The sequence below is a fragment of the Guptibacillus sedimenti genome (assembly GCF_028610665.1).
GTDB lineage: Bacteria > Bacillota > Bacilli > Bacillales > Guptibacillaceae > Guptibacillus > Guptibacillus sedimenti.
In genome coordinates, this window is sequence record NZ_JAQQWV010000011.1 from 1 (window position 1) to 53,676 (window position 53,676).

The window sequence follows — 53,676 nt, forward strand, 5'->3', positions numbered from 1 at the left end:
CGCTAAGATCAGGGAGCAAGCTCCCATCTCTTCGCTCGACTTGCATGTATTAGGCACGCCGCCAGCGTTCGTCCTGAGCCAGGATCAAACTCTCCGATAGAAAGCTTAATCTAGCTTTTAAAACAATGTTTTGTTTCCGTAGAAACAACTACTTACATGGCGTTTCGTTCAGTTTTCAAAGAGCAATTCGTTTCTTTCAATGTCGTTTTCAGCGACTTTATTAATATACCATATTAACTTAGTTGGCGTCAACAACTTTTTTTGAAATTGTTTTTCGTGTCAACCGCGTTGTTGCGGCGACCTATATAACTATATCAGGGTTGTCTTAGTAACGCAACCTTTTTTCAAATCTTTTTTTTAAAAGATTTATTCCCTCCTGATGCCTTGTGTATTGTAATGAAATCATTGTACTGAGACCTCCCTAAGACATACATTTATTTGAACAACCTTCGACACAGAGTCTTCCACTGAAAGATGGAAACAAAGACAAAAAAAGAATGAAGCTCGATGAACGAACTTCATTCTTAATCTTTTATCGCTCCGTATTTCTCATCTGTGGAAATAGAAGAACATCTCTAATGGAAGGAGAATTCGTTAATAGCATAACGAGACGATCAATTCCAATACCTAGACCGCCGGTTGGTGGTAAGCCATACTCTAGCGCTTCAATAAAGTCATGGTCCATCATATGCGCCTCATCATTACCTTGCTCGCGCTCCACTAATTGCGCTTCAAACCGTTCTCTCTGATCAATTGGATCATTAAGCTCAGTAAAGGCATTTGCATGTTCACGAGCTACGATGAACAACTCAAAACGATCTGTAAAACGACCGTCTTCAGGGTTTTTCTTAGCAAGAGGTGAAATCGCAACAGGATGGCCGAAGACAAATGTCGGTTGAATTAGCGTGTCTTCTACTTTCTGTTCAAAGAATTCATTCACAACATGACCAAATTCCATTGTTTCTTTTACGTCTACACCATGTTCTTTTGCAAGACTCCGCGCTTCTTCATCCGTCATTTCTTTCCAGAAATCAACGCCAGTTATTTCTTTAACCGCATCAACCATATGAACTCTCTTCCATTCTGGTTCAAGATTGATTTCCTCTTCCCCATACTGGATAGTTGTTGAGCCTGTAACTTCTTTCGCGATATGAGCTACCATTTCCTCGGTCAACGTCATTACATCTTTATAGTCCGCGTAAGCTTCATACAGTTCGAGCATTGTAAATTCAGGGTTATGCCTAGTCGATACACCCTCGTTTCGGAAAACACGTCCAATTTCATAGACGCGCTCCATACCACCCACAATTAAACGCTTAAGATGAAGCTCAATAGCAATACGCATGTAAAGCTCCATATCAAGTGCATTATGATGAGTGACGAACGGACGTGCCGAGGCCCCTCCTGGAATGGAATGCATCATTGGTGTTTCCACCTCAAGAAAGCCTTGATCATCAAGGTAGCGGCGCATCGATTGAATGATACGACTTCTAGCAATAAAGGTTTCTTTTGATTCTGGACTCATAATCAAATCAAGGTAACGCTGACGGTACCGTTGTTCAACATCTTTTAAACCATGGAATTTATCAGGTAGCGGACGAAGTGACTTCGAAAGCAAATGAAGGTCGTTAACCTTTACGGAGAGCTCCCCCACTTTTGTTTTAAATGCCTCACCGCTTACTCCGATGATATCTCCAATATCCATAGAATCAAAAAGATCATATTGCTCATCTCCAACAGTATCTTTTCTAATATAGAGCTGGATTTGACCAGTTAGATCCTGTATATGTGTGAAGCCAGCTTTTCCTTTTCCACGTTTAGTCATAATTCTACCAGCTAACGAAACGGTTTTATTTTGTTCAGCTAGTTCTTCTTTTGTGAAAGAATCAAATTCTTCTAGCATTTTGCTAGCAGTATGAGAACGATCAAATCGATGTCCGAATGGATCAATGTTGTTCTCTTTTAGCACATCAAGCTTTTCTCTTCTTACTTTTAGAAGGTCATTCAATTCAAGCTCCTGACTCATCTCTATCACTCCTGTCAAATCTATGTTTATCCCGCTATAACTTTATCGGAAAGCAATATGAATAGCAAGCCTTCCCATATATAAAATCAATGACAAATGCGCCGGGTGTATCATGACATATATGAAGAAAACTGCCAGTATCCATTACTGGCAGTCCGTTATTTCCTAGATGTAGTATAGGAAATGCTAGTTAGAAAGTCAAACCGCCTGTTTCGCTTCCAATTCTTCAATAAATCCGTACAGTAGTTCAGCTACACCGTTTCTTGTATTCGTTTCATTAACTTTATTCCTTATTGTCCCATTACCGCGAATTCCTTTTAAATACCATGCTGCATGCTTACGCATTTCACGTACTGCGACATTTTCACCTTTTAGTGCGATGAGACGATCAAGATGGAGCATAGCGACATCTATTTTCTCACGAGGTGTTGGATCATCTAGAATCTTTCCAGTTTCAAGATATTGAACCGTACGATAAAGCATCCATGGATTTCCGAGTGCGCCTCTTCCAATCATCACTCCGTCTACTCCCGTTGTCTCAATCATTCTTTTTGCATCCTGAGGCGTCTTCACATCTCCATTCCCGATTACAGGAATAGAAACTGACTCTTTCACTTGTCGAATAATATCCCAATCCGCTTCCCCTTCATACATCTGGACGCGTGTACGGCCATGAAGTGAAACAGCTTTGCCACCTGCAGCTTCAATTGCTTTTGCATTCTCAATCGCATAAATGTGATCTTCGTCCCATCCACTACGCATTTTAACCGTAACAGGTTTTTCTACTTCCTTTGTAACAGCTGAAACCATTTCATAGATTTTATTAGGATCTAGAAGCCACTTGGCACCCGCATCACATTTTGTTATTTTCGGAACAGGGCATCCCATATTAATATCAATAATATCTGCGTTTGTCGCTTGGTCAACATAGCGAGCAGCACCAACGAGCGTATCTTTTTCGCCACCAAAGATTTGAAGACTCATTGGTTTCTCTCGATCATCTACAAAAAGCATATCCATCGTCTTCTCATTCTTGCGCAAAACAGCTTTATCGCTAACCATTTCGGCACAGACTAACCCCGCACCAAACTCTCGAGCGATTAAACGAAAAGCTGGATTACACACGCCTGCCATGGGAGCAAGTACAACGGGATTCTTTAACGAAACATCTCCTATTTTCAACATACTATCACCTCAATTCTCAATTGTGTTTTAATGGAAAAAGTTCGTCTATTGAAACTCTAAGCTTTTGTGCTACTAATTCCATAAAGTCGTTTGTTGGCTTTCGATTTCCACGCTCGATCTCCCCTAGTACGGAAACCGATACACTAAGTTCTTTTGCTAGCTGTTCCTGAGTATAACCTTTTAACTTTCGAAAAGCGCGAATACGTCTTCCGTAGATTTCCGCTTCCATAGACGTACACCTTCTTTATCTTCTATATGATTAAAATAAGAATCAATCCTCTTATTAGTAGTTGGAATAATAATATCAGGATTCAGTTCATGAAGAGGAATGATTACAAACCCTCTTTGAAGAAGTCTAGGATGTGGAACCACCAGACCCTCTGCTACAATATTTTCTTGATTATAAAGCAGGATGTCAAGGTCTATTGTTCGTGGCCCCCATCTGATATCACGCTCTCTCCCAAGAGACTGCTCAATGCCTTGGAGAATCTCAAGTAGTTGGAAAGCGTTCATCTCCGTTTCTAGCATAGCTACCATATTAAGAAACGGACCTTGCTCCGTCACTCCTATAGGGGCAGTTTCATATAAAGAAGATGTCGAAGTAATCTGTACTCCTGGGTATTCTTGCAACCTTAATAAGGAGGTTTGGATATAGCTCTCTCTATCCCCGATGTTGGAACCAATTCCAATATATACACTATTCATTTCGTTCCCTCTTCATCTCGATCGCAACAGAGTCATAATGGCCATCTATTGGTGGATCAGGTTTAATCACTTTAACCGTACACGCACGAACAATTTCAAATTGCAGAAACATCTTATCCGCTATTTCCTCAGCTACTGTTTCAACTAATTTCCTAGGCGTCCCTTCTACGATACCTTTTATAACATTATACGCATCTGCATAATTCACTGTATAGTTTAGATCATCCGATTGACTGGCATTCGAAAGATCTGCTTCGAGTGTTAGATCGACATAAAACCGTTGGCCGAGCTTATTTTCTTCAGGGAATACTCCGTGGTAACCGTAGAATTTCATTCCGTTTAGATAGATTTTATCCATCCCATTCACTCTCCTTATCCATTGAGATGAGGTTTAAGCATCGCATCCATCATACGAGCCATTCGTGCCATCTGCTTTACGTCATGAACTCTGATAATTTGTGAGCCCCGCTCAATGCCAAGACAAACAGTTGCCCCAGTTCCTTCCACCCGATCATCTGGTGGCGTATTTAAAGTCTTTGCTACGATGGATTTTCTTGATGTACCAAGCAACACAGGATATCCCAATGCAACGAATTCATCCAGCCTTCTCATTACTTCGAGATTCTGCTCATGTGTTTTGGCAAAACCAATGCCGGGATCAAGAATGATATTCTCATCTTTCACGCCTGCTAAACGAACAATCTCTACGCTTTCTTCTATATCTGCCTTTATATCAATCATGATATCACTATAGTTCATGTCGTTACGATTGTGCATTAAAATAATAGGAACTTCGTGTTCTGCAGCCACAGTAGCCATTTCTGGATCTGCTTTGGCTCCCCACACATCATTAATGATATCTGCACCAGCTAGGACCGCTTGGTTGGCAACTTCTGCTTTATACGTATCAATTGAAATAGGAACGTTAACCGCGTGACGAACTGCTTTTATAACAGGAACAACACGGCGAAGTTCTTCTTCCAACGAGACAGGAGTTGCACCAGGCCGAGTTGATTCTCCCCCAATGTCAATTAGATCTGCGCCGTCTTCAACTAGTTGGACCGCATGGGCAACTGCCTGTACCGTCGTATTATATTCTCCACCATCTGAAAATGAATCCGGAGTCGTATTCAGGATACCCATAACCCAGGTTTTTTCATTCCAGTTAATTAGCTTGTCCCGCCACTTCATCATCATTGGATGTGCTTTATGCTTATCAATTACCGTTGCCACGCAGCTCACTCCTCTTCGTACGTATGTTCTTAGTTAGTATTCCTCTCGACTCATTAATGACGTGCGATGGTGTTCATATTGAAGGATGAGCTCGTTCGTCGCAGGACCATCAAGTCCGGGCAATGGCTTTTGCTCAATTTGAAACAACGGAACGATTTCTTGAATAGAGTTTGTTACAAACACTTCATCTGCTTCAACAAGGGATTCTCTCTGGAAGCCACCTTCTCTAACGCTAATCCCCATTTTTTTCGCAACATGCACAACAAACTGTCTTGTGATTCCATTTAAAATTCCCGTCGAAAGGTCCGGGGTAAAAAGAATGCCGTTTTTAAACCAAAATAAATTCGAAACTATGCCTTCCGCTAGCCTTCCATCTTGTGATAGAAAAATGCCTTCGATTGAAGGATCACTTCCAACTTCTCTTTTCGCGAGGATATTATTTAAATAATGATGTGACTTTAACCTATATTCCCCCTCTGGAGAATTCCGCCTAAGAGAAAGAATGACACCTCGCTTTGCATTCCGAACAGGATTACCAATTGCTTTCACATAAACAATAACCGTCGGAGTTAGGTATTCATCTGTTTTAAGTCCGATTTCTCCGGCTCCCGCTGAAACGTTTAGTCGAACATACGCGTCCTTCATTTCATTGGCTTCTATCGTTTGCTTTATCTGTAATAGGAGTTCGTCATACGTATAAGGGAGTGAGATTTGAAGATTTTCAAGTGAATCACGCAGGCGCTTATAGTGATCACCGAATAAAAAAGGGTGACCTTCATAAGTTCGGAATGTCTCAAATACGCCCACACCATATAAATAACCATGATCAAAAACCGAAATAGCCGCTTCTTTCTCGTCAATTAGCTTCCCATTAATCGTTAGAAACATGGTTCTTTTCGATGCGTTTCAATAAAGTTTTTCAATATTTTTTTACCAGTACCGGTCATAATGGATTCAGGATGGAATTGAACGCCTTCGATCGCAAGTTCTTTATGACGGATCGCCATAATTTCACCCTCTGTTGTCCAGGAGCTAATCTCAAAACATTCTGGAAGAGTTTCTTTTTTTACTATTAGCGAATGATACCTCGTTGCAGTAAACGGATTCTCAAGATCTTTAAAGATTGATCTTCCATCATGATGCATCTGAGACGTTTTTCCATGCATCAGTCGATCTGCTTTTATAACATCACCACCAAATACTTGAGCAATGGATTGATGACCAAGACATACACCGAATATAGGTATGTTTCCTGCAAAATGCTCAATAACTGCCATGCTAATACCCGCTTCATTTGGACTGCATGGTCCGGGCGATACCATTATGAAGGATGGATTAAGCTCCTCGATTTCCGAGATAGTGATTTCATCATTTCGTTTCACAACAAGCTCTTCACCCATTTCACCAAGGTACTGAACCAAGTTATACGTAAATGAATCGTAATTATCAATCATTAAGATCATTCTAATTCCTCCTCTAAGCTAATCTCTGCTAGTCTCTTTTACTTCACTTAACTCTTTTGCCTTCCATAAAGCTCTTGCTTTCTTTAATGATTCTTTATACTCAGCTTCTGGATTGGAGTCAATCACTATACCTGCGCCAGCCTGGACATGCGCAATGTTATCTTTAATAACCATTGTGCGGATCGCAATATTCAACTCCATATCATCATTAAATCCTATCCATCCAATAGAACCAGTGTAAACCCCACGGCGCACAGGCTCAAGTTCTTCAATAATTTCCATCGTTCTGATCTTTGGAGCACCCGTAATCGTACCACCTGGAAATGTGGCTTTAATAGCATCAAAAGCGGTTGCTTCTTTTGAAGAAGTACCACGCACGTTGGAAACGATATGCTGCACGTGTGAATATTTCTCAATCACCATAAACTCATCTACTTCAACCGTGCCGTATTCACATACACGTCCAAGATCATTGCGTTCAAGGTCAACAAGCATTACATGTTCAGCACGTTCTTTTTCATTTTCGATGAGCGTACGAGCAAGCTTTTGATCCTCTTCATCATTCTTCCCCCGTGAACGCGTACCAGCGATTGGCCTAGTACTCAATTCTACGCCCTTTTTCTTGATTAGAAGCTCCGGAGATGCACTAACAAGATCGAATGTATCGGTATGGATAAACGACATGTACGGTGAAGGATTAATAGTTCTAAGCGTTTCATATATCGAAACAGGATCAGAATGGAGTGTCCTGGATTCTCTAAGTGAAAGATTTACTTGAAAAACGTCTCCAGCCGATATATATGCTTGTATCTTTTGAACAGCTGACGAAAAGGCGTGCTGATCCATTGAAAATAACTGTCTTGCTTCTTTTGAAAAAGAAGAAGAGTTTAACGGTCTTGTTACGTCCTGTTTCGTCCACTTTCGTTTATACGTTTTCAGACGCTGTTCAGCTTCATATTCCTGACCATTTGGAGCCTGTGAAATGAACCACAGCTTTTCTGATAAATGATCATACACGCCAACATCTTCATAAACGATGAAGAAAAGTTCCGGTAATTTGAGATCATCAGCTGCTAGCTGTGGTAGTTTTTCAATTTGGCGAACAATATCATAACTAAGATACCCCATGGCACCGCCTTGAAAGTCCGGTAAAGACTCGTCATTGATCCCCACATGACGCTGCATCCATTCTTGCATTAACTCTAATAAATTGCCGTCTAAGTATTTAGGATCTTTTCCTTCCTCTATAATTGTTAGAGAATTACCATATCCAATAAGCGAAGCAATCGGCTTGATTCCAAACATACTATATCGACCACCACGTGTACTATCCAATAAGATATGCTCTTCACATTCTTCGGCGAATGATTTATATCGTGAAAACCACTCATCCGCGCTTAACTCGAGTGTTTCATAAATCGAATGACGCGTGGTTTTCTCTAGCTGTTCTGGCAAACTGTTCACACCCTATCAAAAGCTTAAGCATACGCTGCCGCTCAGTTTATGCCTCTATTCTACATGAAGTTCCCTTACGCTTCATCCTTTTTATCCTCCCCAAACACTTTCAAATACTCAATTAGAAATACTTACCTATTCTATTACTTAAAATAGAAAAGCAGCCCTTATAAGGACTGCTTTTCGCGCTTTTTATTCATCATCGAATTGAAACAGTGGTGTACTTAGGTAACGTTCCCCATTACTTGGAATGACAGCAAGAACTTTTTTACCTTTACCAAGCTTCTTAGCTACTTCAAGCGCTGCATAAATTGCAGCACCTGAAGAAATACCGCCTAGAATACCTTCTTCTCTTGCTGCTTTTCTAGCCCACTCAAAAGCTTGATCGTTTTGAACTTGAATGACTTCATCATAGACATCCGTATTCAGAACCGCAGGTACAAATCCAGCACCAATCCCTTGAATCTTATGAGGGCCAGGTTTACCACCAGATAAAATAGGCGAGTCGGTTGGCTCTACAGCGTAAAGCTTAACTGACGGAAAGTGCTTTTTCAATACTTCACCTGCACCTGTAATTGTTCCACCAGTACCAATACCCGCAACAAATCCATCAAGCTGGTCCATCTGTTCAACAATCTCTTGACCCGTTGTACGGCGATGCACGTCAGGATTCGCTTCATTTTTAAATTGTTGGGGCATGAAATACCCGTGCTCTTTTGCTAACTCCTCGGATTTGCGAATAGCTCCGCCCATACCTTCAGAGCCAGGAGTAAGAACAAGCTTTGCTCCGTATGCTTTCAATAGGTTACGTCGCTCCATACTCATCGTATCAGGCATAACGAGAACAGCCTGGTAGCCTTTTGCTGCTGCAACCATTGCAAGACCAATTCCCGTATTACCACTTGTAGGCTCTACAAAAGTATCTCCGGGCTTTAATTCGCCCTTTTCTTCAGCTGCTTCAATCATTGCAAGGGCAATACGATCTTTCACGCTGCTTCCAGGATTCATAAATTCAAGCTTTAAGTATACCTCTGCGTGGCCCTCATCAGCGATGCGGTTAAGTTTCACAATAGGTGTTTGACCGATTAGATCTGTAATTGAATTTGCTATTCTCATCGTCGCGCCTCCTCAAACCCGAGTGTTTTTATAGGGATTATCTAACCTAAAGAATATCACCACTAAACTTATCTGTCAATTTGAACCTTTTATACTTTGCTTTCAGCGTATAACTCTTGAAGTTCTTCTTTTGAAAAGTGGTAGTGGGCATTACAGAAGTGACAAGCAGTTTCTGCTTCTCCATCTTCCTCAATTATATTATTAATTTCTTCTTTTCCAAGTCCCATAATCCCATTTGAGAAACGCTCTTTCGAACAGCTACACTCAAATTGCACAGGCATGTTGTCGATGATTTTAATATTTTCTTCTCCAAGAAGAGCGTACAAAATCTCTTCTGGCGTTTTTCCAGATTCGATTAATTTTGAAATTGGCGGAATCGCTTCAATTCGCTTCTCAATAAAACGGATGGTTTCCTCACCAGCGCCAGGAAGCAATTGAATCATAAAACCTCCAGCTGCAAGGATCGTGTTATCCGGATTTACAAGGACACCAACGCCAACTGCTGAAGGTACTTGCTCTGAAGTAACAAGATAATACGTAAAATCTTCTCCTAATTCGCCAGATACAATCGGAACTTGCCCTGTAAATTTCTCGCGCATGCCAATATCTTTCACCACTGATAGAAAGCCGTCGCGTCCTACCGCTTGAGCCACATCGAGCTTCCCTTGATCATTTAAATCAAAGTGAACGTGTGGGTTGCTGACATACCCGCGTGTTTCACCTTTGGCATTCGCGTCCACAATAATAGCGCCGATCGGGCCCCCACCTTCAATTTTTACCGTAATTTTTTCTTCTCCTTTTAGTCCAGTAGCCATCATTGTCGATGCTGTCATGGCGCGCCCAAGCGCAGCAGATGCAGTTGGCCAAGTCGTATGACGTCGCTGTGCCTCCGCAACCATTTCTGTACTAGATATCGCATAAGCCCTTACATTACCATCGAATGCAAGTGCTTTAATTAAATAATCGTTCATTACTTTGTAGCTCCTTTCACTAATGGGCAATTGCCCACTTACACGATACATTATTTTTTCAAGAACTTCCATTATGAGCAACTGGGTCTAGAATGTAAGAACATCCTTGCATTAAAAGTCGTGATTTCATTACTTTTCCCTTGATCACTTTAAACTTTCTTATGTTATTACATTTCTCGAGAAAGTGGCGAGAGATCAAGACAACTGTTTATTGAAATGCCTATTATTCATAATTTCCCCAAAAACGTCAAATGAAAAACGCATCCCTTTTATCGGTATGCGTTTAACTCTTCTTTGTTCTTATTATAGATAAAATGCAAACCTTTCAGCGTCAAGAATGGGTCGACCACATCTATAAGGTCGCATTCCTCCGCAATTAGAGAAGCGAGTCCCCCGGTAGCAATAACAGTTGGTTCTTTAGGAGAATGCTTTTTCATACGAGAAACGATTCCTTCTACTTGACCAACATAACCATAAAGCGTCCCGCTCTGCATCGCGCTCACCGTGTTTTTCCCAACAATATGGTTTGGCTTTGCGATTTCAATACGCGGTAGTTTCGCTGCATGCATGTAAAGCGCTTCTGTTGATATGTTAATGCCAGGCGCAATCGCTCCGCCCACATATTGTTTTTGTTCATCAATATAGCAGTACGTTGTGGCGGTTCCAAAGTCAACAATAATAAGAGGCGCTCCATATAGATGAATGCCTGCTACAGCATTGACGATCCGATCGGCCCCTACTTCTTTTGGGTTATCATACTTTATATTGAGTCCAGTCTTAATTCCAGGACCGATAACTAACGGTTTGTGGTGAAAATACTTCTGGCACATACGCTCAAGAGCGAACATGATTGGCGGCACAACAGATGAGATGATAATGCCTTCTACATCATCAAACGAAAGTTCTTCATGAGAAAAAAGACCTTTGATGACCATTGCGTATTCATCTTCTGTCTGCTTTCTGCTTGTCCCCATTCGCCAGTGGTGGGTTAACTCTTCACCTTCATACACACCGAGAACAATATTTGTATTTCCTACATCAAGCACAAGTATCATATTATCACCTTATTTAAAAATTTAACTTCGGTAACACTCTCTATAGTTATACCACACATTGGATTCAAAAACGAAGGTCTTTTTTGAAAACGGTTTCCGATTCTGTAAAGGGATAGAAAAAGCAGGATGTCATTGTCGACATCCTGCATTAGCATAACCTTATTCTTGCTCTTCATTTGTTTCAGGATTTTCTTCCTTCTTAGAGATGTTTACTTTCACATCTTCAGAACTAGCAGTAGCATGGTGACCTTCAGGAAGTTTTCCATCTTCAACAAGAGAGCGGATCTGTTCAGCATCAAGCGTTTCGATATCTTTTAGCGTTTCAGCAACAAGATTTAACTTATCCTGATTTTCTAAGAGAATCTCACGACAGCGAGTGTACGCTGATTTAATGATGCTTTGAACTTCTAAATCAATCTCATTGGCGAATGAATCGCTATAATTCTGCTCATTTTGAATATCACGCCCAAGGAATACATTGCCTCCCTGACCTGAACCAAACTGCATTGGACCTAGCTTTTCACTCATACCATATTCCGTAACCATGCTACGGGCAATAGCTGTGGCACGTTGGAAGTCATTACTCGCTCCAGTACTTGCTTCACCGAAGGTAATTTCTTCTGCTACACGACCACCGAGTAAACCAATGATTTTATCAATCAATTCTGGTTTCGTCATTAAGTAACGATCTTCCTTAGGAAGTGTTACCGCGTAACCACCAGCCTGTCCACGGGGAACAATAGTAACCTTATGAACAATATCGGCATTATCAAGCTGTGTACCAATAATCGTGTGACCTGCTTCGTGATAAGCAACGATGTTTTTCTCTTTTTCAGAGATCACGCGGCTTTTCTTAGCAGGACCAGCAATAACGCGGTCTGTCGCTTCATCAATATCGTTCATATCAACCTTTTTCTTGTTATGACGAGCAGCTACAAGAGCAGCTTCGTTCAACAAGTTCTCAAGGTCTGCACCAGAGAATCCTGGTGTACGCATCGCGATCGTTTTTAAATCAACTTCATCGCTTAACGGTTTGTTGCGTGCATGTACTTTAAGGACAGCTTCACGACCATTTACATCGGGACGGTTAACCGGAATTTGACGGTCAAAACGTCCTGGACGAAGAAGTGCCGGATCAAGAATATCAGGACGGTTTGTAGCTGCAACGATGATAATTCCTTCATTTGCACTAAAGCCATCCATTTCTACGAGAAGTTGGTTAAGCGTCTGTTCACGCTCATCGTGACCGCCACCAAGACCGGCACCACGTTGACGACCAACTGCATCAATCTCATCAATAAAGATAATACAAGGTGCGTTCTTCTTCGCATTTTCGAATAGGTCACGTACACGAGATGCACCGACACCAACGAACATTTCTACGAAATCAGAACCAGAAATGGAGAAGAACGGAACGCCTGCTTCACCAGCAACTGCTCGTGCTAGCAACGTTTTACCTGTACCTGGAGGTCCTACAAGTAGAACACCCTTTGGAATACGGGCACCAACTGCAGCAAACTTACGAGGATCCTTCAAGAACTCAACGACCTCGACAAGCTCTTGCTTCTCTTCATCAGCACCAGCTACGTCTTTAAAAGTGACTTTCTTTTTCTCTTCGCTGTATAACTTCGCTTTACTCTTACCAAAGTTCATAACACGGCCACCGCCGCCTTGAGCCTGGTTAAGAAGGAAGAAGAACAGAATGAAGATAATTACGAAAGGAATGATACTTGTTAGAAATGTAACCCAACCGCTTTGTTCAGGAGCTGGTTCTGTCGTTAACTCTACATTTCCTTCATCAGCTGCAGTTAAGATATTCTCCACAGCTCTTTCTGAGTCAGGTACATTCGTAACGAATGTATTAGCATCTTCGCTATCTTCACCGCCACCAGCTAATTGACCAGTAACCGTGTAAACCCCACGCTCAGGTTGTAACGTTAACTCTTGAATTTCACCATTATTCAATTTGGACTGAAATTCGCCGTAATCGAGGACATTTGCCTCATTGTTTGTTCCATTAAAGAAACTGACAACACCTACTACGACGAGGAAAATTAACAAATAAAATATTGTATTTCGGAAGATACGATTCATTCCTTACCTCCTCCCACGAACAGGAAACCATAGATTATCTTACCATACTGGCACAACTGACTACAACAAATTAACCTTGATAAATCTCGGGTTTAAGAATCCCGATAAACGGAAGATTACGATACCTCTCAGCGAAGTCAAGACCGTACCCAACAACAAACTCATCAGGAACAATAAATCCTGCTACATCAGGCTTAAGATCAACTTTTCTTCCAGTTGGTTTGTCAAGAAGCGTTACAATCTTAATTGACTTTGCTTTGCGGTACTTTAGAAGATCAATCAGATAACTTAGCGTTAACCCACTATCAATGATATCTTCGAGAATAAGAACGTCGCGTCCTTCTACTGAAGTATCAAGATCTTTGATGATCTTTACTTCTCCAGAAGAAACAGTTGAGTTCCCATAACTTGAAACGTCCATAAAGTCCATTTCTAGATGACAAGTCATGCGCTTTGTTAAATCACCCATGAAAGGCATTGCACCTTTAAGGACGCCAATCACAAGTGGAAAACGATCCTCATATTCATCCGAAAGCCGTTTCCCTAACTCGCGGCATTTCTCTTGAATCTGTTCTTCACTAATTAATGTTTCTTGAATTTCGTTTAACATCAGTAGTATTGCCCTCCCAACCTATGTAAGTGTTTTTTTCTCATAGTGCAAATGCACAAGCTGACTCTTTCTTGCAGACAGTGTTGCCTTTTCAGAACGGGTTACTCCAGCGACCCAGATAATTTGACCCGTTACATCCTCAACGATTGGCCAAACATCACGTTCTGAACGGTCTATTTTACGGTCGATAAAAATATCTTTTACCTTTTTCGTCCCTATCATGCCTTTTGGCTGAATTCGATCACCAGGACGTCTCGAGCGCACAACTGCTGGAAGCAAGTGTCCCTCAACAATAAGATCATTTCCCGTGAGTGATTGTGGTGCGTTTTTAACTGGAACGGCCGTAATCGTTCCGGTAGGCGTTTCCACAGAACCACATAAAGGGAGATGATACGTATACGGTTCTGGTTGCAAAAAGGTTTCAAAAGAAAAATAACAGGTGGTATAAGATTTTACCGCCCTCAATTTTAGAGGTAAATTAAGGGAAGCAGAAGGATGCTCAGAATCGAGCATTAACCGCAAATCCTCAATATGTATAGAAGAAAAAGGAGCATTGCCTCTATAAAGATAGTTTAATATTAGATGAATCACTCTTCTTTGTAAAGGAATAGGGAGGCATTGATACGCCTTGTTGTCTATCTTCACAAATTTGTCATTTTGATCAATGATCACTTTTTCTAAATGTTGCTTTGCTAACTCCACTAAAAACCCTTCATCATCTTGCATTCGCTCGCTATATAATTGGTACCTTTTGTGAACATTTGGATTCTCTTCTTTAAGAAAAGGAAGCACATGGTGGCGAAAGCGATTCCTCATATAATCATCTTTGTCATTAGATGGGTCACTTCTATAGTCCAACATATGATCGCTACAATAACGCAAAATCTGTTCCTTCGACACACAAAGAAAAGGACGAATAAGGTATCCTGTTGAGAAAGGACGCCTAGCAGGAATACCCGCAAGTCCTGAACTGATGCTGCCATGAACTTGTCTCATTAACATTGTTTCAACTTGGTCGTCTCCATGGTGGGCAAGTGCAAGGAGATTTGCCTGGTGTTTTTCCATCTTTTCCTTAAAAAAGTGGTAGCGACATTCCCTAGCTGCAACCTGTGTCGAGATCTGATGTTGCTCTTTATAGTGGTTTACATCAATTGTAGAAGCTTCAAAGGTGATGCCTTCCTGATGGCAGTAGTGCTTAACGAACAATAAATCCTCTGCAGACTCTTTGCCTCGTAGGCCATGATCGACATGTGCAGCAACCAACTTTAATTGGAAAGACAATGCGACATTGCCCAAATAGTGAAGTAACGCAATTGAGTCTGGTCCTCCAGAAACCCCAACGACAATTGTATCTCCATGATTGACTAGATGATGCTTATGAATAAACTGGTCGACATCTTGCAACAACCTCTGTCTTCCTCTCACTTCCTGCTTGAATTAAACAGTTATTCATTTTAGTACTATTAACCTAACGACCACGTTCTCAAACATATCTTTTTTAAAAGATGTGACCAACTAAGTATAAAGTATAGAAGAATAGAAGGAAAGCTACGAGAAGAACGGTTTCAATCCACCCTGACCGTTTTTTCTTGGCTGGAGGACGATTACGACGTGATGCGACTCGAGAATTGGCAGAGCGACTTTTATTTTTACGTACTTTCGATTTCTCTCCTCCTTGTAAAAGAACGAAGAGTTCTTGCCTCATTTCTGAAGCGTGTTGATACTTTCCGAGTAAAGCTTTGCTAAGAATCGGTTTATATTCTTTAAGAAGTTGATTATTCTCAATCTTGTTCATTAAATAGTCTTCTGTCCCTTTCTTGGGACGGTCAAACCGTTTTGGATAGCCAGCGTTTAGAACGATCATAGCTACTGAAAACAAATCATAGGAAGGCTCGGCTACCCGATTACCGAGGCCCCAATAGCCCCGATCAAAAAACTCCGTAAATTCCTTAACAGACCTTCCTATCGAGGTCGTCCCTCCCACATCAAGCCACCTCAACTTTGGAGGGGATCCTTCAACCAAAAGGTTATCCGGCTTTAAATCCCCAAAAACCCATCCTTCTCTATGAAGAGCCGAAAGGTCACGAAGCAATTGAAGCATTAAAATGCCAATCCACTCTTTTCCTCTTCGATTAATAAAAGCAAAAAGTGGTTCTCCATCAATGTATTCCATGACGTAGAAAGGATAACATTTCCCATTTCGTTCCCAATCATCGATCTCATAGAAAAACGGCCCAAGAACTGTTCCCTGGACCATCGAAAGCTGCTTTAGAACATTTACTTCTGACGTAATGGACATACTGTCAATTCCTATTTTTAAAGCTACTCTTCCTTTTATAGAGTCTGCCAAATACACTGTACCGAGAGCACCGCTCCCTAATTTTTTCATAATTTGATAGGTTTGTTTGTTCCATTTCCCGCTAATTCTTGTTCCACGGGGAACATCAGCTACTTGATTCTTCGATGTACCCGTCATCTAGCAGCCCTCTCTTTGAACGTTTATTCTGATAAGCATCAATGGCTTCTTTTAAGGCAGGACCTGTTGGCGTAATACCACCCGTTGTTAGTTTTGGGAAAATGGTATGAATATCCTTCAGTATCGGTGTCCAATCCATCAGCCTTTCTACCTGCTTCCGTTTCCCGGGAAATGCATAAAGGGCATACTCATTTTCACCAATTCTTGAATGAAGACTAATCGAAAGATCGAGCAGGGCATCTTCTACTGTTGGAAGTTTATGCTGCATACTCGCACTTGTATCAATCATAATTAACACTTCCAAATCCATGGTTTCCCCCAGTTCGTCAACCACTTCGACTACCTGCCCCCGTTTGTCAGGTGGTAAGTCTTCTATTTCTTTATCCTGACCCAAGATCGATTGCAATTCCTTATGAATAAATCCTTGAATCGTCTGGGTCATTGCTTTACGCGTTACCATTTGCACCGTATGCGATAGCTGTTTCGCATAAACTAGCTGGTGGATGCCCCCGCCAGATAAAGCGATGTTTTCTATTTCCTTTAATCCATCGGTCCGCTCATTTTCATCAAGTACACCTATTACATTAACCGTCATCCCGTGCTCTCTTGCAAGAGCAGCCATGGCCACCGGATCTTCCCCCTGATTCGAACATCCATCTGTTATTAAAAGAATCTGCCGTAGTGTTCCTTTTTTCATCTGGACTCCTCCTTTTTTGCTGTTACAAGCATCGCCTTTAGGAGGAGAGTTTATACACCCTACTGCGCCTTTTTCTTTCGAAATGATGGGGCTGAATAAATTGGGATCGTCGACCATTTCGGTACGTTTCGTTTTATTCGCGCAACAACAATTGTCATGTCGTCATCGATTCTGCCATATTCCGTTCGTATCACCTCTTCCATAATGAGGTCTGCGATTTCCTGCGGTTTATCTGTGTCCAGCTCTCGAATTTTGCGCTTCATCCAAAACTCTGGATTCTCAATATTTTTCACACCTTCATAAATGCCATCACTCATCATTATTAGTAAATCGCCAGCCTTTAATTGCTCACTTACGACCTCAACATCAAATTCAGGAATAATACCCATTGGTAGATTACCTGATTCCACCATCATTACGCGATCGCCTCGCTTTATAAAACTTGGGATAGAGCCGATCTTAAGGAACTTTGCCGAAGCATCTTGTAAATCAATCATCGCTAAATCGAGTGTAGAAAACATTTCATCGGTATTCCGTAAAGAAAGCACGGAGTTAACCGATTTAATGGCAACTGTTTCATCAATTCCAGAATGAAGAATTTTTTGGAGAAGTTGAATCGTTTCTGTGCTTTCTTGGTGCGCTCTCTCTCCATTGCCCATTCCGTCGCTAATCGCAATCGCATATTTTCCAGCACCTAATTCAATTGTTGAATGGCTATCTCCAGAAAGCCACGCTCCTCCTTTTGCTGCATTTGCTACACCCGTCTCAATCACAAAATCTTTTGCTGATCCAAAGTAAAGGTGACAAGTATCGTGCTCGTGCTCAGCACAGACTTCTCTTTTGACAATGATGTTTTCTTTTAAAATGTCTGAAAGCATCGGCGCAATTACTTTCTCTCCTTCTCCCCTTCCGCCACATGCTGGAATCTTCATCTCAATGTCGACGTTTCCTTCATCAAGACAATAAATTTCTACCTGTCCAACTTCTAAACCCATACTTTGAATCGCATCCATGATTTGTTCTTCTTGTTGATGGAGGTTATCACGTTCTTTTTGAATCTCCCTCGCAAAATCTCCCATCACATGTGAAACGCCGCGCAATTGATCTGCCACGATTTTTCTACTCTCACGAACCTGCTTTTTTAACAAGCGATTTGCGTGATAGTGACTCATCTCCTTTCCAATAATATCGATAACTTTATTGGCCTTAATGCAGTGCTTATCAAAATCTCTTTTTAAGCTATAGTTCGTTAATTCAGTTGTTTGTTCAAGTTCCTCCATAATTCCTGTCATATAACCGTATGTGGCATCAAAGTTTTTTGCCCAGCACGTTTCTTTCTTAAAACAATTTTGGCATGTTTTTTCAGTCACATGACTTAGAAAATAATCCACTTCCCTCTCAGACTGATCATCCGCTTGTATATCAGAATCCGTAAAGCTACTTGAGAGCGCTTGAAATAAATTCGAAAATTGTTCGACGCGATTGGCTGTAACGTCACGTACTTTCCGAAGGTATTGCTGTTGTTCATTGGCATGCTCAACCGTCCCTGGAATGTATTTAGAAAGTTGAGAGGTAACTTTAGATGGGGTAAAGAAAAAGAGCAATACGGCAATCACCGATTCCATCAGGTTAGGATACAAAAATTCAGGACCGCTCCCGTATAGGGCAATCAATAGTGTCCCTATAAGAAGCCCCATCCCGACGCCGACTTTCCTCCCATCCTTTAGTAACCCCCCAAGTAATCCCGAGAATGCGAGCATACTCATCTGATAGAGACTGGCAACATTAGCAAGTGCCAGAATTAATCCGGTCACTACCCCAACCGTTGAACCAATGGCCGCTCCTCCCACATAAGCAAAAATTAATACAAGATAACGAGATAAGATGTTTTCAATCGAAAATCCATAAACAACCCAACCGATCGTTCCGGTTAACATGGTTGCAAGCAAAATAATGAAGCTTATGATCTCCTCATTTTTAAGCGCCTGCGTTCTTTTCTTGATTGAAAGAATCGGTATGCTTTGAATAAATATAATGGTTAAAATCATTCCAAGCGCACCCTCTACCGCTGCTAATATCCAATTTGTATTAGCTAGAGAGCGCTCTGTCAGTAAACTCAAAATGAGTCTTCCTATCATACTTGTAGCAAATACTAGGATAGGTAGGGTCTTAACGAGAGAAAGAGAAGATAATTTCACAAAACGATTAATGATAAGAAAAACAAGAATGCCACACATAATAAATGCAGTGTTCTGTAGATTAGAAGTAGATATGGCTCCGGCTAGCAAGGCGGCGATTATCATAGGTGCACGTTCACGTCTTAGAAAAAATACAGCTCCAAAGAAAGGAATGGCGAAAGGGGTTACTTGTGTAAGAATGACGGCTCGTCCAAGTAAAAATCCTATTACAAACAGAAGTAATCCTCGTTGGAAAAGAATCGTTTCTAACCGACTTTTTGTTCCATGAATCCATTTTCCCACCCTTGATTTTGACCTCTCCATGACTAATTCGCTTTGCATTCCCCCACCTGCTTTCATTGATTCTATTTTTCACCGATCTGCTTGAAGCAGTTTGTGTAAATTATTAAACCATAATCAATTTTCGCTTTTTGTCAAAAAACAGGAGAGATATGTTAAAAACTTCTCGACTTCTTTCAGGGAAGCTTGTCAATCACGTGTAGAGAGAGGAAGAAATCTGTAAGCAAGGTGAGGGGGTTTTTTATCATCTTCAGTGAATTAACTTAAGAAAAATCTAGCTTCGCCACTCTTTTTGAAATCGTACAGTCGTTAAAAATAAAAAGGTCGAAATGTTAAAAATAAACTAGAAAAGAAATGTGATTGAAAGGGAAAAACGAGGTTTCTTTCTTCTTTTCCACCAGATAAGTGAACCATCAATTTAGATTTTCGCTCAGAACAAACTAAAAAAAGGTCCGACATTTTAGATAATGTCGGACCTTTTTAGCAAACTTTGTATATTGTAAGCATTTATATGTATAGTTATTAAAAATAAGTTGGTGACCCGTACGGGATTCGAACCCGTGATACCGCCGTGAAAGGGCGGTGTCTTAACCACTTGACCAACGGGCCAACTTATAAAAATGGTAGCGGCGGAGGGGATCGAACCCCCGACCTCACGGGTATGAACCGTACGCTCTAGCCAGCTGAGCTACACCGCCATAAGACTGTTTCTTTCTTAAGCACAAGTTATATAATACATTGCAGAAAAGTTTGTGTCAACTTGTTTTTTATATTTTTTGCATACAAACTTTCAAAACAGGGTAGGACGTTCCAGCTCATCATCTAGTTCCGAATAACACCACCATAAACAAAACCGACATGCAAGCGCATGCCGGTTTTGTTTATAGATATAGTTAGTAGACAACAAGCTCTAGCCGCGACGAGCGCCACGACCGCCTCGTTTTGACTCTGTTTGTTTCTTCAAAGTTGAAAGGCGGTCTTCACTGTCTTTAAGGAACTTGCTCATTTTATCCTCAAATGACTCTACCTGTGGACGGCCACCTCCGCGAGGCTTACCTTTGTAACCACCGCCACCGGGTCTGCCACCGCCACCTTGAGGGCGGCCTCCACCCTGTGGGCGACCTTGTGGACGACCCTGCGGACGCTCAGTTGCAGGTCGATCTTTTGCTTTCTTGATCGATAAACCAATTTTACCGTCGTTTTCAACCTGGATGACTTTAACCTCAACCTGATCGCCAACTGTAAGAAAATCATTAATATCCTTAACGTAATTGTCTGCAACTTCACTGATGTGAACGAGACCTGTTTTGCCGTCTGGTAGTTCAACAAACGCACCAAAATTTGTAATACCTGTTACCTTTCCCTGTAACTTGCTGCCTACTTCGATTGCCATGTAAAAAAAGCTCCTCCTTAAAATCTTTAAAAGATCAGTCGTACGCTAATTATACCCCTTCAAAAAACAACGTGTCAATTTGAGGAAGAAGGAAGCTTAAAGATTGTCTCACCGGGTTTTGACATAAAGTAGTCTCTTCTTGCCAATTCACCGATATAATCAAGGTCATTAAGTTTCTCAATTTCTTCAGTTAAATATTTTTCTTGCTCTTTTAATTTCGTTAATTCTTCTTCAGCCTGCTTTTGCTGTAGGTTTTTTTCTTCGATCGTTGCTGCCTGTGAAGTGAATACGGAGATAAATAGAATAGCTATGGCTAAAGCAGCTACCGCGAAAGCAGTAAGACGTCGAACAAGACCTCTTTTTCTACGTTCCTTCACTTTATCCTGTAGCTGTTTTTCTTGATGGTATTCCGAATGAACTTCCGTTACTTTAGGCTTGTGCTTATTCGCAGTAACCAAGCTTTTCCCTCCTCACTTTCGTATTTTAGTTAACCATTGGTATATGTAGTTCTTTATTTTATCGGCAACTCCTGCTACTTTTGTTAGTGATGTCTGCACCTGTTGAGGTAATAATCGCCATATTAACGAGATTGCCCACTTTAACGGTACCCAAAAAACATTAAATATAAACCAAATAATGGTTGTCATCATACTCACTATCATCATACATAAGCTAAATAGAACTTTCAATATGAACCTTAAAGGCTTGTAGATCAAATGAAGAAACAATGATTTAATAAAGCGACTGGTTGCTAGAACCACTAAAATAATTCGTTCTAACAAACGACGATATAACGGTTGAAAAAGAGCGCGATAAGCTGAATAGCCACATAATATGGCTAAAAAGACATAAAATCGGATCGCTCCTTCATTAACAAAATACAGAACATAAAAAATAAGTAGTCCCTGTAGGAGCCAAAAGACAATATCATTAGCATAGAGCAACCAATTTTTTTTCCTATTTGGATGAAGAAAACGGCTATAGGTATCCATGGCTATTCCAAGCCACACTCCCATAGCCACCATCGCAACCATCGTATAGAATTGCACCGATAATGTCATTTGAATAACTTGCTAAAGAATCCTTTAGCTTTTTCCCCTTCGTGATGGTCGAGGTAGCTCAGATCAAAAATTTTCCCTTCAATCGAGACACGTCCTTGCTCCACATTTAAATTTTTCATTTTCAAGTGCTGACCGCGTATTGCGAGAAAGCCCATGGTGGTCTCTAAAAGGAATTCCTCATTATCAAAGCTATCGACGTGCTTCACTCCAGTAATTTCAAGCGACTTACGTGACTTCATAACTAAATCGTGTTCAGGTGTGTTTGACGCTTTATCATATGTGCCGTACTCATAATAATTATCCATCGCTCTCCCCCTCTTCTCGATACATGTCTATGAAAAAGAGGTATCTTTTAGAACAAGCTATGGATAGGGATAACGGATCAGCATAAACCTTCTTCTCTTCCTAGCAAAAAAAGGACCTGGTCAGGTCCTTTTATTCACCAGCTGCTTCTTCTTTTAGGATGGTAAACATGTTATTTGCTTCTTCTTTCTTTGTCGTTTCTTTTATCTCATCCACGCGAGCCGTCACTTTTTTATGGCCAAATGAAATCACTAGCTCATCACCCGCTTTAACATTCGTGCCTGCTTTCGCTTTGTTACCATTTACTTCAATACGCCCTTTATCACAAATTTCTTTTGCGATGGATCGGCGCTTAATTAATCGTGATACTTTTAGAAATTTATCTAATCTCATTAGTTTTAACGCTCCCTATTTAATTCCTTTTTGCTTTGCTTCATTCCAGAAATAATCTAGTTCTTCAAGTGATAATTTCTCTATTTCAAGTCCTTTTTCCTTTACTCGTCTCTCAATATATTGAAAACGAGAAACAAATTTATGATTGGTGCGGTGAATGGCTACTTCTGGATCAATTTTATAGTAGCGAGCTACATTCACGAGCGCAAATAATAAGTCTCCAAGCTCGTCTTCCTGATCATGAAATGTTTTATTGTTCACAGCTTCTTTAAATTCAGTTAGTTCCTCTTGAACCTTCTCCAAAATTGGATCGACTTCATCCCAGTCGAAACCCACTTTTGCAGCTGATTTTTGTAGTTCGTTTGCTCGCATGAGACCAGGAAGGCCTTTCTGAATCGTATCAAACTGTGATGGGGCAACATCCTTTTCCTGTTCTTTCACTTGATTCCAAAGCCCTACTACTTCCTCAGCGGTTTGAACCTGTTCGTTTCCAAATACGTGTGGATGTCTTCGAATTAATTTATCGCTTAACTTTCCGATAACGTCCTCCATTGTAAACATCCCCTCATCCTCACCAATTTGAGCATGTAAGAGAACCTGAAGCAATACATCTCCTAATTCATCAGCAAGATGTTCATCGTCTTGATCGTCTATTGCTTCTAACACTTCATAAGCTTCTTCAATTAAGTATTTTTTTAATGATTCGTGCGTTTGCTTCTGATCCCAAGGACAGCCTCCAGGACCGCGTAGTCTTGCTACCACATGTCGAACCCATTCAAAATCCTGATATAAAAGCGTTGTATCCTTTACAGGAGGAACGTATACTGCCGTCAAGTTATTAACTTCCATTGACCGGTCTAACTCGAACAAGGGTACTGTCATTATTTTCTCGTCCTGACTCCCGGCTGCTTGTAGAACAGTCACCTCGTAATCATCAGGCAAAAGCTCCATTAAGGTTAATTTAACACTTGAAGCAGTGAATTGATCATAAACCTGTACAAATATTAAATGATTCCGTACTTGAACCTCAGATTTCGTAAACCGCGTGGCATCGAGAATCTGACAGCCTTCAATTGGATCGATTCGAACCGCAGTAAATAGATCATCAAGGAAACTTTGTCCTCCAGCAACAATCACTTCAACACCATGCTGAGCTTGCTCCTCTAAGAGGAGCTGTACAGTCGCCTCAGCCATCATTGGATGTCCAGGAACAGCATAAATGAGAGAGCCCTGTTGTGCCTCTTCAAATAGACGGTCAACAATGGTGCGGTACGTTTCCTCAAAAGAATCATTACTTTCATAAATGTCGTCAAAACCTGTCACCACAAGCCCTTCACTCATTAACTCTCTAAGGACAGGGTGATCAAGCGTTCTTGCAAAAATTCGATCAGCAGACTTCAGCTTCCGATAGCTGCCGAGAGAGAGCTGAGTAAGGTCTCCCGCTCCAGTTCCAATAATTGTAATACTCGCCATCGTTCAGGCTCCTTTCTTTAATTTGGTTTGATACAAAGAGATCTTCTCTCCTTTAGGTAATTGCAGTAATTCTTTCTCTGTAAATACTTGCAGTATGAGTGTTGCGAACCCAAAGATGAGGCCTCCAACTATGGCCCCTGCAAGTGCTGAGATACTGGATAGTCCTCTAGATAGAAACGATGGAATAAAGAACTGCAGTATCATTACAGCTGTACTCATGACCATCACAGCCGCTACAGCTCGTCTTAAATAGAAAGGATATTCAATCAATTTAACGTTAGAATGCACAGCAAAAACAGTTAGTCCGGCAACCACTGCAAAGCCAATGACTGTCGCAAATGCAGCCCCATTAATGCCTATTAGTGGAATCAAAATAAGATTTAAAAAGGCCTTCACAAATATACCAATTAAAGCATAACGAGCCGCTTTTCTTGCTAAACCCACACCTTGCAAAACACCTGCTGCAGTCATCGCAAGGGAACTGAAGAAAATTGCAAATGCAAGAAGGCTGAGCGTAGGTGAAAGAGATTGATCTCTAAAAAGCATCACATTGGTTTCCTTCATAATGAGCGCTAGCCCTGCGGAAGCTGCAAGTCCAATAACAAAACTAACTTTTAGAGAAAGAGCAGCCTTATCACGAATGAACTCCTTTTGTTTTTCCGCTGATGCTTTCGAGATCACCGGTACGATTGATAACGAAAGTGAGGTAGCAAGCACTGTGCCCACCTGCATAAGGGGCTGACCGCGATCAAATATTCCTTTTGTTTCCCTAGCTGCTATTGAAGAAAGTCCATGTTCCATTAACCCCGGTACGATGGTTACTGCGTCCATTAGCTGGAAAAGCACCATCACAAGAGCACTGACACATACTAATGTCCCTTCCGTTAAGATCCTTCGAGCGACGCCAAAAAAACGAAAGGAGCGTGCTTTTAGAGAATTTATTCGGAGCGGCTGATGTCGATAACGAAGAACAAAGAGCAGAATGAAGGCTGCAAGGCCACCTACTAATGAACCCAGTGCAGCGCCAGTTCCCGCTGCATAGGCATCCGCTCCGCGTGCAACAAGACTTATCGATATCGTAAGAATAGCTACGACACGAACAGATTGTTCGGTTACTTGTGACCACGCTGTAGGAACCACATTTTCTTGTCCTTGAAAATAACCTCTAATCGACGCAATACCAGGCATAATAAGAAAAGAAAAGGCTGTAGTGCGCAGCGGTCCAATTAAACGGTGATCCTCCATTAACGTAGCTAACAAAGGAGCAGAAACATACAGGAACAGAAACCCACCAAAACCAAGCATAGCAAGGATATAGAAACTATAACGAGAAAGCTCTTTTGCTTGATCAACCTTATTTTCTGCAAGCTGTTCAGAGATAAGACGTGAAATGACAACCGGAAACCCATATGTAGCAAGAATGATAGCGATCGAATAGAACGGGTAAATTTGTTGATAGACGTAAAAACCGATGTCACCAGTAATATTTTGATAAGGAATTCGATAGCCAACGCTTAGCACCTTCATAAAAAGAGCGACTGCAGTAAGTAAAAGCGCTCCGTGCCAGAATCCTTTTTGATTTTCTTCTGTTTTCATACGCACCTGCCAAAATTCAATACGTGTTTATGTACGAATTATATCATATGAGACAAGATGGGAAAGTTTTGAAAGCCGATGAGAGTAGTGCAAGCGCCTTGTTCAAGTCAGCTAGACTTTCCTATCCTTTAAACCAAATAAAATGGAGGGGTTGGCCTCCATTTTATCGCTGTTCTATTGTTCCATTTGTCTTGCAAGAAAACCCGCTGCTGTTTCAGATAACTTTTGTTCCAATTCCGATACCTTTTCATCTTCTTTTGCAAGTAAGATGACCGTTCCAATTGGATCGCCATTCGCTATTATTGGAGCAATCACATGTCCTGTCTCAACAGGAACTCCTTCAATGAGTTCAGATTTACTTTCATTTAGCAAACATCTTCGTTCATTCATCGCTTTTTCTACAGACTCGCCAATGCTTTTGTTTAAGTATTCTTTCTTTGGACCACCCGCAGTTGTAATATAGACGTCGCGATCTGAGATAAGGGCAATATGCCCCGAATGCTCTGCTAGAGACTCTGCGTATTCTTTCGCAAAATCACCAAGCTCACTGATTGGAGAGTATTTTTTGAGAATAACTTCCCCTTCTCGATCAACAAAAATCTCCAGTGGGTCCCCTTCTCTAATCCTGAGTGTTCTGCGAATTTCTTTCGGGATAACAACACGCCCCAAATCATCAATACGACGCACGATACCTGTTGCTTTCATCTAAGTTGCCTCGCTTTCTGGAAGTTGTAGGTGATTGCTCCAATCACTTTTTCTATTGCATGTTCTACAATATGTTTCCATTAGTATCGTTTGGACGTATGAGTTCTATTCACAAACCTGTCAAAATTATGAGGTTCCTCCAAAATCGGCTTTAATTCGCATTCATTGGCTGCTTTTTTGCTCCCTTTACTTTCTTTAAAACTTTTTCAACAAGCTGAAGATGTCCCTTTGTTTCAAGGCCTCTTCCCTTCACAACTACCTTTACTTTATTACCATCTGCTCCCAGGGAGAGCTTATTCCCAAATTCATTCGCTACCTCAAAGATCGTTTCTCCTCCAATTGCTTCTCGCGCTGATTCATGGAAAAGTAGCTGAATGTCTTTCTTACTTCGGCCAACTTTTTCAACTTTTACTTCTTTGGCAAGCTCTTTCATACGAGACACTTGGAAGAGATATTCAACCTCTTCTGGAAAATCTCCAAATCGATCCATCATCTCATCTTGTAAATCCATGATGTCTTTCAATGATTCAATTGATCGGAAGCGTTTATACATATCAATTTTCTGTTTCTCATCGTTAATATACGTACCAGGAATGTAAGCATCTACCTCGAGATCAATTTCAACGCTGAACGCTTTCTCTTTTGGTGCATCGCCTTTTCGTTCTTCAATTGCATCTTTTAACATCTGAGAATACAAATCGAAACCGACCGAATCAATAAATCCATGCTGTTCTGCTCCAAGAAGGTTACCAGCACCTCGAATAGAAAGATCGCGCATGGCGATTTTAAATCCTGAACCTAACTCAGTAAATTCTTTAATCGCTTGAAGACGCTTCTCTGCTACTTCTGTTAGAACTTTATCTCGTTGATACGTAATGTAAGCATAAGCAACACGATTCGAGCGACCTACTCGACCACGGAGCTGATAAAGCTGAGACAGTCCCATTTTATCGCCATCGTATACAAGAAGGGTATTGACGTTTGGAATATCTACACCTGTTTCAATAATGGTTGTACTAACGAGCACATCATAATTCCCATCAAGAAAATCAATCATCACAGATTCGAGCTCGGTTTCACTCATTTGCCCATGAGCGTAGCTAACTCTAGCTTCTGGGACAAGCGTTCGAATTTGATCTGTCATGTAATCAATCGACTCCACGCGGTTATAAAGGAAATAAACCTGTCCTCCACGTGCAAGTTCCCTTTCAATGGCTTCACGTACAAGTGTCCCATTATATTCGACCACATACGTTTGTACAGGGAAGCGATTTTCTGGGGGCGTCTCGATAACGGATAAATCTCGAACACCTAACATCGACATATGAAGCGTTCTTGGAATTGGTGTTGCAGTAAGGGTTAACACATCTACGTTCGCTTTTAACTTCTTGATTTTTTCTTTATGTGTTACACCAAAACGTTGTTCTTCATCGACTATCAGGAGGCCAAGATCATGATACGTGACGTCTTTCGATAAAAGGCGGTGTGTACCGATCACAATATCAACCGTACCGTTCTTAACACCCTTTAACGTCTCATTTTGCTCCTTCCTTGAACGGAAGCGGCTTAATAGCCCAATGTTAATGGGGTGATCCGCAAAACGCTCCTGTATCGTCGCAAAATGCTGTTGAGCGAGAATTGTTGTGGGCACTAGAAATGCCACCTGTTTTCCATCCATAATGGCTTTAAACGCAGCTCGAATACTAACTTCGGTTTTACCATAGCCCACATCACCGCACAGCAATCGATCCATCGGACGCGTTTTTTCCATGTCTTCTTTAATTTCTTGAATGGCTCGGAGCTGATCATCCGTTTCCTGATACGGAAAGGCAGCTTCGAACTCCCTTTGCTCTTCTGTATCCTTCTCAAACTTATGGCCTACACTCGCCTCACGTTCGGCATACAATTTAATTAAGTCGTCAGCTATGTCTTCAACAGAGGATTGAACTTTACGCTTTACTTTTTTCCATTCCGTTCCACCAAGTTTGTAGAGCTTGGGTTCTTTTCCTTCAGAACCTACATATTTCATCACTTGATCGATTTGCTCCACTGGGACATACAAATTATCATTACCCGCATAGCTCACATAAAGATAATCTTTATGAATGCCGCTAACTTCTAGTGTGCGTATACCGAGATATTTCCCTATTCCGTGATTGACGTGAACAATGTAATCGCCAACTTTCAACTCTGAATAGCTTTTAATTCGTTCAGCGTTCGACATCTTTTGAGAACGTCTTGGCTTTTTCGATTGTTTCGTGAATACTTCCGCTTCCGTTAGAACAGCTAGCTTCTGCATCGGTAGTTCAAACCCACCGTTTAGGCTACCTATTAAAATTTGTGACTGCTGATGGGAAATTGGCGTGTCTTGTTCTACCATCATCGCATTGATTTCATAATCTTCTAGAACTCGCTCAAGGCGCTTCCTTCGCTCTTCTGTTGCTGCAAGAAAAACAATGGCGATACCGCTTTTTTTCCACCGCTCAATTTCACTAGTTAGTACTTTCATTTGACCGTGGAAGTTCTGCATTGCTTTACTTGAAACATTAATAATGTTTTGGGGATTTGTATATGGAACGTGTCGTAAGAAGATCGATAAATAGATTGTTGAGTGAACAGGCTTTGCGAATAACGTATCGTAAGATCTCGATAAGGAAACAGATGACACAATTTCTCCCTGATTTAGGAGAGCTGTTTGCCATTCTGCTTCTTCTTTATCCAGATCAGAAGACATTTCTTGAATTCGGCTCACTTCATCAAAAACAACAAGACCATCCTCAGGTAAATAATCTAGTAAACTTGCAGGCTTGTCATAATAATAATCCATATACTTGATCACACCCTGAAAATTTTGCTCACTTTTCAGCTGATCAATTTCATACGTAATGTTTTGGTGCATGGCTTCTTTCACTTTCTGATCTTTCACTTTTTTAAGTGAAGCCTGCAATTCTTTCTGAAGGCGCTCTGCCCCCCGTTGATAATTTTCTGGAAATAATACGACCTCATCTGCAGGTCCAATTGTAATGCGATCTGTTTTATTTGCAGATCGTTGAGACTCGATATCAAAAAATCGAATCGAATCCACTTCTGTATCGAATAATTCAATTCGGATTGGGCTATTTTCCGTCAAAGGATAAATGTCGATAATACCGCCTCTGACGCTAAATTCGCCTGGTGAAGAAACCATTGGTACACGTTCATATCCCATAGCGACAAAAGTTGCGAGCGTTTCGTCTAAAGGAATGTCGTCGCCCACAGCAAATGAAATCTGGCTTTTTTGCCAGATGCTTTTTGGAGGAAGATATCTTCTAACGCCGGAAATTGGCGCAATAACGATCCCGTTTTTATTCTTCATCCAATAATTTAAAGCTTCCATTCGCTGGCCTCTTAATTCAGGGCTTGCTATGGCAATCTCTGAAGAAATGAGCTCATTTACAGGATACAAGTAAACTTCATCTTGAGAGACAAGCTCACACATATCTTCATAGAGCTTCTGAGCTTGATACAAATTGTGGGTAATAATGAGTTGAGGACGCTTTGTTTCATGATAGAGAGAGGCCATCAGAAGCATACGAGCAGAACCAGCTAGCCCTGCAACAAGTTGTTCCTTAAGCCCCTCTTTCACCCCGGTAAACACGGACTGAAATTCATCGCCCTTACTAAAATATTCTCTTAAACCTAACATCGGTAAGTTATTCTCCCCTCTCACTATGGAAAAGTGCAAGCATGTCGTAAATCGTCTTAATACGCTTGTGCTGAAACGATGGACATTAACAAACTTGGCACAGAATCTAAAAAATCTCTAAAATCTATTGGTCTTGAAATCGGTTCGTTCCTTTGATTAACGCAAAAATGCTTTGGACGCACTCCCAAAGCTTCTTACTGAATAAATGTATCAAGCTCATGAAAAGATGGCGATCGCTCCATGGCTTCATGGCAATCTTCGCAAATGGCTTTCACTTCAATTGTTCCATCATGGTGATAGTGAACCATTGTCTGCCGCTCCTTCTCAGTGAGCTGTTGAAACCCCAGTTCGTCAGCTGTGTGGTTTTGTTGTGACAGTCTTCCAATCTCCATTCCACAGTGACGGCATACGTAATGAATATCCATAAAAGATCCTCCCTATTCCTATCTTTTACTAGTATGGACGGGAGAATGAGAGGATATTCACGAGTTATACTTATTCATCACTTCTGGAAAAGAGGTTGTTGTCCATGCTTCACACGCTTTTGCCGTTTGCTCGATAGCAAGTTGAATCGGCTCTACTTCTTCTTTTGAGAAAGGTTTTAAAACATAGTCAATGACAGTCTGGCGTGCTGATCGATCAATTCCGATTCGCACCCTCTTAAATTCCTGTGTATGGAGGTGTGTGATAATGGACTTCATTCCATTATGTCCACCCGCGCTGCCCTTCTGACGAATTCGCACTTTACCAGTAGGAAGATCCAAATCATCATATATGACAAGCAAGTCCGCTACTTCAATATTAAAGTATTCCATCAATGGACGCACGGATTCTCCTGACAAATTCATAAAGGTTTGTGGTTTTAATAGATAAACTGCTTCTCCATTTACCATGCCTTTACCGTATATACCCTGAAACTTCTTTTGATCTAACGCGATTCCCATCTCTTTTGCAAGTTGGTCAATCGCCATAAATCCTACATTATGTCTTGTATTATTAAATTTCTTTCCCGGGTTACCGAGGCCTACAATTAATTTCAACGCCTGACGCCCTACCTTTCATTGCTTTTCTTCTATCGTATCAAAAATTCGTGCACTTATTCACCTGAAGTCTCTTTATCTTGAAAAAAAGACGTAACCCGTTCGGTTACGTCCTTGTTGTTTATTCTGTTTTCGTTGTTTCGTCACCAGTTTCTTCTTGATCTGCTGGTGGCTCTTCTGCTACCTCATCAGCTTCTTCTACGTCTTCAGCAGGCTCTTCTGTTGGAGGTACGATTGAAGCAATCGGCTCTTCAGCATCTAGAAGAATTTCGTATTTATCACCTTTTGGAAGATCTCCAGCTTGTACAGCGTCACCAATGTTAAGTTCTGAAATATCAACATCGATGCTATCAGGGAAATCATTCGGCTTAGCTTTCACAAGAATTTCATGAAGCATCTGCTGAACAACGCCACCATCTTTACTTCCTGCAGCTTCGCCAGTTAAGTGAACCGGAACTTCTGCTTCTACTTCCTTGTTAAGATCAACAGAATAGAAGTCAACGTGAAGAACGTGGTTTTTAATTGGATCAACTTGCATGTCATATACCATAACAGGATAAGTACCCTGTCCTTCGAAGTTCAACTCAATAACGCCATTTTTTCCGACCTGACGATATACCTTAATGAACTCAAGAGCGTCTACCTGTACCGGAGCGCTTTTGCGGTCTTTCCCGTAAAGAACGGCCGGAAGACCTTCTTCAGTTTCGCGTAATGTTCTAAGTTCACTTCTTTTTGTTGTATTACGATCTAATGCTTTTAATGTTGCTGCCATTATTAATCACCTTCCTGATTAGGTTTTACTCTACTATTATGAATACCCATAATCAGGAGGCAATAAACGTATTTCACTTAATCAAATAATTTACTTACTGAAAGTTGCTCATGAACACGGATGATTGCTTCACCAAGAAGAGGTGCCACAGACAGCTGTGTAATCTTATCGATTCGCTTGTCATCTGGAAGCGGAATCGTATTCGTAATGGCAAGCTCTTTAATTTTAGAGTCATCAATTCGTTCAATTGCAGGACCTGATAAGACAGGGTGTGTACAGCAGGCAAACACTTCTTTTGCTCCGTTTTCGATGAGCGCGTTAGCTGCTAGCGTAATTGTACCTGCTGTATCAATAATGTCGTCAATAATAATGGCTGTTTTGCCTTCAATGTTACCAACAATATTCATAACTTCAGCCACATTCGGACGTGGTCGACGCTTATCAATAATCGCAATTGGCGCTTTTAGACGCTCAGCAAGCTTACGAGCACGAGTCACTCCACCATGGTCTGGGGAAACCACGACAATATCTTCAAGGTTCTTTTCTTCAAAGTGTTTCGCAAGCGTAGGAACACCCATCAACTGGTCAACCGGAATATCAAAAAATCCTTGAATCTGGGATGCGTGAAGATCCAACGTAATAAGACGAGTTACTCCAGCTACTTCAAGAAGGTTTGCTACCAATTTCGCCGTAATCGGTTCACGAGATCTTGCCTTACGATCCTGACGAGCGTATCCGTAATAAGGAAGCACAATATTGATTGTTTTCGCGGAAGCTCTCTTTAAAGCATCAATCATAATGAGAAGCTCCATAATGTTTTCATTTACAGGGGCACATGTTGATTGAATCACATAAACATCGCAGCCACGAATACTTTCTTCAATGTTAATTTGGATTTCTCCGTCACTAAAGCGCACAACAGAACATTTTCCCATTGGAACACCTATGTGCTCTACAATCTCTTCTGCAAGGTCAGGATTCGAATTTAAACTAAACACTTTCAAATTTGGATCTAAATAATTAGCCATCGGCTGGTACCCCTCCATTTATTAATAAGAAAAACACAAATGCCATATCGACTCCTCAAAGCTTGAGCAGACAACACTCTTTTCATACTTTCTTATCCTATAAAAATCAATTATCCTTCTTCTTTGTTGCATAATCTTCTTTATTCGTCTGACGAGAGCGCGCAATGGATAGCGCCTGGTTAGGAACATCATCTGTAATAGTAGAGCCCGCTGCTACCGTTGCACCTTTGCCTACTGTTACAGGTGCGATCAAATTCACATTACAGCCAATGAATGCCCCATCTTCAACTTTCGTTAAGTACTTTTTCTGACCATCATAATTGACAGTAATAGAACCACAGCCAAGATTCACATCTTTTCCGATTTCAGCATCGCCGACATAACTCAAGTGTGATGCTTTGCTTCCATGGCCCATAACAGCTTTTTTCACTTCCACAAAGTTTCCAATTTTCACTTCATCACCGATTTGTGAAGCCGGTCGAATGTGGGCAAACGGTCCAATATTTACAGCATTTCCTACTTCGCTATCATGAATAACCGATTGTTTCACAACGGTCATATCTCCAACCTGACTATCTTTTATTTCGGTATTAGGGCCAACCTTAGCTTCTTTACCAATTGTGGTGTTCCCAATTATCATTGTACCTGGATAAATAACGGTATCTTGACCAATCACAGCATCTGGAGAGATGTATGTTGCATCAGGATCAATAAGAGTAACGCCATTACGCATATGTTTCTCATTAATGCGCTTTTTCATTGCAACTTCTGCTTTTGAAAGCGCAACTCGATCATTCACGCCCATTGTTTCATCGAAATCTGCTGTTTGATAAGCTGCTACGACTTCACCTTGTTTTTGAAGAATCTCAACAACATCCGGTAAATAATATTCTCCCTGAGCATTTTCATTTTTTACTAACTGAAGCGTCTCAAAAAGGGTTTTGTTATCAAAACAGTATGTACCTGTATTAATTTCCGTCACTTGCTGTTCTTCGTCAGTTGCATCTTTTTGTTCAACAATACGTTGAACACGTCCATTTTCATCCCGGATAATTCGTCCGTAACCAAATGGATTATCAGCGTCTGCCGTCAGAATCGTAGCTTTTGCACCCTTTTCCTCATGATATGTTAAGAGAGCATCCATTGTTTCTTTCGTAATGAGAGGAGTATCACCGCATACTACAAGCGTCACACCTTCATTATTTGCCAGTGTTTCTTGCGTCTGCATGACCGCATGAGCCGTTCCTAACTGTTCTTCTTGGAGAACATAATTGACTCGACTCCCAAGTTGATCACGAACTTTCTCAGCGCCGTGACCGACAACAGTGACAATGTTCTCAAGCTTAAGCTCTTCGAGTTGACCCACTACGTGCTCAACCATCGGCTTCCCACAAACGGGATGGAGCACTTTATAAAGCTTTGATTTCATCCGCGTGCCTTGACCTGCTGCTAATACCACTGCAAATCTATTCATGTATATGGTTCCTCCATCGCATCCTATTTTTCCACTTTGACTATATCTCAAAAACCCCTCATTTTCAAGGAAGTTCCTGAAATCCCCACCATATATGAGGCTGGAAAAGAAAGGTTGATGAATATTTTGATTCGTATTCTTTTATTCAGTCGTAAAACATAAAAAAAGTCTGGTCAATTGACCAGACTTTTCGATCAGGAAGCTCCTGCTTCTTCATAAGCTGCTTCCATTTCACCAACACGATGGTATTCAGCTAAAACTGCAGTTTGAATCTTTTCCCTTGTATTCGAGGAAATTGGATGAGCGATATCGCGAAACTCTCCATCCGGAGTTCTTTTGCTTGGCATCGCTACAAACATGCCGTTATTCCCATCAATAACGCGAATATCATGAACGACGAATTCATGATCCATTGTGATGGAAGCGATTGCGCGCATGCGTCCTTCCGTATTCACACGACGTAGGCGAACATCTGTAATTTCCAACTCGAGTGCACCACCTTTTTCCATTAATTAGAGCATATATGCACTATTCAACTTATAATCAACAAATCCTTCTTCTAAATATAAAAAATGTTATAAAAATTTGCTGTTAGCAGCTCATAAAATCCATGTTCGACACAAATGAGAGAATCTAAACAGAGAAATCATTAAAAAAGACGCACTCAGTAAATGAGTGCGTCAACTTGATTAACCTACTAAGGCAATCACTTCTATTTCAATAAGGGCATCTTTAGGAAGTCGCGCTACTTCAACACAGGAGCGCGCTGGCTTGTGTGTATCAAAGTATTCCCCATATATTTCATTAATCGCTCCAAATTGATTCATATCCTTAATGTACACGGTTGTTTTCACAACGCGATTAAGTGATGATCCCGCAGCTTCGAGAACAGCTTCTACATTCGAAAAGACTTGGTGTGTCTGCTCTTCAATAGCGCCATCAACAAATGTTCCATCTGCTCGTAAAGGAATTTGACCCGAGCTATAAAACAGGTTGTTAACAATCATTCCTTGTGAATAAGGGCCAATGGCTTCTGGTGCTGATTTCGTGTAGACAGTTTTCATTCGTTCTCCACTCCTTCAGTTAAACGCGCAAGAAATTTTTTGTAGTTTCCTGGTGCTACCTGAATCGAACGTTCTTTCATATCGACTCCACCTAGGTTCATCATCGAGACATACTCTTCTACCAATCGTTCTTCTCCTTCACCTTCCGCTTCAACAAGAACGCCTATTCCAGCTACGTCAGCCTGGAACTCTTCAAGAAGGTTTACCATTCCTTGTATCGTTCCACCCGCTTTCATAAAGTCGTCCACGATTAGGACATTAGCGCCAGGCTTCAAACTCCTACGAGCAAGAGCCATCGTTTGAATGCGTTTGGATGAGCCAGATACATAGTTAATACTTACCGTTGAGCCTTCCGTCACCTTGCTATCACGCCTTACGATAACAACTGGAACGTTAAGGTGACTTGCTGCTGCATACGCAAGTGGAATCCCTTTTGTTGCAACGGTCATCACGCAATCAATTTTACGATCAGCGAACACAGATGCGAAAAGACGGCCAACCTGGTTCATAATTTCTGGATTCCCTAGGATATCAGTTAAATACAAATACCCACCTGGGAGAAGGCGATCAGGACTTTCTAGAAAATCACACAGTTCGCCAACAACGCGGTCTGCTTCTTCATCACTGATGAGCGGCATATATCGAACACCACCAGCTGCACCAGGAACAGTCAATAACGAGCCAACACCTTGTTGCTCAAAATTTTCTTTAATAATAACCAAATCTTCGCTGATTGAAGATTTAGCTGCGCCGTAGCGCTCTGAAAAATAAGTTAGTGAAACTAAGCGGTGTGGATGCTCTAACATATACCTTGTCATGTCCACTAACCGAGAACTCCGTTTCATCTTCATAGAAGAACCTCCAAAAAATCCGAATAATTACTCATAATATATCACTAATGTACGGATTTATTCAAGGGTTCTTCTCACCTAGCAGACGAACCGCATAAACTTGACCACAAAAGCCTCGTAATCCATTATAAATTCGCTGCATTCTTGATTCGTGACGAGTTAGTCCAAAGACAGTAGGTCCACTTCCACTCATAAGGACGCCATCAGCACCTAGACTTTCCATTTTCTCTTTGATTTGACGCACTTCCGGATGAAGTTTTAATGTCACATCTTCTAAAACATTTCCTAGAAGGTCACAAATCGCATCGTAATTTTTGTCCTCAATCGCCTGCATCATCCCTTTTACATCAGGATGATCCATTTCACTTGTACGAAGACGTCGATAAACTTCTGCTGTCGAAACCCCAATCGACGGTTTCGCAAGAATGACCCAACACGGAGGAGGTGAATCGATCGGCTTGATAATCTCTCCTCGTCCCTTGGCAAGAGCAGTACCTCCATAAACGCAAAATGCCACGTCTGAGCCAATCTCAGAACCTATATCAGCAAGTTCATCATAAGTAAGTCCTAATTCCCAAAGTTCATTAAGACCTCTTAATGTTGCTGCCGCATCACTACTTCCGCCAGCTAATCCAGCTGCTACAGGAATTTGCTTATCGATTTTAATGGCAATCCCCTGCCGGATGTTAAATTTCTTTTTAAGGAGGGCTGCCGCTTGAAACGCCAAATTCCTCTGATCATCAGGTACAAAACCACTAGTGGATTCAATAATGATTTCATTCCGTCTTAGCTCGGTTAACTCAAGACGGTCCGCCAGATCTACATTCGTCATAACCATTTCAACTTCATGAAAGCCATCAGGTCGTTTATGAAGCACATCAAGTGCTAAGTTTATCTTCGCTGGCGCTTTCACACTCAATTTTTTTCTCATCTCGTTCACCTACATTTTCGTCCTACCGTTCGACATTTTAACTTACTGTGAATTATTGTAACACAACAACCCTAAAAGAAAGAAACAGATTAAGAAGGAGTGTAGCAGCATTTCGCAACAAAAAAAGCCCCTGGCTATTAGCCAGGAGCGGTCGTCACAGGGTTCAGTGTTTTTGTTGGTTTCCAAGCTGTTCTTCTGCTAGTTGAATCGCACGCTTCACGATGTTACCTGCATCGCGAGCTTTAATTCCTCCCCAACCTTCTTTCTGAACCGTATCATAAAAGCCAAGCTCTTTCGCAATTTCTTCTTTCAAATGATCGGACATAATCCCTCTACGTCTCGCCATGCGAATCAAGCTCCTTTCTATCCTGTGACACACTTAGTTTGAGGATAGAAAGCAACCATTATACTACGAATATGTAACCATAAAAGGGAATAAATCTTTCTAAAGAAAGCAAAAAAGCAGTTAGACCAATTGCCTTAACCGCTTACTGCCGCTTGTTCTTCATTAAATGTAATTTGTACTGTATCTGTAAGAATATCTGTGTAGCTGTACGACACGCGCTCAAATGCGTTAGTGTCCTGATCCAGCTTAACTATGAACACTGCCGGGTAGGTTTCTTCAAGGATGCCTGAACGTTGAATTGTCTTTCTGCGACCTCCGTTTGCCTTTAAGGTCAAGCGTTTGCCAACCTGAGATTGTAACGTTTGTTTGATCTCAATAATCGTTTTTGCCATCGGAACCTCCACCTCACTTAGACAAATTATAACATCTTTTGCACCATCTTGTCAAATAAAACTTAAATTATAACAACGAAGCAAAAACAATGTCAATTGTTATTTACTACTGATGTGCATTTTTATTATTTCTTAATTTGTCGAAAAATATGTGTAATCGAAGAAAACTGTTTATTTATAGGCGTTTTCATTATAGATAGCATGTCTTTTTCTGACCCATTTCTTTACCAGAAAATTAAAAGATAGAGTAAAAAAAGAAAACGGATGAGTATCGCTACCATCCGTTCTTTCACTCTGAATAATCTTCATTTTCTTTCATAGGCATGCCAGTTCGCAGTATTCCTTTCGTTTCAACGCCTCCAAGGCCGTCTTCACCGGTTAACGTATTCCTTAGAGCATCCCAAACGTTCACATGGTCAGTAAATGACGTGAGCGCGATTTTAGACACAATAAAAACGGGATCCAACATGTGGATGTTAATTCTTGAAGGTGAGCTTGCAAAATTAGCACCCGCTCGAATTAATGATTCAAAATGAGACTGACACGCGCCGGCAAAAATTACAAGATGATCGAGGTTCGGAAAAATACTTCTTACTTCTTTTACTGCACGAACAAAATAGCGTGAGTTGCGATAGGACTGCAAATCTTTTTTTTCGCCTTTATGTTTACTATACGCATCGTGTCCTGTTATCACTAGAATATCTGGTCTTACATTGTTAACTAATTTAATGATATTCTCAGGAATTTCACTTTCTTTCATATACAAACCATAGACTGGAACTCCTAAACGCTTATACATTTCTAAACATTTGCTTAAATAAAGTGGATCGCCATCGATATGAAGAATTTTACCTGGAAGTTCAAAGAAACTCGTTTCTTTCTTAAAATGGCTAGTAGCCGAATATTCTCGCTTCATACGTAACAATTGATAATCTTGTCTGAACAAGCGAAACGAATAATCTTCTTTCTCTTTCGACTGCTCTCGCCTCATTTTATGTTCACTTGAGTCAATTAACACGAGATCGTCATATGGTGCATCTGCGATGAGCCTCATATCTTCACCTACGAGCTCTGCTGACTTGTTCGCTTCGTTTAATCTCGTAACACGGAAGATTAAATCACAGCCGTATGAACGCCTTGCAACGATATCTCCTTCTTTCATCGTCATCTCTTCCCTCCACGCCGCTTGACCTTTAAACGAAACGATGTCTCCTTTTTCTACTATATGAGAAGTTTTCGAAAAGATGTTTTTCTGGAGCGGATTAAGAGTGTCGACCAGCCATTACCATACGAAAGCAAAAGCGGATAAAAAAAACACCCTCTAAGGTGTTTTTCAAATCAAGCTCTTCGCTTATAAAATGCATTGCTTAATGCCGCAAACTCTTCCATTGAAAGTGTTTCTCCACGACGTCTTCCATCAATTCCTGTTTCTGTTAATACTTCTTCAATCATTGGCTTTTGATCTTTGCTCAGTAAATTGTTTTGCAAGTTATTTAATAATGTCTTTCTGCGCTGACCAAAACTAGCTCGAATAACTTCAAAGAAATAAGCTTCATCCAAAAGATCAACAGGAGGCTTCTGTCGTAACTCTAAATGAAGTACAGCAGAATCAACATTGGGTTTAGGGACGAATACCGTTTTAGGAACAGTTAAAGCCGTTTTTGCTACGGCATGATACTGAACAGCTAGTGAAAGCGATCCATATTCTTTTGAGCCAGGTTTAGCTGCTATACGCTCAGCCACTTCTTTTTGGATCATTACCACAATACCACGAACCGGCAGTTTTTCTTCTAATAACTTCATCAGTATAGGGGTTGTCACATAATATGGAAGATTTGCCACCACCATTAAATCCTGACCTTCTTCAAATTCTTCGGCGATAACTTGATGAACGTCTGCTTCTAACACATCGCTATGGCGGATATGAACATGGGGGTAAGGTGACAGCGTATCATCCAGAATTGGGAGAAGGCGCTGATCAATTTCAAACGCCACTACTTTCTTTGCTCGTTTCGCAAGTTTTTCTGTGAGTGCACCAATTCCAGGACCAATTTCGATGGCACCTGACCCAGGTGATAATTGAGCCTGATCGACAATTTTAGTTAGGACATTCGAGTCAATTAGAAAGTTTTGCCCAAGACTTTTCTTAAATGTAAAGCCGTATTTTGCGAGTATTTCTTTTGTTCTAACGGGGGTTGATATTTCTTTATTCATTTCTCTTCCTCCTGTAACACTTCTTCGAGTGCCTGACGAAACTCTTCTTTTGATATCTGAAACATTTGAAGTCGTTTAAATAGCTGCTTGCCATTCATATAGCCCATCTGCAACCGCTCACCAAGAGCTTTTCTTCTATCCTTCGCACGATCACCAACCACAAGACCTGCTGCAATTAAATCTTCCCATTCAATTAAAACCTCTGGTGTCTCAAACTCTTCTCTTACTGAAAGGATGGCCTCTTGAATATCCTGAATGGTAGCGTGCTCGATCCCAACTTTTTTTCCATTTGAAGAGATCGCTCGCTTTTTGTTAAGAAAAGCATGCTTGCATGAAGGAAGTCGCTCGCTTATGATCTGTCGAATACGTGTCCCAGGATAATCAGGGTCTGTAAACACAATAACGCCTCTTCTCTTCCAGGCTAATTCAATTCGTATGAGCGTTTCTTCACTAATCTCTGAACCATTAGTTTCAAGGGTATCAGCATCTAAAGCACGCTTAACAGCCAGCGTATCGTTCTTACCCTCTACGATAATAACTTCTTTTACTTTCACTCTGTTTCCTCCATAATACGTAACCGATTCTATTTATAACGCGTGAATTCTTTTAGTTTTCCTCATTAAACTTTTCTTTATCATACAAAAAACACAGAGAGAGATTCGCCTCACTCTGTGTTAATAGCATATCATAGATCGATCACTAATCGAGAATCGTAATTTGTACGGTCTTATTTCCCCATGCATAGGCCTGTGACTTGGATGAGAAAAAGACGTCAATTTTATTTCCTTTGATTGCTCCCCCTGTATCAGCAGCAACGGCCGTTCCATATCCTTCAACAAATACTTTTGAACCAAGTGGAATAACACTCGGATCAACCGCAATCACTTTCGCATTAGGGTTGGACTTTAAGTTAAACCCAGTCGAAGTAATTCCCGAACAGCCTGTACAGTTTGCTGTGTAAGCTGTGGTTGATACGTTAAGAACTTTACCAGAAGGTTCACTTTTAGCTTTTGGTTCAGACTTCTTCGCTTCAGCAGCAGGCTCAGGTTTGATAGACGATTTCGTTGATTTAGTAGGTGTTGAAGGCTCACTACTTGTTTTAACAGCGGTTTGCATAATCACCTGAGTTCCCACAGCAACGATTTTGTCACTGCTTTCCTTCACAACATCGGTTTTCTTAAGTTCACGTGAAACCTCTTTACCATTTTCTAAAACAACTTCATAATGTTTCTCTTGCTTGCCTTCTTGTCCATCTTCTACTACTTTTTCAGTTCCTTTTTGCATCGAGCTATCATTTTTCTTAATCGTTGCATATTCGATTGGTTCTTCCACTACATCGGTGACCTTTTCTACTCGAATCACGTTGATTTCCGAGTTCGCTTTTACATTCTCGCTTTTTCCTGGTTCTACGCGATCAAGTTCTCCAAGTTGAATGTTCTGCTGTTCTAAAAAGCCAGCGACCGTAGTCGAAGTTGTCCAAATATCATTCTGCTTTCCACCGTCATTTACAGCCACTTTAAACGCCTCATCAACGGCAATTGTCATATCTTCCTTCAATTCATCATCGAGGGAAACAGACATTTCATCATGTTCGTTTAGCTTAATATTCTGATCTTCTAGAAAGCCTTTAACGGTCTGTTGCGTTGACCAGACCTGTTGATCCTTGCCATTGACCGACAGAGTTACTTGAAAAGCCGGCTTCCATTCAATCACGTCACCAGCATCAAGCTGTGCTGATAAATCGTGACTTAAATAATCATGAGCATCAGGACTCAAGTTTTCATCTTTCAATAACTCCGCAACTGTATCTGCATGTGTATCTACTAACTTCTCTTCCCCATCAAGGACAAGCGTGACCGAAGCTTTTGTAGTTTCAAACACGATAAAGCCGGAGACTAAACCCAGTACAATTACACTTAAGCAAATCATGAATACGTTCTTTCCGCCCTTAAGACGAGCAAAAAAGTTTTCCATGTTCGATTTCATTGTCATAGATCCCCCCTGAACCGACTGTGTTTCATAAAGAAAAGCTTCTGACTTATCCCCTCATTACGAGATTAATAGAAAAGGTTTTATCTTTACTCTAGATGGGGAAGTTTCTGCAAAAAGCATAAGATGATCTCTTTTTTTAACGACAACGGTTTTGATTAGCGATTAATCCCAAATAGGTTCATCGCATTTTCAGATGTTCTTCTTGCTAATTCTTCGTAGTCCATTCCCTTTAACTCCGCAATTTGCTCTGCTACAAGCTTTACATAAGCAGGCTCATTTCGTTTACCGCGGTTTGGGTGCGGTGCTAAAAATGGACAATCTGTTTCAATAAGCAAACGATCAACTGGTATTTCTTTTGCAACTTCCTTAGGTAGTTTAGCGTTTTTAAATGTCACTGGACCACCAAGAGAAATGTAGAAATTCATCTCAAGGCACTCATTCGCCTCTTCTACAGTTCCAGCGAAACAGTGCATAATGCCGCCTACCTCTGCTGCATTTTCTTCCTTCAATACATCAATGACATCTCTCGTCGCTTCACGATTATGTATGATGATCGGTAAATTCACTCTTTTCGCAAGCGCAATTTGCTTACGAAAAACGTCTTTTTGTATGTCATGAGGTGACTTGTCCCAATGGTAATCAAGGCCCATCTCGCCAATGGCAACGACTTTTGGATGACCGGCAAGTTCTTCAATCCACTCGAGGTCTTCCTCTTTCATGTCAATTGCATCAACAGGGTGCCAACCCACTGCTGCGTATAGAAAATCATGCTTTTCTACAAGCGCCATAGCTTGTGTAATGGTTTCACGATCGAAACCAACTACAACCATCTTACTGACTCCTGCTGCTTGAGCCCGCTCAATCACTTCTTGTTGATCTTCGGAAAATTGTTCAACATTCAAATGTGTATGTGTGTCGAATAGCATGTCAAAACTCCTTCTCCACTCTAGTACGATGCTAGTGTACCAAATGTCCTAGTTTTTTTCTAAGTCTAAACAGTTTCATTTTAATTACAATTTGTTTACAACGAACAGAAAATAAGTTAGAATATTCTGTATATTAAGGCTTTCTATCATGGTTCGCTTTGCTTTTATGGTGCGCAAACGCAGGGAATCCACTCATAAACCCTCTATTTATTTACAGGGATAAATTGTGAAATGAAAAGTAAAAAAGACCCGGTCTGATTAAGACCGAGTCTTGAGTGATTATTTAATTTGAGTTCCATTCGGCAAACTTTCAGCAATGGTCGACAATTTTAGTTCACCATCGTGTTCGCCTGCTAGAATCATGCCTTCAGATAATTCTCCTCTTAGGGTTACTGGCTTAAGATTGGATACACAAACGACCTTCTTGCCAATGAGATCCTCTGCTTTATAATGTTTTGCAATTCCTGAAACAACCTGCCTAGTTTCATAACCGAGATCTAACTTCAATTTCAAAAGCTTATTTGCTTTTTTAACCGGCTCAACTTCCAGCACTTGAGCTACTCTTAAATCAACTTTTGTAAAGTCATCAATTGTAATTTCATCTAGATCTGGTTTTTCTACAGCAGGTGCTTCTTTCACAACATTGCCACCCATTTGTTCGACGATATAGGCAACCTCTTCTTCACGATCAAGACGCGGAAAAAGTGGTGCATCTTTTTGAACAGTCGAGCCACCGTAGCCTTTTTTGAAACCTAATGAATCCCAGCTTGTTTTCTCACCTTCTGCTATTCCCAGCTGGGCCCAAATCTTTTTAGGCGTTTGCGTTAGGAAAGGCTGTAAAAGAATACCAACTTGTCTTAACGATTCAGCAAGATGAACCATAACGGCGCCAAGTTTCTCCTTATTAGCCTCATCTTTTGCAAGAATCCAAGGTTCCGTTTCATCAATGTACTTGTTCGTACGACTAATGAGCTGCCAAATGGATGCTAGCGCTACTGAAAACTCCATATTCTCAAGAGAGTTTTCTACTTTTGAAATGGTGGAATCGACCATCTCAACGAGAGTATCGTCAAAAACGGTAACAGACCCTTGATAAACAGGTACTTCACCGTCAAAATATTTTGCAATCATGGCTACTGTTCGATTTAACAAGTTACCAAGATCGTTAGCTAAATCATGATTAATTCGTTCAACAAAGCTCTCTGGTGTAAAGACGCCATCTGAACCAAACGGTACTTCGCGTAATAGATAGTAACGCAACGCATCCAAACCATAACGGTCGATTAATGTTACGGGATCTACGACGTTACCTTTTGATTTCGACATTTTTCCATCTTTCATTAACAACCATCCATGAGCAAAAACTTTCTTAGGAAGAGGAAGATCAAGAGACATTAACATAATCGGCCAGTAAATCGTATGGAAACGAACGATTTCCTTACCAACAAGATGGACATCGGCTGGCCAAAACTTATTATAAAGCTCATCATTTTCAGTTCCATACCCCAGGGAGGTGATGTAATTGGACAACGCATCAATCCAAACGTAAATAACGTGTTTGGGATCGCCAGGAACTTTAACGCCCCAGTCGAAAGAAGTTCGCGATACGGCAAGATCTTCAAGACCAGGCTTGATGAAGTTGTTGATCATTTCATTCTTTCTAGATTCCGGCTGGATAAACTCAGGATTATCTTCGTAAAATTTCAGGAGACGGTCAGCATATTTACCCATTTTAAAGAAATAAGATTCTTCCTTCACTTTTTCTACTTCTCGTCCGCAGTCGGGACACTTGCCATCAACTAACTGGCGTTCAGTGAAGAAAGACTCGCACTGAGTGCAATACCATCCTTCGTACTGGTCAAGATAGATATCGCCTTTTTCATACATCTTTTGGAAAATTGTTTCGACAATCTCTTCGTGTCGCTTCTCTGTTGTGCGGATAAAATCGTCGTAACTAATGTCTAATTTATCCCAAAGGTCTTTAATGCCCGCAACGATGTCATCAACATATGCTTGAGGCGTAACACCTTGTTCCTGAGCTTTCTTTTGGATTTTTTGTCCATGCTCATCAGTTCCAGTTAAGTATTGAACTTCAAAGCCTCTTAGTCGCTTGTAACGAGCCATTGCATCGCCAGCTACTGTTGTATAGGCATGGCCAATGTGTAGCTTACCGCTAGGATAATAGATCGGTGTCGTAATATAAAACGTCTTGTCACCCATGTTGCTTCCTCCTTGATTAAACAGTGATAAGTGGAACATCTCGATCGTTCTTTAGAAACAAAGAATTCCCCACCTTAACGTCCAAATAAACTCACGTTTTGAGGTGGGGGCTACTAGATAAAAAGCTCCCGTCCCACCTTGGACGAGAACATTAGCACCTTTTAACTACAGCCCGCAATTGCGTTCCGCTATGTACATCAAGCACAAATCTTCTTCATCAAAATATAACTAATTTAAGGAATAATTGCAAGGAAGCGGAGCTTAAATCCTTTTTACCTACACAAATTTACAATTCATGTCGAAGGATTTACAAGAAAATTGTCGAATTATCAATATAGGCAAGTCAGGTTTTGGCAATTTCATAGTACTATAAATCCCTTAACCAACCTTTTATAGGAAATATTTACCCATTCAAAAGGATTGACGCTAATGGGAAACACTGGTATTATATAGAACATAAATAGAGAAATTTGTCGAATCCTGACGTAATTAATAAAAAATTGGGAATAGGGGAGTATAAAACATGAAATCTACTGGTATTGTACGTAAAGTTGACGAGCTTGGCCGTGTTGTTATTCCGATCGAATTACGCCGTACACTTGGTATCGCAGAAAAGGACGCTCTTGAAATCTATGTTGACGACGAGCGCATCATCCTAAAGAAATATAAGCCTAACATGACTTGTCAGGTAACTGGCGAAGTATCCGATGACAATCTTGCAATCGGTAATGGCAAGCTTATTCTTAGCAAAGAAGGCGCAGAGCAAGTATTGGAAGAAATTCAAAAAGCTCTAGCAAAATAATAGTAGTTTACAAAAGCTCCTGCCTAAGGCAGGAGCTTTTTTTCGACATGATTATTCGACATGATAGACCTGATAGACCTCCCTTTTCGGAAGTTCTCTTTCAACAGATACTTGTTTGATCGCATCTTTACTTTTCATTCCCTCACTAATATAATGCTCAACGTGTTCTTGTACAGAAAGGGTTGCCCACCAAGATTCTTCATTTGACTCTTCTTCATTACCACCTTCAACAATGACGCAGAATTCACCACGAATCTCTGACAGTTCACACCATTCCAACACCTCTTCTGCAGTTCCACGGATAAATTCTTCATACCGCTTCGTTAATTCTCTTGCTATAACAACTTCTCTATTGCCAAGTACTTCAATGATTGCTTTCATCATTTCCTTTAACCGATGGGGGGCTTCGTAGAACAAAATTGGTGAAGGGATTCCTTTTAGATGAGAAAGTTCCTTTTTTCGCTCCTTTTTCTGGCGCGAGAGAAAACCGTAATAATAGAAATGTTGGGTCGGTAACCCTGATGCTATAAGTGCAGTAATCGCTGCATTTGCTCCTGGCAAAGGGATAACGGGAATATTTTCAGCGACGCAAGAAGATACAATTTCATAACCAGGATCTGAAATAGCCGGCATTCCAGCATCACTAATCAGGGCGATGGTTTGTCCTTCTCTTAAACGTTCCAATAATTTATGGCCACTCGACTCTTTGTTATGCTCATGATAACTAATTAACTTTGTTTCAATTTCGAAGTGATTCGTCAATTTTTTGGATTGTCTCGTATCTTCTGCTGCAATAAGATCAGCGTCTTTTAAGGTCTGAATTGCACGAAAGGTCATATCGTTTAAATTGCCTATTGGGGTGGGGACGAGATAAAGCTTACCTGTCTCGGTCTCTTTGTAGCTCTGTTGACTCCACATGATTTTGCCTCTCTTCTTTTATAATCATTTCTTTTTGAGCGCGCGATCGTTGTTTGATCTGATACTCTACTTGCATCGCTTCACGCTTTGTCTTGAATTCCGCTTGATAGACGAGGGTTAACGGACCTCTTCCCCTTGTATATTTCGCACCTTTTCCACATTCATGCTGAGCCAACCGATGTGATAAATCGGTCGTATAGCCAGTATAATAGCTTCCGTCACGACACTGCACTATATACACATAGTGATTATAGCTCTCCATAAACATTTCTCATTTCATCAGTGTAGTGATTGTCGTCTCGATACACAATGAAGGGCGGCAATACTTTTAAATCAGGTTTTCCATCTTTCATTCCTTCAATTAACAATGTATTTGCTTCTTTACCAGCTTTCGGATAGACGAGTTGCATCCTTTTTGGTTCGATTCGATACTTTCGCATTAATGTCATAATGTCCAGTAATCTTTCAGGACGATGCACTAGGGATACCTTACCGCCCTGCTTAACTATTTGGCTACAGGACTGAATGACATCTTCAAGGGTACACATCACTTCATGTCGTGCGATAGTAAGATGTTCGTTTAAATTATGCTGCTCGTTTCGCGTACTTTTAAAATATGGTGGATTACACGTAACAGCATCATATGATTCCCGTTTAATGGTTGAAGGTAATTCACGAATATCCGCATGATGGAGGGTTAATTGAGCGTTTAGTTTATTTAATTCAATACTCCTCTGCCCCATATCAAAGAGGCGATCTTGAATTTCCACCCCTTCAATCGTAACTTCACTTTTCCGCGATAATAACAGCGGGATAATACCGTTTCCTGTACAAAGATCGATTATCTTTCCACGCTTGATTGGAACCCAAGCAAACCTAGCTAGTAAAATTGCGTCTAAGGAAAAAGAAAAAACGGTTGGACTTTGAATAATGCTTAGTTCGTTTTCAACGATGTAATCAATTCGTTCATCACCGTTTAATTGCATGATGCTGTTCTCCTATCTATATGAATTGTTTATTAAATCACTCGAAAGTGTAAAAAAGGTCTTTCCAGATACGGAAAGACCAGATCACTACTTTTTATTTAAGAATGACAGGCAGAAAAGGCAATCTCCTTCTGTCCGAATACTACCATAGTGGAGATTACATATATGAAAACCTTCCTGGTACAACCTGGCAAGATTATCATAGCCTTCTCCAACTTCTGGCTTACCACGCTTCTTCTTGCCAGATGAATGACTCTTCGGCTCTGAAGTTTGTTCTAACCGCTCTCGCAAGTGGTGATTCTCAATTTCGAGATGGTGATTTTCTTCCAGCAGTCCTGCAAGATGTTCTTTAAGTTCGCCTAATTGTTTGTATAAGTCACCAATCTGTTCTTCCATTGAGCTTACACGTGAAAAAACTTCTTTTTTCTCCACTTCCGTTCCACCTCAATCAATCTGTGGCTTGCGTAGATACTGCGCCGTCTTGTATTAATTCATCAAGCGTATATTCTGTCACGCGGTTAAGTTCGAACAATTCGACCTGAACAAGACGTTCCAATATATTCAACCCAACAACTTTTCCTTTGCCCTGTCCGGTATGAATCGTCTTCCCAACGTCTGGAAGCTCTTTTTTACCAGACTCATAAGCATCGTTCTCATACTTCAAGCAACACATTAATCTGCCGCAAAGTCCTGATATTTTAGCAGGATTTAAGGATAAATTTTGATCTTTCGCCATCTTTATTGAAACAGGTTCAAAATCGCCAAGCCACGTTGAGCAACAAAGCATTCTGCCACACGGTCCAATACCACCGAGCATCTTCGCTTCATCGCGTACCCCAATCTGACGAAGTTCAATTCTTGTTCGAAAAATGGATGCGAGCCCTTTCACAAGTTCGCGAAAATCTACTCTTCCATCTGCTGTGAAATAAAAAATAATTTTATTTCGATCAAATGTATATTCCACATCAACAAGCTTCATATCAAGCTTGTACTCTTCAATTTTAGAAACGCATACATCAAATGCTTCTTCAGCTGCATGTTTATTATCTTCGACCGCAAGACGATCTTTCTCATCGGCTATGCGAATTACTTTCTTAAGAGGAAGAACGATATCTTCTTCATCAACTTGCTTGTTAGCTAATACAACTTTCCCAAATTCAACCCCTCTGGCAGTCTCCACGATAACAAATTCTTTGTCGGACACCTGGAGGCTACTCGGATCAAAGTAATAGATCTTCCCCGCTTTTTTAAAGCGAACGCCAACTACTTCATACACAAACTTATCCCTCCCGTAACCTGAGCACTAGCTGTTCCATCACAAACTGTGGGTTTGTGTTTGCACTCAGACGTCTTTTGGCATCGAGTATCGCCATCATATGCTGACTTATCTTCTTTCTTCCGAATTGAAGGGCATAACGTTCGAGCTTATCCTTCTGATCTGCATAGACAATCCGATTATCCTGCAGTTGTATTTTCAATAAATCCTTATACCAAAAAAGCATAAGGTTAAGGCCCATATCCTGCTGCGTTTTATCCTTAAAATGTGCTAGCCATTTGTCATGGATCGTTAGGAAAACCTGATGAGGTCTTTCCTTCAACTCTTCAGTCAATTGTATCACTATCGCTCTTGCCTGTGCAAACCACTCATCAAGTGCAAGCTCCTTTGCTGCACGCTGATCATTCGTTAGCTGAGCAGCCGATTTAGCAAGGTATGAGGGCACTCCATCGTTTATAAGAGCTTCCTCCACTCCATTTGTTGAAAGTGGCTGAAAGGTAATGACCTGGCACCTCGAATAAATCGTCGAAAGAATGTGCTGCTTTTGTTCAGTTAATAAAATCGCCATCGTCATTTGCCCCGGCTCTTCTAGGAATTTAAGTAAACTATTTGCAGCCTGCGTTGTCATTCGATCTGAATGATTCAAGATATATACTTTTTTTCGAGATTCAACTCCAAGATAGGAGAATTCCTTTTGTAGCTTTCTTATTTGATCAATTTTGATTGATTGACCTTCAGGCTCTATGAGGTGAAGGTCCGGGTGGTTTCCTGAATCAATTCGCTTGCAGTCTTTGCAGTGTTGACAAGGCTCAATCCCCGTACGTTCCTGACAAAAATAAGTTTTTGCCATATGAACGGCGACATCTTTTTTACCAGTTCCTGCTCCACCATCAAATAAGTACGCATGAGAAAGTCGATCCTTTGTGAAGCTGTTGGTTACCATCCTAACAACCGTAGGCTGGCGTTCTTTTAATTCATTCCAATCTACCATTTCTATCCCTCATCCTACCGTATTAAAAATGATGGAAAGCCTCTACTGGAAGAACAAACACCGTTGCTCCTCCTACCGAAACCTCAACAGGATAAGGGACATAAGAGTCCGCATTTCCTCCCATTGGAGATACCGGTGCCACCATTTGCTCTCTGCTTTGGCAATTGTCTTTAATGATATCAAGAAGCTTTTGCACACGATGGTCTTCTGTACCAATAAGGAATGTTGTATTTCCTGCACGCAAAAATCCACCGGTGGTCGCAAGCTTTGTCGCCTGAAAATTATGGTCGACCAGGGCATTGGATAAGCGATTGCTATCTTTATCCTGTACGACAGCCATGACTAACTTCATTTGTATCCCTCCCTGGGCGGCAAATCCCCACCCTTTTATTTGCTATTAGTAGAATAATTATCCCAAAGTGTTTTAAAATCCTTTATTATAGATGAAAAAATCTCATCAACATTTTGCTCACCATTAATTAAATGAATCCGTTCTTTATTATCTTTATATAGTTCCAAAAAGGCTTCTCTTACTTTTTCATGATAAGCTGTCCCTTTTTGTTCAATGCGGTCTAGTTGATTTCTAGCAATCATTCTTTCTTTGCCAACGGAAACTGGCAGATCAATCATATAGCTCCGATCCGGGGTAAGTCCACCGGTAGCAAATTCGTTAATGACCTTCACACTTTCCACATCTAATCCAAGCCCAACTGCCTGATATGCAATTGATGCATCAACAAAGCGATCACAGATCACAAGGTACCCTTCATTTAATGCCGGAATGATCTTCTCTCTTACGTGCTGCGCACGCGATGAAGCATAAAGAAGAACTTCTGTCTCATCCACCATTTCTTTATGTTCTGGGTTCAAAATCAACGAACGAATCTGATCACTGATTGCTGTACCCCCAGGCTCTCGTGTATGAATAAAACGAATCCCCTCTTCATTTAAATAATTAGCTAGTTTCTGAACCTGTGTGGATTTACCCGCACCATCTGGTCCTTCAAAAGTTATAAATAATCCTTTCACTGCCTTACTCCTCTTCTCTTGCAATCTCAATCATGTCACCATCTAATCCTTGTATGTGCCCACCAGCACGTAAAATCATATCTAACCGTTCCATTTTCTCTAATCCAATTCGTTCACCCGGTATGACAATAGGAACACCCGGTGGATAGGGAATGACAGCTTTTGCTGCAATCAATCCCTTTGCCTCACATATCTTAACCTTCTCTTTCATCATCGTCTCCAACTCCGCAAAGGAATAAGCAGGAAAAGTAATATCTTCATCAGCTATCTTAATTAATGACACATTAAAATCAGCTTCATCTCTGAGAGAAGCAACTTTTTTAAATGCCTGTAATCCCCAGTCAAAAACCTTCTTATTAGAAGCAATTGGGCATACAAGTAAAACATTTAAAGGATCACTAAGCTCAACAAATACATTCTCATTCTCAAGTTTCTTTGCTAAGTCATATCCCGACATGCCAGATAACTGTACCGTAATTTTGAGAGGATCAAGCTGGTGATACGCTTGCCCTACATCCGCTATGACGCTTATCCCAGGAACCTCACTTAGTTGTTTCTTAAATTGATGAACCTCTTCTAAAATAAGACTAAGCTGATCATCTGTCAGCGAAAAAAGATAGTGTCTCGCTAAATCGAGCGAAGCCATAATTGGATAGGAAGGACTGCTTGATTGAAAGAGTTGTAAATAGTCATTGATTGCATCCCTATACGTCTCATTCCCTACGTGTAAGTAAGAACCCATCGTCATAGCAGGTAGGGTTTTGTGGGCAGATTGAACGACCACATCTGCTCCTTGCTTTAAAGCACTCTCAGGGAAAAACTCCCCTTTTACAAAATGTGCACCGTGCGCCTCATCAACTAGAACCGGAATTCCATTCTGGTGAGCATAAGAGATAATTGACTCTAGGTTAACAGTCATTCCATAATAATTTGGATTGGTTAGTACAATCACTTTGATATCTTTATATTGATTCATTGCACGACGTATGAGATCGAGTGATACTCCTGTCGGCACCTGACTTGCTTCATCAATACATGGGCTGAGAAAAATAGGTCTAGCTTTAGCTAAGCGCAGTCCATTCAATACAGATTTGTGACAGTTCTTCTGAACAAGAACACGATCTCCTTCAGAACATAACGCCATGATCATCGCCAGGTTCCCAGCTGTAGAACCACCTACCAAAAAGCGACTTTCAACACTTCCATAGAGATGAGCAGTAAGCTGCTCTGCTTTTTTAATTGGACCATCTGCATGATGAAGATCATCTAGTCCAGAAAGTTCAGTTGCATCTATTTTCAATAAATCTTTATATAAATCACCCGCACGTTTATATGTAGAAAAACTCGTCCCATTCTTATGCCCGGGGACATGAAAGGAAAAAGGATTTTGATCTTTCCACGATAATAGAGCTTCATATAATGGAGCTTGATCCATTTTGTGCATTTTAATCAACTTCAATCTATTGAAGAGTCATTTCCTTATACTAGTATTCTATCATTATCTCGACTATCGGAGAAGTAAAGGGATAAGCAAATCCTTATGATTGTCCCTTCTTTAGGTGAAGTAAAAAACAGATAGCTTAATGGAACAGCTATCTGCTTATGCTAATCGACTTAGTCGTAGTTTGCGTAGTTTTTCAAGGTAAAATTGATAGTTTTCATGACTGGTATCTGTTTGAATGACCTTTCGCTCACAGTCATGACAGATAAAACGATCACAAATATGGATGCCTTTGAAACTGTGCTCTTCACAAACAAGACAGCACTCACTATAGCTCTCCCTGATTGTCTTCTCCATCTTCCCACCTCCATGGTAAAAGCATTGCCCAATTATAGCGGATCTATACCGATTTTTTATTTTAAGCTGTATTTTCGCTTCTTTCTAAGGATATGTGCCTGTAACTTATCCCGTGTCTGTGATTTACGAAAAGAAAGAAAATTTCAAAGGTATATTATCCTTCTCGCCAAGGAGGTACGTGAAGGTAGCAAGTTTAATCCGCTATATTTTAGATATTTCCGCGAATTTAAGATTAATTCCGCAATTATCATGAATGAAAGATTTGAGCCAGTGAAAACTCATCCATAAAACCATACAAAAAAGCGAGAAACCGTTTGGTCTCTCGCTTTTCATCATTGCCCAGCGACGTCCTACTCTTGCAGGGGGAGATCCCCCAACTACCATCGGCGCTGAAGAGCTTAACTTCCGTGTTCGGCATGGGAACGGGTGTGACCTCTTCGCCATCGTCACTAGA

Annotated in this window: 55 protein-coding genes, 2 tRNA genes and 2 rRNA genes; 1 reads left to right on the plus strand and 58 read right to left on the minus strand. The window is 40.8% G+C overall.

Features of this window, described 5'->3' with window-relative positions; all coding sequences use genetic code 11:
- The 47 genes from PQ578_RS21150 to metG all read right to left on the minus strand — a co-directional run.
- Positions 1-100, minus strand: a 16S ribosomal RNA gene (locus PQ578_RS21150); the annotation flags it as partial.
- A 432-nt stretch (positions 101-532) separates the two neighbouring features.
- Complete coding sequence (lysS, locus tag PQ578_RS21155; RefSeq protein WP_273837067.1) at positions 533-2,026, minus strand: lysine--tRNA ligase; 1,494 nt, start codon at positions 2,024-2,026, stop codon at positions 533-535.
- A 198-nt stretch (positions 2,027-2,224) separates the two neighbouring features.
- Positions 2,225-3,211, minus strand: coding sequence for a tRNA dihydrouridine synthase DusB (dusB, locus tag PQ578_RS21160; protein ID WP_160921593.1), 987 nt, complete (start codon positions 3,209-3,211; stop codon positions 2,225-2,227).
- A 16-nt stretch (positions 3,212-3,227) separates the two neighbouring features.
- Complete coding sequence (locus PQ578_RS21165; RefSeq protein WP_273837070.1) at positions 3,228-3,440, minus strand: helix-turn-helix domain-containing protein; 213 nt, start codon at positions 3,438-3,440, stop codon at positions 3,228-3,230.
- Positions 3,392-3,916: a 2-amino-4-hydroxy-6-hydroxymethyldihydropteridine diphosphokinase gene (folK, locus tag PQ578_RS21170; RefSeq protein ID WP_273837072.1), complete on the minus strand. Its 525-nt coding sequence runs from the start codon at positions 3,914-3,916 to the stop codon at positions 3,392-3,394. Before folK ends, PQ578_RS21165 begins: the two co-directional genes overlap by 49 nt.
- Positions 3,909-4,274: a dihydroneopterin aldolase gene (gene folB / locus PQ578_RS21175; protein ID WP_098445941.1), complete on the minus strand. Its 366-nt coding sequence runs from the start codon at positions 4,272-4,274 to the stop codon at positions 3,909-3,911. The genes folK and folB overlap by 8 nt, the downstream gene beginning before the upstream one ends.
- Positions 4,275-4,288: 14 nt before the next feature.
- Positions 4,289-5,107: a dihydropteroate synthase gene (gene folP, locus PQ578_RS21180; protein ID WP_420541612.1), complete on the minus strand. Its 819-nt coding sequence runs from the start codon at positions 5,105-5,107 to the stop codon at positions 4,289-4,291.
- A gap of 75 nt (positions 5,108-5,182) precedes the next feature.
- A complete protein-coding gene (gene pabC, locus PQ578_RS21185) occupies positions 5,183-6,037 on the minus strand; it encodes an aminodeoxychorismate lyase (protein ID WP_273837074.1) in 855 nt (284 codons plus the stop codon).
- On the minus strand, positions 6,028-6,612 hold the full coding sequence (pabA, locus tag PQ578_RS21190) for an aminodeoxychorismate/anthranilate synthase component II (protein WP_273837076.1): 585 nt from the start codon (positions 6,610-6,612) through the stop codon (positions 6,028-6,030). Before pabA ends, pabC begins: the two co-directional genes overlap by 10 nt.
- An 18-nt stretch (positions 6,613-6,630) precedes the next feature.
- Positions 6,631-8,031 carry an anthranilate synthase component I family protein gene (locus PQ578_RS21195; protein ID WP_273837144.1) on the minus strand — a complete coding sequence of 467 codons (1,401 nt, stop codon included), beginning with the start codon at positions 8,029-8,031 and terminating at the stop codon, positions 6,631-6,633.
- 228 nt (positions 8,032-8,259) lie between these two features.
- Complete coding sequence (cysK, locus tag PQ578_RS21200; protein ID WP_273837077.1) at positions 8,260-9,183, minus strand: cysteine synthase A; 924 nt, start codon at positions 9,181-9,183, stop codon at positions 8,260-8,262.
- 89 nt (positions 9,184-9,272) lie between these two features.
- A complete protein-coding gene (gene hslO / locus PQ578_RS21205) occupies positions 9,273-10,154 on the minus strand; it encodes an Hsp33 family molecular chaperone HslO (protein WP_273837080.1) in 882 nt (293 codons plus the stop codon).
- 269 nt (positions 10,155-10,423) lie between these two features.
- Positions 10,424-11,209 carry a type III pantothenate kinase gene (locus PQ578_RS21210; RefSeq protein WP_160921611.1) on the minus strand — a complete coding sequence of 262 codons (786 nt, stop codon included), beginning with the start codon at positions 11,207-11,209 and terminating at the stop codon, positions 10,424-10,426.
- Positions 11,210-11,368: 159 nt separating this feature from the next.
- Positions 11,369-13,303, minus strand: coding sequence for an ATP-dependent zinc metalloprotease FtsH (ftsH, locus tag PQ578_RS21215; RefSeq protein ID WP_273837085.1), 1,935 nt, complete (start codon positions 13,301-13,303; stop codon positions 11,369-11,371).
- Between the two features lie 70 nt (positions 13,304-13,373).
- The gene (gene hpt / locus PQ578_RS21220; RefSeq protein WP_098445932.1) at positions 13,374-13,913 is read right to left on the minus strand and encodes a hypoxanthine phosphoribosyltransferase; all 540 of its coding nucleotides are present in this window, start codon (positions 13,911-13,913) and stop codon (positions 13,374-13,376) included.
- A 21-nt stretch (positions 13,914-13,934) separates the two neighbouring features.
- On the minus strand, positions 13,935-15,320 hold the full coding sequence (gene tilS / locus PQ578_RS21225; RefSeq protein WP_273837086.1) for a tRNA lysidine(34) synthetase TilS: 1,386 nt from the start codon (positions 15,318-15,320) through the stop codon (positions 13,935-13,937).
- A gap of 91 nt (positions 15,321-15,411) precedes the next feature.
- On the minus strand, positions 15,412-16,389 hold the full coding sequence (locus PQ578_RS21230; RefSeq protein WP_098445930.1) for a protein kinase domain-containing protein: 978 nt from the start codon (positions 16,387-16,389) through the stop codon (positions 15,412-15,414).
- Positions 16,358-17,086 (minus strand): VWA domain-containing protein, encoded by a 729-nt coding sequence (locus PQ578_RS21235; RefSeq protein WP_273837088.1) that lies wholly within the window; start codon positions 17,084-17,086, stop codon positions 16,358-16,360. Before PQ578_RS21235 ends, PQ578_RS21230 begins: the two co-directional genes overlap by 32 nt.
- 59 nt (positions 17,087-17,145) lie before the next feature.
- Positions 17,146-19,605 carry a stage II sporulation protein E gene (spoIIE, locus tag PQ578_RS21240; protein WP_273837089.1) on the minus strand — a complete coding sequence of 820 codons (2,460 nt, stop codon included), beginning with the start codon at positions 19,603-19,605 and terminating at the stop codon, positions 17,146-17,148.
- A gap of 492 nt (positions 19,606-20,097) precedes the next feature.
- Positions 20,098-20,172, minus strand: a tRNA-Glu gene (locus PQ578_RS21245).
- Positions 20,173-20,184: 12 nt separating this feature from the next.
- Positions 20,185-20,261, minus strand: a tRNA-Met gene (locus PQ578_RS21250).
- Positions 20,262-20,473: 212 nt separating this feature from the next.
- The gene (locus PQ578_RS21255; protein ID WP_098445927.1) at positions 20,474-20,956 is read right to left on the minus strand and encodes a S1 domain-containing RNA-binding protein; all 483 of its coding nucleotides are present in this window, start codon (positions 20,954-20,956) and stop codon (positions 20,474-20,476) included.
- A gap of 74 nt (positions 20,957-21,030) precedes the next feature.
- Positions 21,031-21,414, minus strand: coding sequence for an FtsB family cell division protein (locus tag PQ578_RS21260; protein ID WP_098445926.1), 384 nt, complete (start codon positions 21,412-21,414; stop codon positions 21,031-21,033).
- A 12-nt stretch (positions 21,415-21,426) separates the two neighbouring features.
- The gene (yabQ, locus tag PQ578_RS21265) at positions 21,427-22,017 is read right to left on the minus strand and encodes a spore cortex biosynthesis protein YabQ (RefSeq protein ID WP_273837091.1); all 591 of its coding nucleotides are present in this window, start codon (positions 22,015-22,017) and stop codon (positions 21,427-21,429) included.
- Positions 22,014-22,322, minus strand: a complete 309-nt coding sequence (gene yabP, locus PQ578_RS21270; RefSeq protein ID WP_159780784.1) for a sporulation protein YabP — start codon at positions 22,320-22,322, stop codon at positions 22,014-22,016. The genes yabQ and yabP overlap by 4 nt, the downstream gene beginning before the upstream one ends.
- A gap of 130 nt (positions 22,323-22,452) precedes the next feature.
- On the minus strand, positions 22,453-22,713 hold the full coding sequence (locus tag PQ578_RS21275) for an RNA-binding S4 domain-containing protein (protein WP_098445923.1): 261 nt from the start codon (positions 22,711-22,713) through the stop codon (positions 22,453-22,455).
- A gap of 15 nt (positions 22,714-22,728) precedes the next feature.
- Entirely contained in the window at positions 22,729-24,186 is a 1,458-nt protein-coding gene (gene yabN / locus PQ578_RS21280) for a bifunctional methyltransferase/pyrophosphohydrolase YabN (protein ID WP_273837092.1), read from the minus strand.
- Between the two features lie 3 nt (positions 24,187-24,189).
- A complete protein-coding gene (locus PQ578_RS21285) occupies positions 24,190-25,782 on the minus strand; it encodes a putative polysaccharide biosynthesis protein (RefSeq protein WP_273837093.1) in 1,593 nt (530 codons plus the stop codon).
- Between the two features lie 174 nt (positions 25,783-25,956).
- The gene (gene spoVT / locus PQ578_RS21290) at positions 25,957-26,487 is read right to left on the minus strand and encodes a stage V sporulation protein T (protein ID WP_273837094.1); all 531 of its coding nucleotides are present in this window, start codon (positions 26,485-26,487) and stop codon (positions 25,957-25,959) included.
- Between the two features lie 151 nt (positions 26,488-26,638).
- A complete protein-coding gene (gene mfd, locus PQ578_RS21295) occupies positions 26,639-30,172 on the minus strand; it encodes a transcription-repair coupling factor (protein ID WP_273837098.1) in 3,534 nt (1,177 codons plus the stop codon).
- Between the two features lie 194 nt (positions 30,173-30,366).
- Positions 30,367-30,597, minus strand: a complete 231-nt coding sequence (gene fin, locus PQ578_RS21300; protein WP_273837100.1) for an anti-sigma-F factor Fin — start codon at positions 30,595-30,597, stop codon at positions 30,367-30,369.
- 57 nt (positions 30,598-30,654) lie between these two features.
- Positions 30,655-31,212 (minus strand): aminoacyl-tRNA hydrolase, encoded by a 558-nt coding sequence (gene pth / locus PQ578_RS21305; RefSeq protein ID WP_273837102.1) that lies wholly within the window; start codon positions 31,210-31,212, stop codon positions 30,655-30,657.
- Between the two features lie 121 nt (positions 31,213-31,333).
- Positions 31,334-31,984 (minus strand): 50S ribosomal protein L25/general stress protein Ctc, encoded by a 651-nt coding sequence (locus tag PQ578_RS21310; protein ID WP_273837103.1) that lies wholly within the window; start codon positions 31,982-31,984, stop codon positions 31,334-31,336.
- A gap of 77 nt (positions 31,985-32,061) precedes the next feature.
- Positions 32,062-33,012, minus strand: a complete 951-nt coding sequence (locus PQ578_RS21315; RefSeq protein ID WP_273837105.1) for a ribose-phosphate diphosphokinase — start codon at positions 33,010-33,012, stop codon at positions 32,062-32,064.
- 106 nt (positions 33,013-33,118) lie between these two features.
- Entirely contained in the window at positions 33,119-34,486 is a 1,368-nt protein-coding gene (glmU, locus tag PQ578_RS21320; protein ID WP_273837108.1) for a bifunctional UDP-N-acetylglucosamine diphosphorylase/glucosamine-1-phosphate N-acetyltransferase GlmU, read from the minus strand.
- Between the two features lie 194 nt (positions 34,487-34,680).
- A complete protein-coding gene (spoVG, locus tag PQ578_RS21325) occupies positions 34,681-34,971 on the minus strand; it encodes a septation regulator SpoVG (RefSeq protein WP_098445913.1) in 291 nt (96 codons plus the stop codon).
- Positions 34,972-35,175: 204 nt separating this feature from the next.
- On the minus strand, positions 35,176-35,550 hold the full coding sequence (locus PQ578_RS21330; RefSeq protein WP_273837111.1) for a RidA family protein: 375 nt from the start codon (positions 35,548-35,550) through the stop codon (positions 35,176-35,178).
- On the minus strand, positions 35,547-36,401 hold the full coding sequence (gene purR, locus PQ578_RS21335) for a pur operon repressor (RefSeq protein WP_098445911.1): 855 nt from the start codon (positions 36,399-36,401) through the stop codon (positions 35,547-35,549). Before purR ends, PQ578_RS21330 begins: the two co-directional genes overlap by 4 nt.
- A gap of 61 nt (positions 36,402-36,462) precedes the next feature.
- Positions 36,463-37,332, minus strand: coding sequence for a 4-(cytidine 5'-diphospho)-2-C-methyl-D-erythritol kinase (gene ispE / locus PQ578_RS21340; protein ID WP_273837114.1), 870 nt, complete (start codon positions 37,330-37,332; stop codon positions 36,463-36,465).
- Between the two features lie 163 nt (positions 37,333-37,495).
- Positions 37,496-37,678, minus strand: a complete 183-nt coding sequence (locus tag PQ578_RS21345; RefSeq protein WP_098445909.1) for a small, acid-soluble spore protein, alpha/beta type — start codon at positions 37,676-37,678, stop codon at positions 37,496-37,498.
- A gap of 134 nt (positions 37,679-37,812) precedes the next feature.
- Positions 37,813-38,070, minus strand: coding sequence for a biofilm formation stimulator Veg (gene veg / locus PQ578_RS21350; protein ID WP_098445908.1), 258 nt, complete (start codon positions 38,068-38,070; stop codon positions 37,813-37,815).
- A gap of 289 nt (positions 38,071-38,359) precedes the next feature.
- Positions 38,360-39,238, minus strand: a complete 879-nt coding sequence (gene yabG / locus PQ578_RS21355) for a sporulation peptidase YabG (RefSeq protein WP_098445907.1) — start codon at positions 39,236-39,238, stop codon at positions 38,360-38,362.
- Between the two features lie 170 nt (positions 39,239-39,408).
- Entirely contained in the window at positions 39,409-40,284 is an 876-nt protein-coding gene (gene rsmA, locus PQ578_RS21360) for a 16S rRNA (adenine(1518)-N(6)/adenine(1519)-N(6))-dimethyltransferase RsmA (protein ID WP_273837118.1), read from the minus strand.
- Complete coding sequence (gene rnmV, locus PQ578_RS21365) at positions 40,281-40,838, minus strand: ribonuclease M5 (RefSeq protein ID WP_273837120.1); 558 nt, start codon at positions 40,836-40,838, stop codon at positions 40,281-40,283. The genes rsmA and rnmV overlap by 4 nt, the downstream gene beginning before the upstream one ends.
- A gap of 145 nt (positions 40,839-40,983) precedes the next feature.
- Positions 40,984-42,276 carry a G5 and 3D domain-containing protein gene (locus tag PQ578_RS21370; protein ID WP_273837122.1) on the minus strand — a complete coding sequence of 431 codons (1,293 nt, stop codon included), beginning with the start codon at positions 42,274-42,276 and terminating at the stop codon, positions 40,984-40,986.
- Between the two features lie 155 nt (positions 42,277-42,431).
- Positions 42,432-43,202, minus strand: coding sequence for a TatD family hydrolase (locus tag PQ578_RS21375; protein ID WP_273837124.1), 771 nt, complete (start codon positions 43,200-43,202; stop codon positions 42,432-42,434).
- A 279-nt stretch (positions 43,203-43,481) separates the two neighbouring features.
- The gene (gene metG, locus PQ578_RS21380; protein WP_273837127.1) at positions 43,482-45,422 is read right to left on the minus strand and encodes a methionine--tRNA ligase; all 1,941 of its coding nucleotides are present in this window, start codon (positions 45,420-45,422) and stop codon (positions 43,482-43,484) included.
- Between the two features lie 523 nt (positions 45,423-45,945).
- Here metG and abrB point away from each other — a divergent pair.
- Positions 45,946-46,224, plus strand: coding sequence for a transition state genes transcriptional regulator AbrB (abrB, locus tag PQ578_RS21385; RefSeq protein WP_098445902.1), 279 nt, complete (start codon positions 45,946-45,948; stop codon positions 46,222-46,224).
- Positions 46,225-46,275: 51 nt separating this feature from the next.
- Here the strand turns inward: abrB and rsmI are convergent, their stop codons facing one another.
- The 11 genes from rsmI to rrf all read right to left on the minus strand — a co-directional run bounded on the left by rsmI (position 46,276) and on the right by rrf (position 53,676).
- Positions 46,276-47,142 carry a 16S rRNA (cytidine(1402)-2'-O)-methyltransferase gene (gene rsmI / locus PQ578_RS21390; RefSeq protein ID WP_273837129.1) on the minus strand — a complete coding sequence of 289 codons (867 nt, stop codon included), beginning with the start codon at positions 47,140-47,142 and terminating at the stop codon, positions 46,276-46,278.
- Positions 47,102-47,404 carry a GIY-YIG nuclease family protein gene (locus tag PQ578_RS21395; RefSeq protein ID WP_273837130.1) on the minus strand — a complete coding sequence of 101 codons (303 nt, stop codon included), beginning with the start codon at positions 47,402-47,404 and terminating at the stop codon, positions 47,102-47,104. Before PQ578_RS21395 ends, rsmI begins: the two co-directional genes overlap by 41 nt.
- Positions 47,391-48,128 carry a tRNA1(Val) (adenine(37)-N6)-methyltransferase gene (locus PQ578_RS21400; RefSeq protein ID WP_273837133.1) on the minus strand — a complete coding sequence of 246 codons (738 nt, stop codon included), beginning with the start codon at positions 48,126-48,128 and terminating at the stop codon, positions 47,391-47,393. The genes PQ578_RS21395 and PQ578_RS21400 overlap by 14 nt, the downstream gene beginning before the upstream one ends.
- An 87-nt stretch (positions 48,129-48,215) precedes the next feature.
- Complete coding sequence (yabA, locus tag PQ578_RS21405; RefSeq protein WP_098445898.1) at positions 48,216-48,560, minus strand: DNA replication initiation control protein YabA; 345 nt, start codon at positions 48,558-48,560, stop codon at positions 48,216-48,218.
- A gap of 16 nt (positions 48,561-48,576) precedes the next feature.
- The gene (locus PQ578_RS21410) at positions 48,577-49,404 is read right to left on the minus strand and encodes a PSP1 domain-containing protein (RefSeq protein WP_098445897.1); all 828 of its coding nucleotides are present in this window, start codon (positions 49,402-49,404) and stop codon (positions 48,577-48,579) included.
- Between the two features lie 4 nt (positions 49,405-49,408).
- Positions 49,409-50,395 carry a DNA polymerase III subunit delta' gene (holB, locus tag PQ578_RS21415; RefSeq protein ID WP_098445896.1) on the minus strand — a complete coding sequence of 329 codons (987 nt, stop codon included), beginning with the start codon at positions 50,393-50,395 and terminating at the stop codon, positions 49,409-49,411.
- Positions 50,396-50,417: 22 nt separating this feature from the next.
- On the minus strand, positions 50,418-50,747 hold the full coding sequence (gene darA / locus PQ578_RS21420; protein ID WP_098445895.1) for a cyclic di-AMP receptor DarA: 330 nt from the start codon (positions 50,745-50,747) through the stop codon (positions 50,418-50,420).
- A 35-nt stretch (positions 50,748-50,782) separates the two neighbouring features.
- Complete coding sequence (gene tmk / locus PQ578_RS21425; protein WP_273837136.1) at positions 50,783-51,424, minus strand: dTMP kinase; 642 nt, start codon at positions 51,422-51,424, stop codon at positions 50,783-50,785.
- Between the two features lie 4 nt (positions 51,425-51,428).
- Positions 51,429-52,868, minus strand: coding sequence for an aminotransferase class I/II-fold pyridoxal phosphate-dependent enzyme (locus tag PQ578_RS21430; protein ID WP_273837138.1), 1,440 nt, complete (start codon positions 52,866-52,868; stop codon positions 51,429-51,431).
- A gap of 156 nt (positions 52,869-53,024) precedes the next feature.
- Positions 53,025-53,222 (minus strand): sigma factor G inhibitor Gin, encoded by a 198-nt coding sequence (locus PQ578_RS21435; RefSeq protein ID WP_159780761.1) that lies wholly within the window; start codon positions 53,220-53,222, stop codon positions 53,025-53,027.
- Between the two features lie 337 nt (positions 53,223-53,559).
- Positions 53,560-53,676 (minus strand): 5S ribosomal RNA (rrf, locus tag PQ578_RS21440).

Coding starts and splice junctions, on each gene's coding strand:
- PQ578_RS21345 (WP_098445909.1), bottom strand. CDS start 37,678: ATGGCGAGACGTAGAGGGATTATGTCCGATCATTTGAAAGAAGAAATT.
- folP (WP_420541612.1), bottom strand. CDS start 5,107: ATGAAGTGGCGGGACAAGCTAATTAACTGGAATGAAAAAACCTGGGTT.
- holB (WP_098445896.1), bottom strand. CDS start 50,395: ATGGTAGATTGGAATGAATTAAAAGAACGCCAGCCTACGGTTGTTAGG.
- yabG (WP_098445907.1), bottom strand. CDS start 39,238: ATGACGATGAAAGAAGGAGATATCGTTGCAAGGCGTTCATACGGCTGT.
- rsmI (WP_273837129.1), bottom strand. CDS start 47,142: ATGTGGAGTCAACAGAGCTACAAAGAGACCGAGACAGGTAAGCTTTAT.
- PQ578_RS21230 (WP_098445930.1), bottom strand. CDS start 16,389: ATGACGGGTACATCGAAGAATCAAGTAGCTGATGTTCCCCGTGGAACA.
- mfd (WP_273837098.1), bottom strand. CDS start 30,172: ATGTTAGGTTTAAGAGAATATTTTAGTAAGGGCGATGAATTTCAGTCC.
- PQ578_RS21310 (WP_273837103.1), bottom strand. CDS start 31,984: ATGGCAGCAACATTAAAAGCATTAGATCGTAATACAACAAAAAGAAGT.
- ftsH (WP_273837085.1), bottom strand. CDS start 13,303: ATGAATCGTATCTTCCGAAATACAATATTTTATTTGTTAATTTTCCTC.
- PQ578_RS21370 (WP_273837122.1), bottom strand. CDS start 42,276: ATGACAATGAAATCGAACATGGAAAACTTTTTTGCTCGTCTTAAGGGC.
- PQ578_RS21235 (WP_273837088.1), bottom strand. CDS start 17,086: ATGAAAAAAGGAACACTACGGCAGATTCTTTTAATAACAGATGGATGT.
- glmU (WP_273837108.1), bottom strand. CDS start 34,486: ATGAATAGATTTGCAGTGGTATTAGCAGCAGGTCAAGGCACGCGGATG.
- folB (WP_098445941.1), bottom strand. CDS start 4,274: ATGGATAAAATCTATCTAAACGGAATGAAATTCTACGGTTACCACGGA.
- spoVT (WP_273837094.1), bottom strand. CDS start 26,487: ATGAAAGCAACAGGTATCGTGCGTCGTATTGATGATTTGGGGCGTGTT.
- dusB (WP_160921593.1), bottom strand. CDS start 3,211: ATGTTGAAAATAGGAGATGTTTCGTTAAAGAATCCCGTTGTACTTGCT.
- darA (WP_098445895.1), bottom strand. CDS start 50,747: ATGAAGTTAGTCATGGCTGTCGTACAGGATAAAGATAGCAATCGCTTA.
- PQ578_RS21275 (WP_098445923.1), bottom strand. CDS start 22,713: ATGAGATTAGATAAATTTCTAAAAGTATCACGATTAATTAAGCGCCGA.
- pabC (WP_273837074.1), bottom strand. CDS start 6,037: ATGTTTCTAACGATTAATGGGAAGCTAATTGACGAGAAAGAAGCGGCT.
- rsmA (WP_273837118.1), bottom strand. CDS start 40,284: ATGAATAAAGAAATATCAACCCCCGTTAGAACAAAAGAAATACTCGCA.
- PQ578_RS21430 (WP_273837138.1), bottom strand. CDS start 52,868: ATGCACAAAATGGATCAAGCTCCATTATATGAAGCTCTATTATCGTGG.
- ispE (WP_273837114.1), bottom strand. CDS start 37,332: ATGAGAAAAAAATTGAGTGTGAAAGCGCCAGCGAAGATAAACTTAGCA.
- PQ578_RS21330 (WP_273837111.1), bottom strand. CDS start 35,550: ATGAAAACTGTCTACACGAAATCAGCACCAGAAGCCATTGGCCCTTAT.
- PQ578_RS21255 (WP_098445927.1), bottom strand. CDS start 20,956: ATGGCAATCGAAGTAGGCAGCAAGTTACAGGGAAAGGTAACAGGTATT.
- PQ578_RS21375 (WP_273837124.1), bottom strand. CDS start 43,202: ATGCTATTCGACACACATACACATTTGAATGTTGAACAATTTTCCGAA.
- fin (WP_273837100.1), bottom strand. CDS start 30,597: ATGGATATTCATTACGTATGCCGTCACTGTGGAATGGAGATTGGAAGA.
- folK (WP_273837072.1), bottom strand. CDS start 3,916: ATGAATAGTGTATATATTGGAATTGGTTCCAACATCGGGGATAGAGAG.
- yabQ (WP_273837091.1), bottom strand. CDS start 22,017: ATGACATTATCGGTGCAATTCTATACGATGGTTGCGATGGTGGCTATG.
- PQ578_RS21395 (WP_273837130.1), bottom strand. CDS start 47,404: ATGGAGAGCTATAATCACTATGTGTATATAGTGCAGTGTCGTGACGGA.
- hslO (WP_273837080.1), bottom strand. CDS start 10,154: ATGAACGATTATTTAATTAAAGCACTTGCATTCGATGGTAATGTAAGG.
- PQ578_RS21165 (WP_273837070.1), bottom strand. CDS start 3,440: ATGGAAGCGGAAATCTACGGAAGACGTATTCGCGCTTTTCGAAAGTTA.
- PQ578_RS21210 (WP_160921611.1), bottom strand. CDS start 11,209: ATGATACTTGTGCTTGATGTAGGAAATACAAATATTGTTCTCGGTGTG.
- abrB (WP_098445902.1), top strand. CDS start 45,946: ATGAAATCTACTGGTATTGTACGTAAAGTTGACGAGCTTGGCCGTGTT.
- PQ578_RS21400 (WP_273837133.1), bottom strand. CDS start 48,128: ATGCAATTAAACGGTGATGAACGAATTGATTACATCGTTGAAAACGAA.
- lysS (WP_273837067.1), bottom strand. CDS start 2,026: ATGAGTCAGGAGCTTGAATTGAATGACCTTCTAAAAGTAAGAAGAGAA.
- veg (WP_098445908.1), bottom strand. CDS start 38,070: ATGGCAAAAACGATTATTGAGATCAAACAAACGTTACAATCTCAGGTT.
- metG (WP_273837127.1), bottom strand. CDS start 45,422: ATGGGTGACAAGACGTTTTATATTACGACACCGATCTATTATCCTAGC.
- yabN (WP_273837092.1), bottom strand. CDS start 24,186: ATGGCGAGTATTACAATTATTGGAACTGGAGCGGGAGACCTTACTCAG.
- purR (WP_098445911.1), bottom strand. CDS start 36,401: ATGAAGATGAAACGGAGTTCTCGGTTAGTGGACATGACAAGGTATATG.
- cysK (WP_273837077.1), bottom strand. CDS start 9,183: ATGAGAATAGCAAATTCAATTACAGATCTAATCGGTCAAACACCTATT.
- PQ578_RS21285 (WP_273837093.1), bottom strand. CDS start 25,782: ATGAAAACAGAAGAAAATCAAAAAGGATTCTGGCACGGAGCGCTTTTA.
- hpt (WP_098445932.1), bottom strand. CDS start 13,913: ATGTTAAACGAAATTCAAGAAACATTAATTAGTGAAGAACAGATTCAA.
- spoIIE (WP_273837089.1), bottom strand. CDS start 19,605: ATGCAAAGCGAATTAGTCATGGAGAGGTCAAAATCAAGGGTGGGAAAA.
- PQ578_RS21315 (WP_273837105.1), bottom strand. CDS start 33,012: ATGGCTAATTATTTAGATCCAAATTTGAAAGTGTTTAGTTTAAATTCG.
- yabP (WP_159780784.1), bottom strand. CDS start 22,322: ATGGATAATTATTATGAGTACGGCACATATGATAAAGCGTCAAACACA.
- pabA (WP_273837076.1), bottom strand. CDS start 6,612: ATGATCTTAATGATTGATAATTACGATTCATTTACGTATAACTTGGTT.
- PQ578_RS21435 (WP_159780761.1), bottom strand. CDS start 53,222: ATGGAGAAGACAATCAGGGAGAGCTATAGTGAGTGCTGTCTTGTTTGT.